Source organism: Pseudomonas sp. NPDC090201 (assembly GCF_044746825.1).
Taxonomy (GTDB): Bacteria; Pseudomonadota; Gammaproteobacteria; order Pseudomonadales; family Pseudomonadaceae; genus Aquipseudomonas; species Aquipseudomonas putida_AD.
The window spans coordinates 49777-105965 of sequence record NZ_JBIVCX010000007.1 but is presented as its reverse complement, the minus strand read 5'-3'; the positions used below and the strand labels follow the sequence as shown (position 1 = coordinate 105965).

The following is a 56189-nucleotide window of genomic DNA, read 5'->3' as shown; positions in this document are numbered from 1 at the left end:
CGGGGAAACCGGAATGCGCACGCGAATCCAGTCGGGCTTTTTCGGCAGCTCGACCGTCGGGATGATCTTCACCGGGATGCGAGCAACTTTTTCCGCACCGCGCAGCTTCACGCCGGCTTCAACTTTGGGACGCGCTGCACGCTCAGGCGTTACAACGTTCACTGTCGGGATCAGGGTCTCTGTAATCACGGCTGTCTCTGCCGCTTCATGCGCAGTAGTCATATCAATCGATTCCGCCCGCTAGGGTCGTCTGCTCAGCATAGTCGAGGTGTCTGACGAGCTGCGCACGCAGCCGGGCACTAACCTCGGCAAATTCAATCGGCCCTGCCAGATCGCGCAGCTGGGTCATGGCCAGCCCCGCGTACCCACAGGGATTGATCCGTTGGAACGGCTCCAGGTCCATGTCGACGTTCAACGCCAGCCCATGGAACGAACAACCGTTACGGATACGAAGGCCCAGGGATGCGATCTTCGCCCCATCGACGTAGACCCCCGGTGCCTCGGGTCTGGCAGCTGCCGTGACGCCGTAGCTGGCCAGCAGATCGATCAGGCTGTTTTCGATCCGGGTGACCAGTTCGCGCACGCCAAAACCCAGGCGACGCACGTCCAGCAACAGGTAAACCACCAGTTGACCGGGACCATGATAAGTCACTTGGCCACCGCGATCGACCTGTACCACCGGAATATCACCCGGAAGTAGTAGATGCTCGGGCTTTCCGGACTGCCCCTGGGTGAAAACCGGCGGGTGCTGGACCAGCCAGATTTCATCAGGTGTTTGCCGATCGCGCCCGTCGGTGAAGCGCTGCATGGCTTGCCAGGCGGGCTCGTAGTCGATCAGTCCGAGATCACGAAAGCCCAGACGTTCGCCCATCACAGCACCATGTGCACGAAACCTGTGGCCCGCAGCTCGCTGTTGATGTTGTAGAGCTGATCCTGGTCGGTGGCGAGGATGTGCAGCTGCACGGTGGTGTACTTGCCGTTGCTGCTCTGGCGTTCGTCCACGCGTTCATCGTTGATCTTCGCGTGCTTGCCGACGATCTCGATGGCTTTGTCTTTATTGCCGGCTCCGGTATCGCAAATGATCTTGATCGGATAATCGGCGCATGGGAATTCGATTTTTGGGGCTTTAACTTCGGTATCTGTCATGGCAGTAACGGCCTCGTAAGCCGGAAAACGGACAGGCCCCCACCGCGAAAGCGGCAGGGGCACACGGAACGCTGATCGTTTCCGGGATCAGTAACGATCAGTTGAACAGACTGTAGAAGAACATGCGAATGCTGTCCCACAGGCGGCGGAAGATACCACCTTCCTCAACGCCGTCCATCGCGATGAGATTAGCGGTGCGCACGACCTTGTCTTCCAGCTTCACTTCAACCTGGCCGATCACGTCGCCCTTGGCGATAGGTGCAACCAGCTTCGGATTGATGGTCATGCTGGCGGTGAGCTTCTTCATCTCGCCTTTAGGCATGGTCATGGACAGATCGTCGGCCAGGCCGGCCTTGACCTGACGCTCGGTGCCTTTCCAGACGGCAGCCTGGGCCAGTTCGGTGCCCTTCTGGTAGAAGGTCTGGGTTTCGAAGAAACGGAAACCGTAGGTCAAAAGCTTCTGGGTTTCAGCAGCACGGGCCTGCTCGCTGTTGGTACCGAACACCACGGCAATCAGACGCATGCCGTCACGAACGGCCGAGGACACCATGCAGTAGCCGGCTTCTTCGGTGTGACCGGTTTTCAGACCGTCGACGGTCTTGTCACGCCACAGCAGCAGGTTGCGGTTCGGTTGCTTGATGCCGTTCCAGAAGAACTCTTTCTGCGAGTAGATCGCGTAGTGAGCCGGGTCTTCGTGGATGATCGCACGTGCCAGCAGCGCCATGTCGTGCGCGGTGGAGTAGTGATCCGGGTTCGGCAGGCCGGTCGGGTTCATGAAGTGGCTGTTGACCATGCCCAGGTCGCCAGCGGTCTTGTTCATCATGTCGGCGAACGCATCTTCGCTGCCGGCGATGTGCTCGGACACCGCGACGCTGGCGTCGTTGCCCGACTGGATGATGATGCCGTGCAGCAGGTCGCTGACAGTCACCTGGCTGCCGACCTTGATGAACATCCGCGAACCACCGGTGCGCCAGGCGTTTTCGCTGATGGTCACAGGGTCGTTTTCGCCGATCTGGCCGCGACGGATTTCCAGGGTCGCAATATAGGCCGTCATCAGTTTGGTCAGGCTGGCCGGCGGCAGGCGCTGGTCACCGTTGTTCTCCACCAGAACGTTGCCGCTGTTGGCATCCATCAGCACATAAGCCTTGGCAGCCAGTTGCGGTGGCGATGGCGTCATCTGCTCTGCCGCGAAGACGGCAGGCGCGGTGAACAGTGGAATAAGCAGGCAAAGTCTTTTTGCGAAGGTGGTGATGTTCATCCGTCTCTCGAAAATGCTAATGGGCAAACATGCCCTTGCGGGCAAAGCGGTGGTGCCGGGCTTTCCCGGCAAACGGGCCCACATTCTACAGATGTGCCCGTGAAATGTGGCTGACAACCCTTGCTCTGGCGGCAAGTCTGATCCAATTGTTACTGATCTGAAGTGACGACGCTCGGCGACCCCAGGTTGGCCGATCTCACACTGTTCTGCAGCTGCGCGGCTTCACCCGGCGTGTCGACCGGCCCCATCCGCACGCGATAGAGCGTCTGCTGGTTGCGAGCGATCGAGCTCACGAAAACCGGCGCCCGCACCATCCCGCTCAGCTTGGACCTCAGGAGTTCCGCAGCGTCCGGGTTGGCGAAGGCTCCCACCTGGAGAAACAGCCCAGACGCTGGTCCGGAAGCGTTTTTTTTTGCATCGATCGGAACCGGCGATACCGGCGCGGCATGCTGCTGCGGCGGTGGCGTCCATTGCTCGATGGTGCCCGCCGACGCGGTAATCACCGGCGCCGCCGGTTGCGGACGTGCCGCCGGGCCGCTGAGCGCCACTTGCGGCTGATCCAGCATCAACGGCGCAGGCTTGCCACGCTGGGCCCAGTACTGGGCCGGGTCGATGCCTTCAACCTTGACCCGCGCGGTGCCGATCTCGGCATAGCCGAGCTTCTTGGCGGCCGCGTAGGACAGGTCGATGATGCGGTCCGAGTAGAACGGCCCACGGTCGTTGACCCGCAGGATCACGGTACGGTTGTTGTCCAGGTTGGTCACGCGAACGTAGCTGGGCAGCGGCAGCGTCTTGTGCGCCGCGCTCATGCCGTACAGGTCGTAGACCTCGCCGTTGGCCGTGTTCTGGCCGTGGAACTTGGTGCCGTACCAGGAGGCCGTGCCGGTCTGCACGTAGCTGGCCGAGTCGCTCAGCGGGAAGTAGGTCTTGCCCAGCACCGTGTAGGGGTTGGCCTTGTAGGCGCCGGTGTGGAGCGTTGGCACGGCGTCGGGAATGCGCGACACATCGACATCCCACCACGGCGCGCCGTCCTTGTGGGCACGGTTGATGTCCAGCCCCGGCTGGGAGCGGATGATGTTGCCTTGCTGGGTCGGTCGACTGGTGGAACAGCTGACGACCAGCAGTGCCAGCGCCGCGAAGGCCATCAGTTTCAATGGTTGTTGCATCGGCAATGACCGCATTACTTGACGCCCCGAGCTTGAACAAGCAGTTCAGACAGCTGATGCACGGCCATGGCGTACATCACGCTGCGGTTGTACCGCGTGATTGCGTAAAAATTCTTCAAACCCATCCAGTATTCAGGGCCATTGTCGCCTTCGAGGCGAAAAGCCGTGACCGGCATATCATCGCGCAGCGCATCATGACTCGCCCAGCCCAGGGCTCGCAACTCCCCGACGGTCTTCACAGGCTCGATGCCCGGGCTCAGACCCTGGTCGACACGGTCGCCACTGACGCTCGCCCGGCTCACGACACCTTCGCCCGCGACCCAGCCATGGCGCTTGAAATAACTCGCGACGCTGCCGATGGCATCGTCCGGGTTGTTCCAGATATTGATGTGGCCGTCGCCGTCGAAATCCACCGCATAAGCTCGAAAACTGCTCGGCATGAACTGCGGCAAACCCATGGCGCCGGCGTACGATCCCTTGAGCGTCAAGGGGTCGACCTGCTCTTCGCGGGCCAGCAGCAGGAACTCTCGCAGCTCCTTGCGGAAGAATTCCGCACGAGGAGGATAGTCGAAACCCAGCGTCGATAACGCATCGATTACCCGGTAATTTCCGGTATTTCGACCAAAAAATGTTTCAACGCCAATGATCGACACGATCACCTGGGCAGGCACGCCGTACTCTTTTTCAGCACGTGCAAGCACCGCCTCATGCTGGCGCCAGAAGTCCACGCCACGAGCGACGCGGGCGTCGGTGAGGAACATCGGGCGGTAATCCTTCCACGCCTTCACCTTCTCGGCAGGCCGTGAAATGGCATCAAGAATCGACTGTTTGCGCTGCACATCACGAAACACTTCGATCAGTTGTTCACCCGCGAAACCGTAGTCGCGCGTCATGTCACTGACGAACTGAGCGACCTGGGGCGAACCCTCATAGTCGCCGGCAAGCGACTCCTGCACTGACCCGAGGATGCCCATCAGACCGACCAGCGGCACATATCGAGCAGCCCAGCCACGCACTACCTGCATTGAATTCTTTACCTTAGGAAAACCTGAACGGTTTCTCACCTTAATCAAACCTGAGCGATCCACTTGCGGTGGGTATGGATCGACATCAAAACCCCAAACGCTGACAGCAGCGTCACCAGCGAAGTTCCGCCATAACTAATGAAGGGCAACGGCACACCTACCACCGGCAGCAAACCGCTGACCATACCGATGTTGACGAAAACATACACAAAAAACGTCATTGTCAGGCTGCCCGCCAAGAGCTTGCCGTAGAGCGTCTGGGCCTGGGCGGTAATCACCAGGCCCCGACCGATCAGCAGCAGATAGATCAGCAGCAGCGCACAGATGCCCACCAGGCCGAACTCTTCGCCCAGTACCGCGATGATGAAGTCGGTGTGGCTTTCCGGCAGGAAGTCCAGGTGCGACTGGGTGCCCAGCAGCCAGCCCTTGCCGAAGACGCCGCCCGAACCGATGGCCGCCTTGGACTGGATGATGTTCCAGCCGGTGCCCAGCGGATCGCTCTCGGGGTCGAGGAAGGTCAGGATCCGCTGCTTCTGGTAGTCGTGCATGAAGAAGAACCACATGGCCACGGCCACGGGCACGGCAGCGGCAAGCACGCCGATGATCCAGCGCCAGCGCAGGCCGGCCATGAACAATACGAAGGTGCCCGACGCCAGGATCAGCAGCGAAGTCCCCAGGTCAGGCTGGCGCACGATCAGGATGAACGGCACGCCGATCAGCGCCAGGCTCACCGCAACGTGCTTCAGATGCGGCGGCAGCGTGCGTTTTGACAGGTACCAGGCGATGGTCGCCGGCATGATGATCTTCATGAATTCCGAGGGCTGGAAGCGAATCACCCCGGGAATGTTGATCCAGCGCGTCGCGCCCATGGCGTTGTGGCCCATGACGTCCACCGCCACCAGCAACAGCACGCCGCAGACGTAGGCTACCGGCACCCAGCGGGCCATGAAACGCGGCTCAAGCTGAGCGATGACAAACATCGAAACCAGACCGATGCCGAACGAGGTAGCCTGTTTGATCAGCAGGTCCCAGCTCTTGCCGCTGGCCGAATACAGGACGAACAGGCTGCCGGCGGCAAGCGTCAGCAACAGGATCAGCAACGGGCCATCGACATGGATTTTTTGCAGAAAGGTGGCGCGACGGCGCATCACATCTTCGCTGGAGAGGATGCGGTCGAAATTACTCTTCACGGGCCGCGGTCTCCGGAGGCAGTGTATTGCTGGCGTATTCGGGTTTCAGGCGGCCATCCGGGCCCAGCAGCCACGCATCCATGACCTGGCGGACCACAGGCGCGGCGACCCCGGAGCCGGACTCGCCGTTCTCGATCATCACCGCCACCACGATTTTCGGGTTGTCCGCCGGGGCAAAGCCCACGAACAGGGCGTGGTCGCGATGGCGCTCCTGGACCTTGGAGCGGTCATATTTCTCGCCTTGGCGGATGGCAACGACCTGCGCCGTACCACTCTTGCCCGCGATGCGGTACTGGGCGCCGGCCGACGCCTTGCGCGCCGTACCACGCGCGCCGTGCATCACCTGCTGCATGCCATGGTTGACCTTGGCCCAGTCGGACGGGTCGCGCAGGACGATGTCCGGCATCGGGTTGGCATCCACAGGCTTCTGGCCCTCGATGGTCTTGGCCAGGTGCGGGCGGTTCCACTTGCCCTTGTTCGCCACCAGCGCAGTGGCCTGCGCCAGTTGCAACGGGGTGGCCTGCATGTAGCCCTGGCCGATCCCCAGGATCAGGGTTTCGCCGGGGAACCACGCCTGACGGCGGGTGATGCGCTTCCAGTCACGCGATGGCATCAGCCCCGGCGACTCTTCGAACATGTCCAGCGAGACTTTCTGGCCGATGCCGAACTTGTTCAGGTACGAAGACAGCCGGTCGATGCCGACCTTGTGCGCCAGATCATAGAAGTAGGTGTCGTTGGAGCGCATGATCGCGGTGTCCAGATCGACCCAGCCGTCACCGGTACGGTTCCAGTTACGGTATTTGTGATCGTAGTTGGGCAGCATGTAGTAGCCGGGGTCGAAGACCCGGGTGCTTGCCGTCACGACGCCAGTGTCCAGGCCGGCGATGGCCACGGCCGGCTTGATGGTCGAGCCCGGCGGGTACAGGCCGCGCAGGATGCGGTTGAACAGCGGACGGTCAACCGAATCGCGCAGCTCGGAATAGGCCTTGAAGCTGATGCCTGTCACGAACAGATTCGGGTCGAAGCTTGGCTGGCTGACCATCGCCAGCACTTCGCCGGTGCTCGGGTCCAGCGCAACAACCGCGCCACGGCGCCCGCCCAGCGCAACCTCGGCGGCTTCCTGCAACTGAATGTCGAGGCTCAGGACGATGTCCTTGCCGGGCACGGGATCTGTGCGCTTGAGCACGCGCAACACCCGCCCGCGAGCGTTGGTTTCGACCTCTTCATACCCCACCTGGCCGTGCAGGTCAGGCTCGTAGAAGCGCTCGATACCGGTCTTGCCCATGTGGTGGGTGCCGCTGTAGTTCACAGGATCGAGGGTTTTCAGCTCTTTCTCGTTGATCCGGCCCATATACCCGACCGAGTGCGCGAAATGCGCGCCCTGCGGGTAGTGGCGAATCAACTGTGCGACCACTTCAACGCCTGGCAGGCGGAACTGGTTGACGGCAATCCGGGCGATCTGTTCTTCGGTCAGCTCGAACAGGATTGGCACCGGCTCGAAAGGCCGGCGCCCCTGCTTCATGCGTTTTTCGAAGATGATCCGGTCGTCCGGCGTCAGTTCGAGCACTTCGACGATGGTGTCCAGGATCTTGGCCCAGTCACCGCCGGAACGCTCGCGGGTCATGCTCAGGTTGAAACTGGGCCGGTTGTCAGCTATCACTACGCCATTACGGTCGTAGATCAGGCCGCGACTCGGCGGAATCGGCTGCACGTGAACCCGGTTGTTCTCAGACAGGGTCGAGTGGTAGTCGTACTGGATGACCTGCAGGAAATACAGCCGCGCCACCAACACGCAGATCAGCACGATCACGATGCCAGCGCCGACCACGACACGGTTACGCACCAGTCGTGCGTCCTTTTCGTGATCTTTCAGGCGTATCGGCTGAGACATTTAGGGCGTGTTCACAGTGAAGGCAGCGGCGCTACTTGTGATAAGGGTGACCGGACAACACCGTCCAGGCACGATAAATCTGCTCGCCGATGAGGATGCGCACCAGCGGGTGCGGCAACGTCAGCGGCGACAACGACCAGCGCTGCTCGGCACGGGCACAGACTTCCGGCGCCAGCCCTTCCGGGCCGCCGACCATCAGGTTGACCGTGCGCGAATCCAGTCGCCAACGGTCAAGCTCGCCCGCCAGCTGCTCTGTACTCCACGGTTTGCCATGCACCTCGAGGGTGACGATCCGCTCGCCCGGCTGCACTTTCGCCAGCATGGCCTCACCTTCATGACGGATCAGGCGGGCCACGTCGGCGTTCTTGCCGCGGGTATTGAGCGGAATCTCCACCAGTTCGAGGGCAAGTTCCGATGGCAGACGCTTGGCGTATTCGTGCCAACCTTCTTCCACCCACTTGGGCATGCGTGAACCGACGGCAATCAGGCGCAGACGCACGACAAGCCCTTATTCGTTGCCTGGCGTGTGGTGCGCGCCGCTGGCGGCACGGCTCTGCTCGGCGCCCATCCACAGACGCTCCAGATCATAGAACTGGCGAGCTGCGGCGGTCATCATGTGCACGATCACGTCGCCCAGGTCCAGCAGGACCCAGTCGCTTTCGCCCTTGCCTTCTTCGCCCAGCGGCTGTGCGCCACGGGATTTGACGTTCTCGCGAACCTTGTCGAGCATCGCGTTGATCTGACGGTTCGAGGTACCGGTGGCGATCACCATGTAGTCGGTCAGGCTGTGCTTGTCCTTGACGTCGATGACCTGGATGTCCTGGGCCTTCACGTCTTCCAGGGCGGCCTTGGCCAGTTCAACCAGCTCTTCGCCGGACAGGGAAATCTTTTGCTGTGTCATATAAAACTCATTCAGTTCAATTGGGCGCGCGGTACAGTCCGTGCGCCTCGATGTAGGCCAGTACCGCGTCTGGCACCAGAAAACGTACCGACTTACCGCTGGCCAGCAGTTGACGGATCTGGGTGGCAGACACCGAAAGCGGTGTCTGCCAGACGAATGTAATGTGTCCGCCCGGGCCTTTGAGGGCCTTCGGATCGCTGACCGCTCGCGCCGCCAGCAGGTTGCGCATGGCGTCAGGCGACTCGCTGTCGGCGTCCGGGCGTTGCAGCACCACGATATGGCAGTGCTCCAGCAACTCTTCCCATCGATGCCAGGTCGGCAGGCCACAAAAGGCATCCCAACCCAGCAGTAAAAATAGCTGATCATCGACGGCAAGTTCTTCGCGCATCGATTCCAGCGTGTCGATGGTGTAAGACGGTTTGTCCCGCAGCAATTCGCGGTCGTCCACCGTCAATGGCGACACGCCTTGCACCGCGCTGCGAACCATCGCCAGACGGTCCTGCGCAGATACACCTGGCATATCGCGATGAGGTGGCCGGGCGCTGGGCGTCAGGCGCAACTCATCGAGTTCAAGCAGCGCGGCGACTTCCAGGGCGCCGCGCAAATGGCCGATGTGCACCGGGTCGAAGGTCCCGCCCAGCATGCCGATACGTTTCGGCGTGCGCGAGGCTTTCTTCCCGGCAGACTTGACCACTGTTTTCGTATTCTTGCCCGTCGGCTGCCGAAGGTCGGCCAAGTCAGACCGGCCCCTGCCCGCGCAATTGGCGACCATCGCCGACCACCAGGTACTTCTCGCAGGTCAGGCCTTCCAGGCCAACCGGACCCCGGGCGTGGATCTTGTCGGTGGAAATGCCGATTTCCGCGCCAAGGCCGTATTCGAAACCGTCGGCAAAACAGGTGGGTGCGTTGATCATCACCGAGCTTGAATCGACCTCGGCCATGAAGCGGCGCGTCTGACCCTGGTGCTCGGAGATGATGGCGTCGCTGTGATGCGAGCCGTAATGATTGATGTGCTCGATGGCCTGGTCCAGGCCGGTCACTACGCGAATAGACAGGATCGGCGCCAGGTACTCGGTGTGCCAGTCATCTTCGGTGGCCGCAATCGCCTCGATCAGCTCGAGGGTGCGCTCGCAGCCGCGCAGCTCGACGCCCTTCTCGCGGAACTGGGCAGCCATCTGCGGCAGGAAATCGGCGGCAATGGCCTGATCCACCAGCAGGGTCTCCATGGCGCCGCAGATGCCGTAACGGTAGGTCTTGGCGTTGAACGCGATGCGCTGGGCCGCTGCCAGATCGGCGTGGGCACTGACATAGACGTGGCAGATGCCATCCAGGTGCTTGATCACCGGCACCCGGGCCTCACGACTGACGCGCTCGATCAAGCCCTTGCCGCCGCGCGGGACGATCACGTCCACGTATTCAGGCATGGTGATCAGGGCGCCAACGGCGGCGCGGTCAGTGGTTTCCACCACCTGAACCACGGCAGCGGGCAAACCGGCCTCGGCCAGACCGCGCTGAATGCAGGCGGAAATGGCACGATTGGAATTGATGGCCTCGGAGCCGCCACGCAGGATGGTGGCGTTGCCGGACTTCAGGCACAGGCTCGCGGCGTCGATCGTCACGTTCGGACGCGACTCGTAAATGATGCCGACCACGCCCAGCGGCACGCGCATCTTGCCGACCTGGATGCCCGAAGGCTGAAAACTCATGTCACGGATGGTGCCGATGGGGTCCGGCAGACCTGCGACCTGACGCAAACCGGCGATCATGCTATCGATGCGCGCAGGGGTCAGGGCCAGACGTTCCAGCAGGGCAGCTTCCAGACCATTGGCGCGACCGGCGGCCAGATCCTGTTCGTTGGCGGCGACCAGCTCGTCACGGGCAGCGTCCAGCGCGGCAGCGGTGGCGGCCAGCGCGCGGTTTTTCTGCGCGGTACTGGCGCGGCCGATCACACGCGAAGCTTCGCGGGCGGCGCGACCCAGGCGGGTCATGTAGTCAAGAACGGACTCAGTCATGGTCTCAGAGGTCTTGGCAGAGAAGAAAGCGGCCGATTATAGCTGCCGGGCGTGACGAACGACAGCGGCGACAGGCGGATGGTCGATATAAGCCGGTTTTGTTGGGTGAAACACCTCCCATTCCTCGCCGACATACTTCTGTAGGAGCGCGCTTGGTCTGGGCCGCATCCGGACGACGGCGGCATGTCGGTGACATTTGTAATGTCTGCCACGGCCAGGTCGCGGGCAAGCGCGCTCCTACAAGATCGATGTATCCATCGCGATTCGGCCATTCAGCTGCAATTAAGCCCCGGATTGCTATCATCGCCAGCCACACCATCACGTTGCCCCGCCCATGCCCGAGCATTCCCAGCGCGCCCTGCCCGACAGTTTCTTCGACCGCGACGCCCAGACCCTCGCCCGCGATCTGCTGGGCAAGGTCGTGCGGCACAAGGTCGGCGACCTGTGGTTGTCGGCACGCATCATAGAGACCGAAGCCTATTACCTCGAGGAAAAAGGCAGCCATGCGTCCCTTGGCTACACGGAAAAGCGTAAGGCTTTGTTTCTGGATGGCGGGCACATCTATATGTACTACTCCCGAGGCGGCGATTCGCTGAACTTCAGCGCCCACGGCCCGGGCAATGCGGTGCTGATCAAATCGGCCTATCCATGGGTTGATGAAGCCAGCCTGCACGGGCTCAGCGACGAAAACAGCCTGGCGCAGATGCAGCTCAACAACCCCGACGCCAGCGGCAACCTGCGTCCCCGCGAACGCTTGTGCGCCGGGCAGACCCTGCTGTGCAGGGCGCTGGGCCTGAAGGTGCCGATGTGGGACGGCAAGCGCTTCGATCACCAGCGGATCTTCGTCGAAGACGTCGGCCAACATCCGCAGCGCATCATCCAGACCTCTCGCCTGGGCATCCCGACCGGGCGCGACGAGCACCTGATGTACCGCTTCGTGGACGCCGAGTATGCGCGCGTCTGCACACGGAACCCTCTGCGACGCGGCCAAGTCGAAGGCCGCGACTACCTTTTCATCGAGCAAGGACACTGACCCATGGGCGCATGGCTCGACAGCATCACCGCATGGCTGACCCTCAATCCGTCCTGGTTGGGGGCCGCGCTGTTTCTGGTGTCATTCCTGGAATGCCTGGCCATCGCGGGCATCATCGTGCCCGGCACGGTGGCACTGTTCGCCATTGCCGCGCTGGCAGGGACCGGAATCCTGGACCTGCACCAGGCACTGCTGCTCGGCTTTCTCGGCGGTCTGCTGGGTGATCTGGTGTCCTACTTTGTTGGCAGACGTTTCCACCAGAACATCCGCCGCCTGCCCGGCCTGCGCCATCACCCTGAATGGATGACGGGCGCCGAAACCTATTTCCAGCGTTACGGCATCGCGAGTCTGTTGGTAGGCCGCTTCATCGGTCCGCTGCGCCCGATGCTGCCGATGGTCGCGGGGATATTCGACATGCCGTTCGTGCGGTTTGCCGCCGTGAGCGTGGTGGCGGCGGCGGGCTGGTCCATGGCCTACATTCTTCCGGGCTGGGCGGCAGGTGCAGCGGTGCGTCTGCCGTTGCCCGAAGGCTTCTGGCCACAAGCCGGCGTGGTCGGTGCGGGCCTGGCGATCCTGCTGGGCGTGGGGGTTCACTGCAGCGCCCACGGCAAACCCTACGCGACCCGCCTGATCGCGCTGGTCAGTTTTGTCCTGCTGGCGGCCGTGTTTCTCGGTTGGCCGTACCTGGCGCACCTCGACCAGGGTGTGATGACCCTGGTGCAGGAGCATCGCAGCGCGGCGGCGGAAACCTTCGTCGTGCTGGTTACAGGTCTTGGCGACTTCCGCACGCAATTCTGCGCGGCGGCCCTGCTGTTGCTGATCCTGGTGGCGACCCGGCAGTGGCGCCATGCGATCTTCGCCTGCTCGACGACACTGGGCGCGGCGATCATCAACCAGTGCATGAAACACACCTTCGCCCGCGCCCGCCCGGAAGTCCTGGCCGAACCCTTGGCCACGTTCAGCATGCCCAGCGGGCACGCGTCAGCCTCTTTCGCGCTGTTCATGACCCTGGCGGTGCTGGCAGGGCGAAGCCAGCCGGTCCGGTTGCGCCTGACCTGGCTGTTGCTCGGGGCGATTCCGGCGGCGTCGATTGCGATGTCGCGCGTCTACCTGGGCGTGCACTGGCCCACGGATGTGCTGGCGGGGATGCTACTGGCGTTCTTCGCCTGCGCGGCGAGCCTGGCGCTGGTTGAGAAAAACGAGCCGTTGCCTGCACTGCCGCTGCGAGTGTGGTGGTTGCTGCTACCAGCGATCGTCGCGCTGCTGGGCGGATTTGCCTTCCACTCGCTGGCCCATGGGCTGATTCGGTATGAGTATTGAAGCCACAACCTCCACCCCTGTAGGAGCGCGCTTGCCCGCGACGGCGGCGTGTCAGGCGACATCTTCGTGATGGACAGAATGCCATCGCGGGCAAGCGCGCTCCTACAAGGGGAATCTACGCCTGCATATCCCCCTGCATCTCATCGAGCAGGTCCTGGATGGCGTCGAGCCGTTCTTCGGCGTCGTCGATCTCCAGCAATTCGATCTTGTCTTCTTCGGCGAACGGCAACAGGTAGGCCAGCTGATTGCTCAGCGACTGCTGACCACTGGCGGTCAGGCCCATGTTCAAGGCCGCTACCATCGGATGCTCACCCAGCGCAGCCAACAGCGCGACCAGGTCTTCGTCCTCTTCCTGCAAGGGCTGCTCTTGCGGGTCTTCCAGCCACTGCACCTCGGCGATCAGCAGGTTGTCGCGCTGGGCTTGCGCCTCGATCACGCGGAAACGCCGCCCGCCGACCACACGAATGCCCAGCAGGCCGTTGTCCTGTTGCTGGAAGTCAGTGACCAACGCTTCGCAACCGATCTGCGAGAAACCTTCGGGCACATCGCCCACTTCGCTGCCTTCGGTGATGCAGACCACGCCGAAGCCTTTGCCTTGCTTCATGCAGCGCCCGATCATGTCCAGGTAACGCGCCTCGAATATCTGCAAATCCAGGACACAGCCCGGAAACAGCACGGCGTTCAGCGGAAACAGGGGCAACGACATAAATCCATCCTCAAGCAACCCATCTTCAAGCCACCAGAGACACCGCCAACGGCAGGAACAACGCCGTGGCGACGCCCATCAGACTCATCGCCAGTGCCGCGAAGGCACCACACTCTTCACCTTCCTGCAACGCAGCCGAGGTGCCGACCGCATGGGCCGTCAGCCCCAGCGCCATGCCTCGGGCTTCCGGGCTCTGCACACCGGCCAGCGTCAACAGGCCGGGGCCGAATATGCCGCCGATGACACCTGTAATCAACACGAAAACCGCAGCCAGCGCCGCCACGCCGCCAATTTGCTCGGCCACCAGCATCGCGATGGGCGAAGTGACCGACTTGGGCGCCATGGTCATCAGGATCATGTGATCAGCGCCCAGCACCCAGCCCAGCGCCACGCACAGCCCGGTCGCAAGCACGCCGCCAATCAACAGCGTAGTCAACACCGGCCAGAACAACTGCCGGATACGCCGCAGATTCAGATAAAGCGGCACAGCGAGCGCCACCGTCGCCGGGCCCAGCAGGATGCTGAGGATGTCGGTGCTCTTGCGGTACTCGGCGTAGTCCAGCCCGCAGGCGACCAACACACCGATCACCACCAGCATCGACACCAGCACCGGCTGCAGGAACACCCAGCGGGTTTTCTCGTAGCCGGCCAGCACCAGTTGATAGGCGCCCAGGGTAATGGCGATGCCGAACAGCGGATGGTGGATCACCGACAGCCATGCGCCTTGCCAGTCCAGACTCATGACGGCTCCCTGGGGCTGGGCTGATGCCCGGTGTGCTGGCGGTCGATGAGTTTTTGCATCAGCCAGCCGGCAAAGGTGAGCGAGATCATTAACGACAATACCAGGGAGCCTACAATGGCCCAGAAATCGTTGGCGATCTGGCCGGCGTAGACCATCACCCCCACGGCCGGAGGCACCAGCAACAGCGGCAGATAACGCAGCAGGCTGCCTGCGGCCAGGCTGATGGGCTCGCTGACTTCACCGCGAACCATCAGGTAGATCATCAGCAGCACCAGCCCGATGATCGGCCCCGGCAGTATTGAAAGGATCAGATGATTGAGCGCCGTTCCCAGCAACTGGAACAGCACCAACCACGTCAGGCCTCTTAGCAACATAGAAAACTCCAGCAAATTCGCGGCGGCATTATACGCATGCAGCCTGGCAGGCTATGGGATGGTATTCGCCAGAACCCGGGGTTCTTGACCAACGCCTGTGGGCGTGGTGATCTTTGTGCCAACACGCACACCTGTAGGAGCGCGCTTGCCCGCGACCTCGCCGTGTCAGGTGATAAAAATGCCACAGGCAGACCGCCGTCGCGGGCAAGCGCGCTCCTACAAGAAACCTCAAACCACGCAAGAACGACGCCCAAACGGTAATTCAGTTAAAAATAGTTGATTCACTAAGGAGAGTATCGATGCCCTATGTACCTGTTGCAGAGCTCAAGAGTTATGAAGGCAAGGAACTGGGAAGTTCCGAGTGGCTGACGATCGATCAGGCACGTATCAATCTGTTTGCCGAGGCCACTGGCGACTTCCAGTTCATCCACGTTGACCCGGTAAAAGCGGCGCAAACGCCGTTCGGCTCGACCATCGCCCATGGTTTCCTGTCGCTGTCGCTGATCCCCAAGCTCATGGAATCGCTGCTGGTCATGCCCGAAGGGCTGAAAATGGCGGTCAATTATGGCCTGGACAGCGTACGTTTCATCCAGCCGGTGAAGGTCGATTCGCGCGTTCGTCTAAAAGTTGCCCTGATCGAAGTCACCGAAAAGAAGCCTGGCCAATGGTTGCTCAAAGCCACTGCAACGCTTGAAATCGAAGGGCAGGACAAGCCTGCGTTCATCGCTGAACCCCTTTCCCTCTGCTTCGTGTAAGCGCCCCTGAACATGAAACAGTCGTAACTGACTGTTTCATGACGCTTCCCGGCTGCGGCATACTCGCTGCGGCCGTGTGAGCGACTCGATACAAGAACGCGAATCCGATCACGCCGAACTTATTCATCTGCGGGATTTACCATGCGTGCGTTTGCCCCTCTGGCCCTGACCCTTCTGCTGACCGCTTGCGGTGACGGCGAATCGCTGCTTCCGCCGGATGCACGCCTGCCCGACGGCGGCCGCTACCGCGGCGACGTGGTCAATGGGGTGCTGCAAGGCAAAGGCCGCATCGACTACCCCAATGGCAGCTGGTATGCCGGCGAGTTCAGCAAAGGCCAATGGAACGGCCAGGGCGAGTGGCACGCCAGCAACGGCGACCTCTATAAAGGTGGCTTCAAGGATGGCCTGTTCGACGGCCCCGGCGCGCTGACCACCAGTAGCGGCACCTACGTCGGCGGCTACAAACTGGGGCGCCGCGAGGGCGAAGGCACGCTCAAAGAGCATGGCATGAGCTACCGCGGCGAGTTCAAGGCCGACCTTTACGACGGCCTGGGCCATCTGGAACTCGAAGACGGCAGCGAGTATCAAGGCCAGTTCACCCGCGGCAAGCCCAATGGCGAAGGCCAGCGCAGCGATGCGGCAGGCAACCAGTTCAGCGGCAAGTTCGTCGACGGCCAGCTCGAAGGCACCGGCAATTTCAACAGCGCGGACGGCGACCAGTACGTCGGCGGCTTCCACAACAACCAGCTCAACGGGCGCGGCCGCTACGAGAACGCCGACGGTGACGTCTGGTCGGGCCAGTTCAAGGATGGCGCCTTCACCGGCAAGGGCGAACTGATCGGCGCCGACGGCACCAGCTACCAGGGCCAGTTTCGCAACTGGCGCTTCGCCGGCGAAGGCCATCTGAAGCTGCCGGACGGCACGGTCTACGTCGGGCAGTTCGACAACGACAATTACGACGGTCCGGGCGTGCTGACCTCCCCTGATGGCCAGGTGCAGAGTGGCACCTGGGCCAACGGCCAGCGGGTACGTGACGCCATGGGCAAGCTGCTGCCCGACCCGCTGGAAACCGGCCTGCTCGCACAGGGTCCTCTGCTGGACAAGGCCCTGGCCGCAATCCCGGCTTCGACCCCCGCCATCGAACTCTACAGCCTGGTGGTCGGCGGCGACGGCAAGCAGAGCGTGTTCATGCGCGAGGCCGACTACGTCAACAAGCTGCTCGCGACCCGCTTCGGCGCGTATGGCCAGATCTCACTGGTCAACCATCGCGACCACATGGCCGACCGTCCACTGGCGACGCGGGAAAATATCAGCCGCGCGGTGCAGACCCTCGCCCTGCGCAGCGGCCCCGAAGACCTGATCTTCATCTACCTCACCAGCCACGGCACCCACGACCACGAACTGGTGCTGGATCAGCCTCGCCTGGAACTGTCGGACCTGCCCGCCAACGAGATGGCCTCGGTGCTGGCGCCGCTGAAGAATCGCGACAAGGTGGTGGTCATTTCAGCCTGTTACTCCGGGGGGTTCATCCCGGCAATCAAGGACGAACGCACCATGGTCATCACCGCCTCACGGGAAGACCGGGTGTCGTTCGGCTGCTCCGAAGAAGCGGATTTCACTTACTTCGGCGAAGCGCTGTTCGGCAAGGCATTGGTGGAAACCGATGACCTGCAGCAGGCCTTCAACGACGCCAAGGTCACGGTTGCACAGCGGGAAATCGAGGAAAACTTCGAGGCCTCCGAGCCGCAGATCTGGGCGCCCAAGGGCGTGATCGCGCGCTGGAAGCAGTTGCGCAAGAGCCAGGCCGAGCGTGCACTCAACACCGTGTCCATCGGCAAGGGACTGAACCCGGCACCCGCTCGCTGAGCGGATGAAGATTTGCAAAGATTTGTGAAACCAGCAATGTCGGTGGGCAGTCTGTTGCGTTAGAGCGCCTATGCTTGTGTCGTATCAAGGGAGAAAGACCATGTACTTGACGCCGCAACACATCCTGCTTGCCGGAGCCACGGGATTGACAGGCGAACACCTGCTCGACCGTCTGCTCAGCGAACCCACTGTCAGCCGCGTGCTGGCACCTAGCCGTAGGCCGCTGGCCGAACATCCGCATCTGGAAAACCCTGTAGGCGACTTCACCTCACTGCTCGCAGAACTGGGCGGGCGAGTGGACATCGCCTTTTGCTGTCTGGGCAGCACCATCAAGCAGGCCGGCTCGCAAGACGCCTTTCGCGCCGTGGACATGGACATGGTCGTGGCCTTTGGCAGACGCGCCCGTGAACTGGGCGCGCGGCATCTGCTGGTCGTCAGCGCGGTGAATGCTGATCCTGAATCGAGCATCTTCTACAGCCGCGTCAAAGGCGAAATGGAAGCCGCGCTCAGGGACCAGAACTGGCCCCAACTGACCATCGCCCGCCCGTCACTGCTGCTGGGCGAGCGCGCCGATCAGCGCCTGGTAGAGCAACTGGCGGCGCCTATCGCCAAGCTGATTCCCGGCAAATACGGCGGCATCGAAGCCTGCCAACTGGCCCGTGCGCTGTGGCGCCTGGCGCTGGAAGAACAGGACGGGGTGCGGATCGTGGAGTCCGATGAGTTGCGCCGGTTGGGTAAGTAGGCATTCCCCCTGTAGGAGCGCGCTTGCCCGCGATTGCGGTGTATCTGCGGGATCTATGCTGCCTGGACATACCGCCATCGCGGGCAAGCGCGCTCCTACAGGCACTACATCCCGCCCGTGGCCTGGAAGCCCACCCCCAACGCCGTCAGGATCGACAACGGCAACAGCAACGTATCCAGCAGCGCGCTGCCCGGCAGATCCAGCATCGGGTATTTCGGAGCTTCGGCGCCGAAGCGGTCTTTCTCGCAACAGCCGCCCTGAATCGCATACAGGTCCAGCCGCGTGCCGGAGTAGACCACCGGCGCGCCGGGCTGGTTGGCATCCAGGGTACGCACGGTCGAGCACCCCGTGGCCAGCAGCAGCCCGAGGGTCAGCACAAACAGCTTCTTATTCATCGGCGCCCAGATGATGTTCACCCCAGCGCGGCAGCATGTCCTGCGGGATGTTGAGCAAGTTGAGAATGCGCGCCACGACGAAATCCACCAGATCATCGATGGTCTGTGGCTGGTGATAGAAACCCGGCGAAGCCGGCAGAATCACCGCGCCCATGTTCGACAGTTTCAGCATGTTCTCCAGATGAATACTGGAGAACGGCGCCTCGCGGGGCACCAGAATCAACTGACGGCGCTCCTTGAGCGTCACGTCGGCAGCGCGTTCGATCAGATTATTGCAGGCGCCGGTGGCGATGGCCGACAAAGTGCCCGTCGAGCACGGCACCACCACCATCGCCGCGGGTGAGCCGGACCCCGAGGCCACCGGAGACATCCAGTCCTCCTTGCCGTACACCCGAATCTGGCCATCGGCGGCGCCGGTGTATTCGGTGAGGAACGCCTGCATCATCTGTGGCTTGGGCGGCAAGGTGACATCGGTTTCGGTGGCCATCACCAACTGCGCGGCCTTGGAGATCAGGAAGTGCACTTCCCGATCTTCACGCACCAGGCAATCGAGCAGGCGCAGACCATACTGCGCCCCGGACGCGCCGGTCATCGCCAGGGTGATGCGCTCCGGACCGCTCATTTCAGCGCCTCGGCCAGTTTGCCGTGCAGCCCGCCGAAGCCGCCGTTGCTCATGATGACCACGTGGGTACCGGGCTGGGCCTGGCTTTTCACGCGCTCGATGATGGCTTCAAGGGAGTCGCAAACCACCGAAGGCGTCTTGCACAGCGCGGCGGTCGCGGCCAGGTCCCAGCCCAGATTGGCCGGCGCGTACCAGACCACCTGATCGGCCTGATCGACGCTTTCCGGCAAGCCGTCGCGGTGCGCACCGAGCTTCATCGAGTTCGAACGCGGCTCGACCACGGCGATGATCGGCGAGTCGCCCACCTTCTTGCGCAGGCCGTCCAGCGTGGTGGCGATGGCGGTCGGGTGGTGAGCGAAGTCGTCGTAGATGGTAATGCCGCGCACTTCGGCGACCTTCTCCATACGCCGCTTCACGCTCTTGAATGCGCTCAGGGCTTCGACGCCTTGTTGCGGCACGACGCCCACATGCCGCGCCGCTGCCAGCGTGGCCAGGGCGTTGGCAACGTTGTGCTGGCCGGTCATGTCCCAATCGACCACGCCTTGAGCGACGCCTTCGAAGATCACTTCGAACCTGGAGCCGTCCTCGCGCAGCAGCTTCGCCTGCCACTGGCCGCCCTGCCCGGTGGTCTGCACCGGGGTCCAGCAGCCCATCTGGATCACGCGCTCAAGGGCCGGCTCGGTGGTCGGATGAATCACCAGGCCTTCGCTCGGGATGGTACGCACCAGATGGTGGAATTGCCGCTCGATGGCCGGCAGATCCGGGAAGATGTCAGCGTGATCGAACTCAAGGTTGTTGAGAATCGCGGTGCGCGGGCCGTAATGGACGAACTTCGAGCGCTTGTCGAAGAACGCGCTGTCGTACTCGTCGGCCTCGACCACGAAGAACGGCGTGTCGCCCAGGCGCGCAGACACTGCAAAGTTCTGCGGAACACCGCCAATCAGAAAGCCCGGGCTCATGCCTGCGTGCTCCAGCACCCAGGCGAGCATGCTGCTGGTGGTGGTCTTGCCGTGAGTGCCAGCGACCGCCAGCACCCAGCGACCACGCAGCACGTGATCGGCCAGCCACTGCGGGCCGGAGACATAGGGCAGACCCTTGTTCAGGACGTATTCCACGGCCGGGTTGCCACGGGACATCGCATTGCCGACCACCACCAGATCCGGCGCAGGCTCAAGGTGCGAAGGGTCGTACCCTTGCATCAGCTCGATGCCCTGTGCCTGGAGCTGCGTGCTCATCGGCGGATAGACATTGGCATCGGAGCCCGTGACTTTATGGCCCAGATCCTTGGCGAGCACCGCCAGCGAACCCATGAACGTACCGCAGATACCCAGAATATGAATGTGCATGACCGACCTCTTAAAACATTCGCGCAGGTTAGCTTAGAGAGGGTCGGTTCGCACAGTTCAATCGGCACAGCGATTCCAACTGTAGGAGCGCGCTTGCCCGCGACGGCGGTGCATCAGATACATCGAAGGCGGCTGATACAACGCTTTCGCGGGCAAGCGCGCTCCTACAGTTGCGGACGCCTACCGCGCAATCCCGTGCTTGCGCAGCTTTCTATACAAAGTATTACGGCTGACGCCCAATTCCTGGGCAGCATGTGTCATGTGCCAACGCTGCGCCTCCAGTATCTCGATCAACGCCGAACGCTCGGCGCAATCGAGTGGCGAATCCGCAGGGTTCGCGGCGACATCCTTCTTCACCGCGCCCTGGCGGATTACCAGTGGCAAGTCGGCATGGCAGACTTTTTCATCCTCAGCGAGCGCCGCCAGCGTGCGCAACACATTGCGCATCTGCCGCACATTGCCCGGCCAGGGGAAATCGAGCAGCGCCTGCCGGGCCTCGGCGTCGATCACCACCTGCTGGCCGCCCGCCTCTTCCTCCAGCAGGAAGTCCATCAACTGCGCCTTGTCGCTGCGTTCTCTTAGTGCCGGCAGGGCGATTTCCAGGCCGTTGAGCCGGTAGTAGAGGTCTTCGCGAAAACTGCCGTCCTCCACCCGTCCCAAGAGATTGCGGTGGGTAGCGCTGATGATTCGTACATCCACAGACTGCGGCTCACCGCCGATGGGCACCACCAGACGATCCTCCAGAACGCGCAGAAGTCGTGTCTGCAGCGCCACCGGCATGTCGCCGATCTCATCGAGAAACAGGGTGCCACCATCGGCCTGCTGCAACTTGCCGCGCATGCCTTCCTTGCGCGCACCGGTGAAACTGCCGCCGCGATAACCGAACAACTCGCTTTCGATCAGGCTTTCCGGAATGGCGGCGCAGTTGAGTGCAACGAATGGCTGGTGCGAGCGGCCACTGGCCTGATGCACGGCCTTGGCGAACGCTTCCTTGCCCGAGCCGGTTTCACCGTTGATCAACAGCGGCACATCACGCTCGAATACCTTCAAGGCGCGACGAAAGTCGGCCTGCAGCGAAGGATCGCCCAGGCAGATACCACTCAACGCAGGCTTCTCTAGCGGCTTGCTGACAACAAGCGCGCTAACCCCCTTCAGCACCGGCTGAGCCTGCCCACGCAGCACGGCGAAAAAACCACGGCCGTCTCGGGTTCGCAGTGGCCAACTGGCGGCTGCATCGGGCGAGGCGCGGCTCAAGAGTTGGTCCAGGGAACAATCGAACAATGCCTCGACCGGCTGGCCAATCAGATCGGCGCGGCCCAGGCTCAGCATGTTCAACGCGCTCTGATTCAGCGCCTTCACCCGCCCTTCGCCATCGAACGCCAGCAGCCCTTCGTTGAACAGCCCGACGGCGCCAGCCTGCAGGTGAAAACGCAGCAGCCACTGATCGTCGAAATGCCGCAGGAAGTAACTGCTTTCGATCATTTTTGCCGACAGATTGACCAGCGCCATGGTGTGAAACTGGCTCTGGCGAGACACATCGTGCCGCGCCGACGACACATCCAGCACCGCCAGCAGATCGCCATGAGGATCGAACACCGGACTGGCCGAGCAGGTCAGCCCGGTATGCCGCCCGCGAAAATGCTCATCGCGGTGGATCGTCACCGATTGCCGCTCCACCAGGCACGTACCGATGCCGTTGGTGCCCTCCCGCGCTTCGCTCCAGTCCGCGCCCAGCCACAAACCGGCGCGCTCGAAGATCTTGCGCTCGCCGTCCTGGGTCACGCAATTGAGGATGACCCCTCGCGCGTCGGTCAACAGCACCGCATTACCGCCCGACAATTGCTGGTGCAGGCTGTTCATCTCGCCACCGGCGATGGTCAGCACTTGTTGCAGGCGTTCGCGGCTTTCCAGCACCCGGGCATGCTCCAGCACGGTGGGCGCCATGGCCTGTGCGGGGTCCAGGTGATAGTCGTCAAGACAACGCTGCCAGGAGCGGGCGATGGAAGGGTCGGCGCCAGGGCCGTAGCGGTGATCGGCCTTGCCCTGGGCGAATGTCAGGACTTGCCGGGCATGGCGGGTTAGGTGGTTGCTATGCATTTTCTTGTTGTTCCTGTGCATGCTTGCGAACCAGCATCCTCCAGGCCCTCCTCTATTGCAATCCTTGGCACGGGCCTGCCCGCCGAGCTGTCCCACATTCGATACAAAGTGTCACTCTGCCCGTCCCGCAACTGGCACATCGACAGCAGCCAAGCGTCTGATTTTTCGGCAAAACCCTTGTAAACCGGGCACCGCACGGCAGTGGCCCGCGCTTTGCTCTACGCTTTAATCAAGCGCAGCAGCGCGTTATCCCCACACAATCACAAGAGCAAGGAGATATTCACCATGCGTTATGCCCATCCCGGTACTGAAGGCTCGATCGTTACCTTCAAGACCAAATACGGCAACTACATCGGTGGCGAATTCGTGCCGCCGGTCAAAGGCCAGTATTTTGAAAACACCTCGCCGATCACCGGCAAACTGATCGCCGAATTCCCTCGCTCGACTGCCGAAGACATCGATAAAGCCCTGGATGCCGCCCACGCCGCTGCCGATGCGTGGGGCAAGACTTCCGTTCAGGAGCGCTCGCTGACCCTGCTGAAAATCGCCGACCGCATCGAGCAGAATCTCGAACTGCTGGCCGTGACCGAGACCTGGGACAACGGCAAGGCCGTGCGTGAAACCCTCAACGCCGACATCCCGCTGGCTGTGGACCACTTCCGTTATTTCGCAGGCGTGCTGCGTGCCCAGGAAGGCTCCGCCGCCGAAATCGACGGCAACACCGTGGCCTACCACATCCATGAGCCGCTGGGCGTCGTCGGCCAGATCATCCCGTGGAACTTCCCGATCCTGATGGCCGCCTGGAAGCTCGCGCCGGCCCTGGCTGCGGGCAACTGCGTCGTGCTCAAACCTGCCGAACAAACCCCGCTGGGCATTACCGTCCTGCTGGAACTGATCGGCGACCTGCTGCCAAAAGGCGTGCTCAACGTGGTGCAAGGCTATGGCCGCGAAGCCGGTGAAGCACTGGCGAGCAGCAAACGCATCGCCAAGATCGCGTTCACCGGCTCAACGCCTGTGGGCTCGCACATCATGAAACTGGCGGCCGACAGCATCATCCCGTCCACCGTGGAGCTGGGCGGCAAGTCGCCGAACATCTACTTCGAAGACGTGATGAGCGCCGAGCCCGAGTTCATCGACAAGGCCGCCGAAGGCGTGGTGCTGGCGTTCTTCAACCAGGGCGAAGTCTGCACCTGCCCATCGCGCTGCCTGGTTCAGGAGTCCATCTACCCGCAGTTCATGGAAGCGGTGATGAAGAAGGTCCTGAAGATCAAGCGCGGCGACCCGCTGGATACCGACACCATGGTCGGCGCCCAGGCATCGCAGCAACAATTCGACAAGATCCTTTCCTACCTCGACATCGCCCAGGGCGAAGGCGCCGAGTTGCTGACCGGTGGCAAGGTCGAGAAGCTGGAAGGCTCGCTGGCGACCGGCTACTACATCCAGCCGACCCTGCTGCGCGGCAACAACAAGATGCGCGTGTTCCAGGAAGAAATCTTTGGCCCGGTGGTCAGCGTGACCACCTTCAAGGATGAAGCCGAAGCCGTCGCCATCGCCAACGACACCGAGTTCGGCCTCGGTGCCGGCGTGTGGACCCGCGACATCAACCGCGCCTACCGCGTGGGCCGCGCCATCAAGGCGGGCCGCGTGTGGACCAACTGCTACCACTTGTATCCAGCGCACGCGGCATTCGGTGGTTACAAAAAGTCCGGCGTCGGCCGCGAAACCCACAAAGTCGCGCTCGAACACTACCAGCAGACCAAGAACCTGCTGGTGAGCTACGACATCAACCCGCTGGGCTTCTTCTGATCCAGTGACAGCAGTCAGATGACGGCCTCTTCGGAGGCCGTTTTTTTTGCCGCGCATTTTGTTGATTCACACACGTGCCTGCGGCCCATTCGCTCCGCTTTTGGATTGCACTTTCTAAAGCGCTTGGGCAAAGTCGAAACCGTCTGTCCCAGTGCCAGGCGTCCTCCCCCTTTCATGCATTGCACAATGAAGCTGAGGCCCAACCATGCGGATCATCCAAGCCACCCTGGAGCACCTGGACCTGTTGACCCCTCTGTTCGTCAAATACCGCGAGTTCTACGGCGAACTGCCCTACCCCGATTCCTCCCGTGACTTCCTGGAAAAACGCCTGCGCCGCGAAGAATCGGTCATCTACCTCGCGCTACCGGTGGATGACGACAGCAAGTTGCTGGGCTTCTGCCAGCTCTACCCCAGCTATTCCTCGCTTTCGCTCAAGCGCGTGTGGATCCTCAACGACATCTACGTCGCCGAAGACGCCCGCCGCCAACTGGTCGCCGATCACCTGATCCAGAAAGCCAAGAAGATGGCCCGCGAAACCCAGGCCGTGCGCATGCGCGTGTCCACCAGCGCCAACAACGAAGTGGCACAGAAAGTCTACGAATCCATCGGATTTCGTGAAGATACCCAATTCAAGAACTACGTGTTGCCGATCAACTGAGGTTCCCGCGCCCGTAGGAGCGCGCTTGCCCGCGATGGCGATCTGGCTGGGGACGACTTGCCGTCTGACACGCCGCCGTCGCGGGCAAGCGCGCTCCTACGGAAGATGTGTTCCATCAATACCAAACGTTTCAATCTGCACACAGTCCCAGCAACACCCCGATTCTTCCCTCTATAATGCGGCCCACCTCACCTCTTTCCACTGACCCGGACCGGGTCTCATCATCAGGTGCCGTACATGGATTTCAACCCGATCGATATCATTCTCCACCTGGACGTCTACCTGGACATGCTGGTGACCAACTACGGCACCTGGGTCTACGCGATCCTGTTCCTGGTGATCTTCTGCGAGACCGGCCTTGTGGTGACGCCGTTCCTGCCGGGTGACTCGCTGCTGTTCATCGCAGGCGCGGTGGCAGCCGGTGGCGGCCTGGACCCTGTCGTGCTGGCCGGGCTGCTGATGGCGGCTGCGATCATCGGCGACAGCACCAACTACGTCATTGGCCGAACGGTGGGCGACAAGCTGTTCAAGAACCCCAATTCGAAGATCTTCCGCCGCGACTACCTGACCAAGACCCACGAGTTCTACGAGCGCCATGGCGGCAAGACCGTGACCCTGGCGCGCTTCCTGCCGATCATCCGCACCTTCGCCCCGTTCGTTGCGGGCCTGGGCAAGATGAACTACTTGCGCTTCGTCAGTTTCAGCGTGCTGGGTTCGATCCTGTGGGTCGGCAGCCTGGTGACCCTGGGCTATTTCTTCGGCAACATCCCGTTCATCAAGAAGAACCTGACCTTGCTGGTGCTGGTCATCATCCTGATCTCGCTGCTGCCGATGATCATCGGCCTGGTCCGCAGCCGCATGGGCCGTTCCGCCACAGCGCGCTGAACCATGTGGCCGTTTGGCAACTGGCTCAAGCGCCGCACGCTGGCACGTCACCAGGTCTCCCCTGAACTCTGGGGCCGGGTGCGCGAGCGTTTGCCGATCCTCGACGGCCTCAGCGCCGAAGAGGATCGCCGCCTGCTCGACAGCTGCATCCTGTTTCTGCAAGCCAAGACCCTGACCGCGCTGGAAGGCGTCGAACTGGACGACGAGTCCTGCCTGTTCCTCGCTGCGCAGGCCCAGTTGCCGTTGCTGGCGCTGGACGACCTGGACTGGTATCGCGGCTTTCACGAAATCATCCTCTATGGCGATGACTTCATCAGCCCGCAGAAACACCGCGACGCCAGCGGCATCGAACACGAGTGGGATGGCGAGCACAGCGGCGAAGCCTGGAGCCAGGGCCCGGTGATTCTCGCCTGGCCGGGGGTGCTGTCCAGCGGCGGCTGGGAGGCGTACAACCTGCCGATCCACGAACTGGCGCACAAACTCGACATGCTGGGCGGCGACGCCAACGGCCTGCCTCCGCTGCACAGCGACATGCGCATCAGCGACTGGGCCAGCGCCATGCAAGGCGCCTTCGATGACCTCAATCGCCAGCTGGACGCCGACCCCGACGCCGAAACGGCCATCGACCCCTACGCTGCGGAAAACCCGGCCGAGTTCTTTGCCGTCACCAGCGAGTACTTCTTCAGCGCCCCGGATTTGCTGGTCGAGGCCTATCCAGACGTCTATCGGCAGCTCAAGGCGTTCTACCGGCAGGATCCTCTGGCGCGGCTTACGGCGCTTCAGGCAGCACTTTAGGCCTGCAAGCCTGTCTATGAGGCTCAAGACAAGGTCCAGGACCGATGGGTGTAATGGTAACGGTTACCAAATATGCCTATAATCCGGCCACTTTTTGGCGTTGCACGCCAGATTCAGCAATGGTCAACCAAGGGGGCAAAGCCCAATGAGCTACAGCAAAATTCCGGCCGGTAAAGACCTGCCGAATGACATCTACGTCGCCATCGAGATCCCGGCCAACCACGCGCCGATCAAGTACGAAATCGACAAGGATAGCGACTGCCTGTTCGTTGACCGTTTCATGGCCACCCCGATGTTCTACCCGGCCAACTACGGTTTCATTCCCAACACCCTGGCCGACGACGGTGACCCCCTCGACGTGCTGGTCGTGACTCCATACCCAGTCGCACCAGGCTCGGTCATCCGCGCCCGTCCGGTTGGCGTACTGAACATGACCGACGACGGCGGCGGCGATGCCAAAGTCATCGCAGTTCCTCACGACAAGCTGTCCCAGCTGTACGTCGACGTGAAGGAATACACCGACCTGCCGCCACTGCTGATCCAGCAGATCGAGCACTTCTTCGCGAACTACAAAGATCTCGAAAAAGGCAAATGGGTCAAGATCGAAGGCTGGGCCGGCGCTGATGCCGCTCGCGAAGCCATCACCAAATCGGCCGCTGCCTACAAGGGCTGATCCGGTTCGCTCCCTGCGAAGCGCTCGCCGCTTCGCAGGTGGCACCCTCCTGCCTGTATGCCTCTCCCCCTGACACCTTTCTCCAGCATCACTCCCCAACTTTTTTGCGCTGAATGTTTAAAGTTTAGTGCGCAGAGTCTTGCCGTTTATCCGAATAAAACGCCGCAGGCTCATTGGCAATAAAACTTCGCCGCATCGCACCTGATAACGGACGACTTGAGGCTCTAGATCGGGCGATTCACGGAACGCCTTTGAAAACAGGTACTTTTGTCCGGGCGCATGGATTGTTGAGCGCAAAAGAAACAGTGAACGACATGCCCTACAACTTCATTCGAACGTTGTAATCCCTACCGTCAACTTCAAGTTTGATGCTTGACGCATTTGAACACTTCGTTCATTTAAACAAACTTGAACTGTCCGTAAAATTCGATCCATGAATACATCAGGTGATCGACTACGCGTCCTTCTGCGGGAGTGCCATCTCTCCGCCACAGACTTCGCCGCCAACCGCAAGGTGACGCCGCAACACGTGAACAACTGGTTCAAACGCGGCATCCCCATGGCACGCATGGAGGAAGTCGCCGAACTGCTCAGCGTCAACGCACGATGGCTGCGCACAGGCGACGGCCCGAAACACCCGGGAGAAGGCCGCGAAAAAAACGGCCACGATCGCATGTCCCGCACGCCTCCTGCGCGCGGCCACGTTCGGGAAGAGCTGGACATGCCCGTCTATACCGAACTTCAAACCCAGAACCCCGGGCAAACCGCCGTCAGCGAAATTCCCAACCACAAAGTGCGGTTATCCCGCCGCGTCCTGGAAGCCATGGACGTCGAACTGCACAACGCCATCTGCATCGCCATGGTCGGCAACAGCATGGCGGACAAGATCCAGGACGGCTCCCTCATCGGCGTCGACCGAGGCCGCACCAACGTCATCGACGGCGAAATGTACGCCCTCGAACACGCCGGCATGCTGCGCGTGAAATACCTCTATCGCCTGCCAGGCGGCAGCCTGCGCCTGCGCAGCCACAACGCCGGCGAATACCCCGACGAGATTTTCAGCGCCGAACAGATACAGGAACAGCACATCCAGATCCTGGGCTGGATCTTCTGGTGGTCCACCCTCAACAACCGCCGCCACCCCGCCACCATGCCCTGATGCGCAACAGCAAGAGACAAATGGCAGCCCATCAAGGCTGGGCATCAGCGCAGAACATGAGTATCCTGCACGCCTTCGTTTCAACACCCATCGGCTACCCGCGGATGGGTGATCGACCCGGCACCGTCCCCTGTGACACGCCCGGTCTACCTTACAAGCGCCTCCTTGCAGCGCGCACTTTTGCGGATGGGTGCGGTTAGCCAAAAACTAACCAAACCTGTCACCGAGAAGCCGGCCACAAGCCGGCTTTTTAATTGTCTCGAAAATTTTTTCTGAAAAGCGATAGTTCTAGGGCTGCCGACGATCTCCGATACATCGCAAAATAGCTCGCGCCGAGAGTTGCAGCCGTAGCGATTGGACCCGCGCTGGCCGTAAACGTTGGGTGTGTTCGTCAACAGCTTGCTTTGGAGCCTTCAAATGCTGCGACTTTGGCTTCGTATTTCGCGAAACCTAGGAGGTTAAGCTCAGAGAGCTAGTTGGATTGGGCGGCTTCCAAATCTTCAAGCAGACCTGCCGATGTTACGCATCTGTTGGATGGGACATCGCGCCAAGAGTGCCTTAAGCAGTCTTGGCGCACGAAGGCTGATTATCTAGCGGTGCTGCGATGGAGCTAAAGCACCTTTTTTGAGAAGCTTTGCAGCGACTCGGAAAAGATCAGGCATATCGAGCCGCCCGTCATTGCGCCTATACATGACACCAATTTCTTCAAGCATCTTGGAAAGCTCCTCTTCCTTATGAACACCTTGCTCTTTGAAAGGAAGAATGTAGCTATGGCGGCTAGCATCTGTAACAAGCGCAGCAATTGTTCCTGCGTTTTTCCAAACGTCAAAAACCGCGTAGTCTTCTTGAGGAAGTAATAGCCCTGCGAGAGGGGCGAGGACGCCTTTGATCCATGGAAACTCTTGATGCAATTGATCTACACGAGTTTTGGACGCCTCTCGAAGACCATGCCTGATTCCATCAGCGGTGAGCACCTTATCTAAAGGAGCAGCGCCGAATTTAGCCGCTGCGTTCATAAGCCCTAAGAAACTCCTAGGCGTGACTTCTGCATGCGCATCTGCGGTATGCTTCAACGGCCATTCATAAGTACTGCCTTTCTTGTAAGCGTAGCTACCGGTTCCCATAAATGGACCAGAAAGCTCGATCATCAGCAGCTTTTGATCTTCTTCATCATGTATAAGCGACCATCTGCGAGTCAGGATAGCTTTACGGCTTGGTTTAGGAAGGTCTTGAGACGCAAGAAGCTTATTAAACGCTTTTCGAGTGTCAGGGGAGCTTGACGAGGCCAGGCGAGAATATAAAAGACCATACAAATCTGTCCATGACCACGAAAGACGTACAGCACCTGTACGGAGCTTAGGAAGCTCCACAAAGCGTAAGGCATCATCCTCTATTTGATCAGGGCGGAGGAATAGTTTCACGCGCACCGATCTGAAAGCTCGCATAGCCCAAACGACCTCTAGGAGTGCCTCAGTAAGAAGACGTCGACGCGGCCATGTACGAGCAACCGTATCTAGAGCGTCATAAACAATCAGTAGCGTTTTCCCTTCGCCTCGTAGTCGAAGCTCATGATCAGCAAGTAAGTCTTCCCGTTTTTCCCAATCTTTAGCGTCACTAACGAACTTGCCGGGACGGCTTTTTGCAGCTCCCGCAGATTGTGCCGCAGCGCTTAGAATAGTGGCCCACCAAAACGCTTTCGCTTCTTCTAGTGTCGCTGCGCTGGGTACATATTTATCGATTGCTTCCTGGGATATACCGTCAGGTCCCCCAACGCCCGTGTAGCCGAATCGGACTACCAGCTCTGACAATCCCAGTTTTGGATACGCAATGGCTGCTTCTTGGAGAGTGTCAGTCTGGCCGAGGACGCTCGACCAAAAACTTTTGCCACTGCCCCTTGAACCGACAACGATAGGAATAGTGGGATCAAGAGCGACAGCATGTTTTTCCGGGGCGTAAAGATCTTCAATTTTCGCCACATGTGCGCCAACAGCGTCATTTGACACATCGCCTGGAAACTCAGCAACCGCGTTGCGAATAGCACGGAAATCATCAGGTGTAAGATCCATATTTTATTCCGGTTCTCTGAGTAAGCTACTACTAATCTTGTCTATGATTTCATGATAAGACGAGCTATAGATGCTATTTTCAATCAAGTCGCGCTTTTGCAGAGGATTGAAACTTTTGTACCTTGAATCATCAACGATCGCAATTGAAGACAAATGCAGAACCTCCTCAGCAGGGAGAACTTCGTCATCTGATATCTCGTCGTCCCACTGTAGGTCATCAAAGCTGTCAATCTCTCGCCTGATCAAACTCATACCCTTTTGCTGGGGGCATAATCCTATTTCGCTCAAGAGATCTTGACATCTTTCATTAAAGCTTTGACGCAACTCTGATTCGGCGGGCGCTTTGCCCTGAACAATTGTAAACCGACTCAACCATCCAAACAAATTTCCAGAACTGTTAAACCTTGCCATATGGGAAAGTAAAATTTTGAAACCTTGATAGGTTTGTGGCTCATCTAACCCAAACAAAAAAACCTCTGCCCCGAGACCCAACAACGCTGAAGCAGTAGTTTCATGTAGGCCCGCCCTCGCATCTACCAAAATTACATCATATTGACGAGGATCGGAAAAGGCATCGATCAACGCGGAAACCTGATCCAATACAGTTACAACTCGCCCTTCATCATCGAGATCTTCAGCGTAAGCACGAGCAATTTTTGCTAATACCTCAGATGGATTATTCAATGAGCGACGACCTAATACCGGCATGACATCTATACGGCCATTGTTCCCTGTGAGTGGAGATGGACTAGTCAAATCAGATAGAAAAGTCTGATCCAAAGGGCGAAGTCCATTTTCAACCAGCGCGTCTAGCAGGCCGAACTCCGGAAGGGCATCGTCACTCAGCAAGATTGCGCCCAATCCTGGCGCCTCTATATCTAAATCAATCGCAAGTACTTTTAACCCTTTCGCGGCTAGATCAACTGCAACGACGGCGAGAGCCGTCGAGCGGCCTACACCGCCTTTGATACTGGAAAAGACGAATCTTGGAGGCGGAGGAGCCTGATTGGCAGGAGCCCGTAACCAATCAGCACCCACGAGGCGCCGATCAATTATGCGAAGACGACTGCCATTCACCGTGACAGTAACCGCGGCTTGGTCGGCCAATAAGTCCTCAACTCCATAGTCTGAAATATCCGCAAGCACTTGATCGGTACGCGCATATACACCAAGCGAATCAACGAGTAGAACTGAAAGCTCCTCACGCTGTATTGCGGACAATGCGGTAGAACTAAAAAAAGCTAGCCGTCCAGTACTATCCCTAAGAACCAACCCGCTAGCAAGAGGCTCACTACCAAGCTCGTTTAAGATTATACCTATCAGCAAGTTTAAACTATCGTCAAAATGGACTGACACTCAAATCTCCTTATGTATCTATTGAGCCGACTACGCTAATCGCCTGCAATTTCCACTGATCAATTGCACGAGCTGAAATCGACGCACCTTTGCCATAGCGCATGCTAATATCCCATTCGGAGAAGAAATTGTCGTTGTAGATATGCCGCCGGAGCACAGCTGCATTGCGGCCTTCAAGCCTGTTCCTCAATAAGGTTCGTAACGCCGGAAAATGAGCGTAATAAGGATCATTTTCGCGACTCTGAGACAACCTGAACCCCGCCTGTTGCATGAGCGCTTTGATGCCGCATTCAGCCGCGATACCGTACAGGTAACCAGCTACGTCTCGTCGATCTGTGGAGTCTAAGATATTAGCGGCTAGTAGGTGCCGCCTAGCAGCAGCTTTTAGGTCAGGGGGGTAGGGCATCAGGCGTCTTCCCAGCGTACAAAAAGGTGAACGATAGTCGCTCGCGGTCTCGAAATCCACCATAATCCTATTGCTTTGATGCCGTTATCCCGGACAACTAGTGACGTCGAGAACAGTCCGAGCCTAGGTGCATTGAGATGGTCTGAGATCGAACACGGCACCAGCGATGTCGCGCGCACCTAACCTACTGGGACTGGATCCTCGCGCAAGAGAACTTCGTAACCGACTACGATGAAGTCTATTTTCAGGAGCAAGCCGAACCACCGCCTTGGCGGCTGCGGAGGCTGGTAGATTGTTTGCACCAGCCATCAGCGATTGGTCTGTTCATGGGGTAGGAATTTGGAAGACCTGCATATTCGCCGTTGAGCTCAGGAGCCAAGGAGTTTGCTGATGAACCCTGCCACGGCCACCGGGGGTATGAGGTGGTTTCGCAGGAGCGATTTGCGCTCGACGGTCGCCTGAGCCCACCTATTCCATAATCGATCATTGGCGGGGTAATGAAATCAGTCGCCAAAACATGACGCCAGTATTCCCTCGAATCTGGCCTCATATATTAAAAATTCAAATAACCAGTTGGCCCCATGACTGACTGTGAAAACCGCTGACATACGTCTCTGCCCGGGGATCAAAAGCGCTCCACCTTGCATGCAAACAATTGTTTTGTAAGGATATTAGATCCTTTTCTCGCACTCTCACCTACATCAGAACCAACCACCCGCCCGCTCAGACCCACCCTTTGGGCACCGTGAATAATTCCCGTTCCCCACGTGTTCACCTGATGACACCCGTCTGCACGCTCTTATAAAAAAACACCGCCAGGGAAGGCCGTTTCGAGTATCTCGCCATGGCTTTTTTTCCCTGTTTCTTGTCGGTGGTGTTGGTCGTGCGTAATCAGGCCGAGGGGCTTGAGGGGATGCTGCTTGAAGCGACGGGGCTGATCGCTTCGATGGTGTCGGACTATGAGTTGATCATTGTCGACAACGCGTCGACCGACGACAGCATCGCGCAGTTGAAACGCCTGACGGGCGAAGACGGGGTGGCCAATCTTCAGGTGTATGCGCTGACCCGTGAAGTCGATCTGGACACGGCGTCCTGGGTGGGGCTGGAGAATGCGTTGGGGGACTATGCCGTGGTGCTCGACCCACTGGCCGATGACATCGCCTTCCTGCCCAACATGCTGGAGCAGGCGGCGCAGGGGGCGGATGTGGTGTTCGTCTGCAACGCCGAGCACAGCACGCAAAGCCTGCCTTATTACCTGGCTTTCAAACTCTTTCACCGTGCATACCGGTGGTTCAACGGCATTCATCTGGTCAAGGAGGCGCCGCAGTTTCGGCTGCTGACGCGCAAGGTCATCAGTTTCATCCTGCAGCACCCCAAACCCACGATGATCTACCGTCATTTGCCGGCGACAGGCGGATTTGCCAGGGTCTGTCTGAGTTACTCGGCTCCGCCCAAGGCGCAACCGCGCAAGCATCTGGGGGAGAGTGTCGATCGGGGGATTCGCATGCTGATTTCCAGCACGCGGGCGCCGATGCGGATGGTGACGGCGCTGTCGCTGTTTGGCGCGGTGATGAACCTGATCTATTGCGCGTATGTGGTCGGGATCGCGCTGTTCAAGACCGATGTGGCAGCAGGCTGGACCAGCCTTTCGCTGCAGCAGTCGGGGATGTTCTTTCTGATTTCGCTGGTGTTGCTGGTGCTTGGCGAATACATCCTGAACATGGCCAGTTTTTCCAACGACGGGCCGCTGTATTACATCGGCCAGGAATTTACCAGTTGCCGAATGACGCGCCTTGAACGGCTCAACGTCGAAGAAATCACCCCCAATGCCCAGGTGGTCCGGGCCTGGGGCGCCGAGCGGGCATCGCGATGAACGCGCCAGGGGATTGCCTGGACGCAATCGTCATCGGCGGTGGTTTCTACGGATCGGCGATTGCGGTGCATCTGGCGCGCCAGCGCGGCTTGAAGCGCATCGTACTGCTGGAGCGCGAAAGCGGCTTGCTCAGGCGCGCCTCGTACAACAATCAGGCGCGGGTGCATAACGGCTATCATTACCCGCGCAGCTTCACCACGGCCTATCGCAGCCGGATCAACCTGCCGCGTTTCGTGGCCGACTGGCCCAATGCGGTGAAGAGCGATTTCACCAAGCTCTACGCCATCGCCCGACACAATTCGAAAGTCACTGCCCGACAGTTCGAACGCTTTTGTCACGATATCGGCGCCCAGGTCAGGCGCGCGGACGCCGCGGCCCACGGGCTGTTCGAGCCTCGCCTGATCGAGGCGGTGTTTCAGGTGCAGGAATACGCCTTCGACTCGACCCGTCTGGCGCACTGGGCGGAACGTGAACTGGCAGACTGCGGCGTGCAGATCCGCCTGCTGACCCGCGCCACCGAGATCTACCAGGGCCCCGACAGCACCTTGCAGGTGGTCACTGAAAGTGAGGGCGGCCCGCAGCGCCTGAGCTGCCGTTACCTGTTCAATTGCACCTACAGCGGCAGCAATCATTTCAACGGCGAGTTCCCGGGGCTGGACACCGATCTGCGTCACGAGATCACGGAAATGGCGCTGATGCAGATGCCGTCCGCGCTGCAGGGTCTGGGCGTGACGGTGATGGACGGGCCGTTCTTTTCGATGATGCCGTTTCCGTCGCGCAACCTGCACACGCTGTCCCACGTGCGCTTCACGCCGCACCTGCACTGGGACGATGAGAAATCGATCAACCCCTACGACAGGCTCGCCGGGCATGAGCGTGCCAGCCGTGTCGAGCGCATGGTGCGCGATGTGGCCCGGTACATCCCGGCGATCCTCGACTCGCAGCACATCGACTCGCTGTACGAGGTCAAGACTGTCCTGGCGCGCAACGACCGCAACGACGGGCGCCCGATTCTGTTCGAGAAGCACGCCAGCTTGCCGGGCTGCTACTCGGTGCTTGGCGGCAAGATCGACAACATCTATGACGTGCTGGAGAAACTGGACAATGAAGTCTTTTGATCTTTCGCGCCTCAACCCGACCCTCGTGCTGCCTGTCGCCGTGGCGGTGCTGGCGAGCCTGTTCCTGACGCTGGCCACCCGTTCGATCTGGATCGACGAGGCGATGCTGCTCAAGGACATCATCGAGCTGCGCAGCCCCGATGAATTCTTCAAGCCGCTGCCTTACTACGATCAGGCGGAGCCGGTGCTCGCCTCGCTGTTCTTCAAGGCGATCATGCTGCTGTTCCACTACAACATCGCACCGCTGAGGTTGTCGGTGCTGGCGCTCTCCTGCGTGCTGATCGCGCCGGTGTTCGCAGTGTTTCGTCCTTACCGCTGGGGGGCGCTGGTGTTTGTGCTGGCGCTGATCGGCCACTCGTTTTCCATGGGCCTGTTTCTGACCGAGCTCAAGCACTACTTCCTCGAAGTGTCGGTGAGCTTTCTGGCGATCACTGCGCTGTGGCGGTCCTCGGAACAGGACAATCTTCATTGGCCCATCGGGATGGCGGCTGCGATCAGTGTGCTGGGTTTTTCAACACTGATCGTTTCAGGCGCGCTGCTGATGTATGCCGTGGTGCGTCATGCGTCGCAACCCAGGAACGAGCGCGAGGCATCGACCGTCGTGGCGATTGCCGGGGCTGCTCTGGTGGTGGTGGTCGCCTATGCCTACATGAAGTACCTCACCGTGTTTCAACTGGGCAATTACGACGACTATTACAAGACCACCGCGCTCGGCTCGCTGGGCGTGCTGAAGGAGGCGATTCTAGGGGCGTATGGCAAGGCCTTGCTCATCACGTCCGGGGTTGCCAGCGTAGTGCTGCTGTTTACCCACAAAAGCGGTTTCGTGTGCAGGCTGAATCTGTTTTTCATTGGCATTCTGCTGATCGTGCTCGTAGGGCGAATCGCCGGTTTCTACCCTGCCACCTATCCCCGCCATGTGATCTGGCTGGCGCCATTCAGCATGGTCATCGCTTGCCTTGGGGTGCTGGAATTCACCGCCAGCCCGTCGCGCCCGCTCAAGGTGCTGGGCTGGGTGCTCCTGAGCCTGATGGCACTGCAGGCGGGCAAGGCCTGTTACAACAATCTTCGCGGCGTGAACTACGAGTACGTCGACAACAACGCGCTCTACGAGCACATCGCGCAGATGCCGCCCACCGAGTTTCTGGTCTACCCCGACGCCCAGCCGTCGCTTGAGTACTACAGCCTGCTCGATCAGCGCCTGAGCAAGCATCAGTACGTGCGTGTGAACGATGAAGTGACGCGCATGCGTGATCCGAAGATGGGCAAGGTCGAGTACCTGGACTCCCTCGCCGAGCTGTTGCGACAGCGCCCCTCCAAGGACTTTTCCGTGCTGGTGTCCCACGTCAATCTGGACAAGGACATCAGCGGGCGCGGCAAGGCGCTGGAGGCCGAAATCAGCCGCCTGAACTGCACCTACACCTCGTATTTCTACGTGTACAACGCCCAACTGATCCGGGTGCACTGCCCGCTGGATGCGCAACTATGAATGGTCTGATCGGATACACCGGCTTCGTCGGCTCGACCCTGATGCGTCAAACCCAATTCGGCGCGCTGTATCGCTCGACCAACATTCACGAAATCGAGGGGCGCTCCTTTGACGCGCTGGTGTGCGCTGGAGCCCCCGCACAGAAATGGATCGCCAACCGCGACCCCGATGCCGACCGCGAGAGGATCGAGAACCTGATCGAGCACCTGCGCTCGGTGCGCTGCCGCACCTTCGTGCTGATCAGCACCGTGGACGTCTTTCACACGCCCATGGGCGTGGACGAAGACAGTCAGGTCGAAGAGGTGGGCCTGCACGCCTACGGCATGAACCGGCGCTTGCTGGAGTGCTTCGTGGAAGATTATTTCCCACAGCATCTGATCGTGCGTCTGCCAGGCCTGGTCGGTCCCGGCCTGCGCAAGAACGTGGTGTTCGACATCCACAACCAGCACAACCTGTCGGCCATCGACAGCCGTGGCACCTTCCAGTTCTACCCGATGGTCAACCTCTGCCACGACATCCAGGTTGCACTCAATGCCGGCCTCAAGCTGGTGCACCTGTGTGCCGAGCCGGTCACCGTAAGCGAGATTTCGCAGGAAGGTTTCGGCAAGCCCTTCGACAACGTGCGCAGCGTGATGCCGGCGCGCTACGCGATGCAGACCTGCCACGCCGCCCTGTTCGGCGCGCGCGGGCGTTATCAGTACAGCGCCCGGGAAGAGCTGATGGCGGTGCGCGCCTATGCGCAATCGGAACCGCATACCACGGAGCACCGGGCATGAGACTGGCCATCTCCAACATCGCCTGGGACATCGTCGAGGACCGGGACATCGCCGCCCTGCTCAGGCGCTACGCCATCGACGCCATCGACGTCGCGCCGGGCAAGTATTTTCCGGATCCGGTGGCCGCCACGCCTGGCCAGATTGCCGACGTGCGTGACACCTGGGCCGGGCGCGGCATCGACATCACCGGCATGCAGGCACTGCTGTTCGGCACCCAGGGGCTGAACTTGTTTGGCTGCGCCGCCAGCCAGACCTCGATGTTGCAGCACCTGGATGAGGTCTGCCGCATTGGCGAGGGCCTGGGTGCGACACGGCTGGTGTTCGGCTCGCCGAAAAACCGCGACCGCAACGGCCTGGGCGACGACGAGGCCATGGACATCGCCGTGCCGTTTTTCAGAATGCTTGGCAACGTCGCCCGGGACCACGGCGTGACCATCTGCCTGGAACCGAACCCGGAGTGCTACGGCGCCAACTTCATGACCAGCAGCCCGTTGACTGCCGAGGTGGTACGGCGGGTCGATCACCCCAATATCCTCATGCAACTGGACACCGGTTCACTGGCGATCAATGGCGAGGACCCGTTCGCTGTGTTGCAGGGCGCCGCCGAGCTGATCGGCCATGTACATGCCAGCGAGCCCAGCCTGCTGCCACTGGGCGACGGCACTGCCGATCACGCCGGGATGGCGGCCGCAATCAGCCGCTACCTGCCCGATCACCTGATCACCATCGAGATGCTGCCCAAGCGCAACGAGCCCCACGTCGATACCATCGAGCGTGCCCTGAACGTCGCGATCTGGCATTACCGGGCCGAAGCCTTGAGGGCGCAATCATGAAGTGGGCGATTCTGATCCTGGGGATCCTCTCCAACGCATCGGCCAGTGTGCTGGTGAAAATGGCGATGATGCCGCCGCGCAGTTTCCCCTCGCTCAATGCCCCGCTGCAGGCCCTGAGCAATTGGCCGTTCTGGCTGGGGCTGGGGTTATACGGCACCGCTTTCCTGCTGTACGCCGCCGCTCTGGCGCGCTTGCCGCTCAATATCGCTCACCCGGTGCTGACCGCCGGGGCGGTGGCTGCCGTGGCCTGTTCCTCGGTGCTGATTTTTCGTGAAACCTTCTATTGGACGACGGCGGCCGGCATCGTGCTGGTAATCGCGGGTGTCGCCCTGATTACTGCGCGGGTGGCGTGATGACCGACACAACCTACACCTCCGGACGACCGAGCCTGGCCCAACTGACACGCCAGGTTCCCACCTTCGACACCCCGCTGTGGCTGGGTAGGCTGCATCCTTACTGCGTGATTATCCCGGTCATCAACGAGGGCGACCGCATCGTCAGCCTGCTGGCGCGCATGGCCGCGCTGGCGATCAACCAGATGGCCGACATCATCATTGTCGACGGCGGCAGCACCGACAATTCCCTGGCCCACGACATGCTGATGGTCACTGCGGTGCGCGGTTTGCTGGTCAAGACCGCACCGGGCAAGCTCAGTGCGCAGTTGCGCTGTGCCTATGCCTTTGCCCTGGATCAGGGTTACGAAGGTATCGTGACCATCGACGGCAACGACAAGGATGACCCGCAGGCGATTCCGCGCTTTATCAACGCGCTCAGGCAAGGGGTGGATTTCGTTCAGGCGTCGCGTTTTCTCACAGGCGGTGCGGGAGAGAACACGCCAAAGTCCCGCGACATTGCCATCCGTTTCATACACGCGCCGATGCTGAGTATTGCCTCGGGCCACGACTGGACTGACACCACCCAAGGGTTTCGCGCCTACAGCCGCAAACTCCTCCTCGACCCGCGCCTGGCGATTTTTCGGGATGCGTTCATGACCTACGAGCTGCTGGCGTACCTGTCCTATCGTGCGCCCAAGCTGGGTTATCACTGCATCGAACTGCCGAGCGTACGACGTTATCCACAGGGTGAAGTGCCGACCAAGATCGGCGGGCTCAAGGGCAACCTGATGTTGATGCTGATGTTGGTTCGCGCATGTTTCGGGGGGTATAACCCCAAGTAGATTCTATGGGTACACCGCAACGTCTTGTAGGAGCGCGCTTGCCCGCGATGGCGTCGTGTCAGACAGCTCCTATCCGTCAGACACACCGCCGTCGCGGGCAAGCGCGCTCCTACAAGTTGTGTCGCAAAATCCCACGTAGGGGGTATGGATCAGCTTTTGAGGAGATGCTCCAGAAACAACTCCGCCGCCATCGACAACCCTTCCCGGGACCTGACGCACAAGCTGAGTTCACGCCGCGCCCAATCATCGGTCAACGGCACAACCGTGGCGCTGTCCATTCGGTAAATCTCGACGCTGCCCCTGGGCATGATGCCGATCCCGACACCCGCCTGAACCATCAGGCACAAGGCGTCATAACTCGACACCTCCATGCGGATCTTCAACGAGCGGCCCATGTCATTGGCGGCTTTTATCAGCTGGAAATTCAGGTGCGTACCGCTTCGCAGCGTGACGTATTCATGATCCAGCGTCTCGGCAAAAGCGACCGATTCACGCCCCGCCAGCGGGTGATCGTTGGGCACCAGCAGCACCAGTTGATCGGTCCGGAACGGGAAGACTTCGATGTCGGCGCCATGGGGCAAGCGGGTGAAAATCCCGATGTCGGCGCGGTTCTCGGCCACGGCCTTGGTGATCGCCAGGCTCGGCTGCTCCTCAAGCCCTACGTTGATCAACGGGTACTGAGCCATGAAGGATTTGATCAGCGCCGGCATGAACTGGGTAATTGCCGAAATGTTGGCCAGCACCTGCACCGAACCACGACGCCCGTGGGAGTAGTCGCGCATCTGCACGACAATCTCGTTGAGGTTATTCAGCGCGCTGCGGGCCATGAACAACAGCGACAGGCCGGCATCGGTCGGCGTGATGCCCTTGTTGGTGCGATTGAGCAAGCGCGAGTCGAGCAACTCTTCCAACTCGCTGAGCCGCTTGCTCACCGCCGCCGCCGCGATGTGTTCGCGCTTGGCGGCGGCCGCGATGGTGCCTTCTTCGACGACACTGACGAAAAGGCGCAGCGAGACAGGATCGAGCTTCATGTGAGGTACCGGGCATGCAGGCCTGAGTGGCCGCCATAGTACCTCGTCAGTCACCGACTCAGAACGCCCCGGACAACAGATGACCGGTGTTCGGCACATGAGCCTTCAAACCCAGGGTCTTGAGCATCTGGTACACAGTAGCGACCGAGGCGGAAAGCACCGGCTTGTCCAGCCGATCCTGTACGACTTGAATCGCAGGCAGCGAGGGCATCTGCACGCAGCACGACAGCACCACGCCATCGGCTTGTCCGATATTCAACTTGTCGGCGTGGGCCACCAGGTTCATCGGGTCCAGACGACCGACTTCAAGGTTGTCGGAAACTTCCAGGCTGATCGAATCGACTACCTCGATCCCCGCCGCCTCGATGTAGTCGATGACCTGTTGCGTCAGCGGTTTCATGTACGGGGTAATGATCGACACCTTCTTGTAGTTCAGCATGTTCAGGCTGTCGATCAGCGCACCGGCCGAGCTCAACACCTGTGCGCTGGACTTGTTGCTGGCGACTGTCTTGCCCAGCCGCTCCTGCGAGACTTTGTGGTAACCGGCGCCTTGGCACATGATCGCCACCAGGCACGCATAAGCCATGACATCCACCCGCGCATCGCTCAGCTCCAGAGCGCAGCGGTCGCTGTCGATGTCCATTTTTTTCAGCTCTTCGGGGCTGACGTGCATCATGCGCATGCGCGAGGAATGGAAGGTGAAACGCTCTTCGGGAAACAGCGAATAGCGCGAGGTCAGCATCGCCGGAATCTCGGTTTCCATGGTGGTGTTAGAGCTGGGGACGATCTGGCCGATCCGGAAGTTTTTCATGGGCTCTCCTGCATTGCGCCACTGGCGCGGGTCATGTGCGACCGATGTTAGGAGTGCAGGAAGAAGGCGTACATCAGGCATTGGCGAGCCTGCCATCGCGTATGACGATGGCAGGCTGATCAGCATTCAGGCGTTGGACAGCGTCCCGCTCGGCACAGGTGCCGGCGAATCTTCGCGCTGCAACATCGAACGCGGAATCGACAGGATCAGCCCAGCGCTGATGAACAGGCAGGCGCCCAGCACGTAGGTCCCGTTGTTGATGTTGCCGGTCAGGTTTTCCGCGACGGCGGTAATCATCGAACCGGTGAAGCCTGACAGGTTGCCGATTGCGTTGATCATGCCAATCCCCGCAGCCGCGGCGACGCCGGACAATACCGTGCCCGGCAGGGTCCAGTAGATCGGCATCAGGCTCAGCACGCCGGAAGCCGAGACGCTGAGGAAGATGATCGACAGCACCACGTTGTTGGCGAAATAGGCGCTGAGGATCAGGCCGATGCCGCCGATGATTGCGGGAATCGCGGCGTGCAGGCGACGCTCGCCGGTTTTGTTGGAATGGCGCGCGTTGAGGGTCATGGCGATCACCGCGATGCCGTAGGGAATGGCGGTCAGCAGGCCGATGTCCAGCGGGTTGCTGATGCCCGCGCTCTTGATGATCGAAGGCATCCAGAACGCCAGGCCGTAGAAACCGGTGTTGAACGTCAGCAGAATCAGCACCAGCAGCCACACGCGACCATTGAAGAACACCTCGCGCAGGTTCGACGCCTTGCCTTTGTTGTCCTGCTGGAGGTTGGCCTTGAGCATGGCCTTTTCTTCAGGAGACAGCCATTTGGCCGAGTCGATGTTGTTGGCCATGAACGCCAGCACCACGATCGCCATGACCACCGACGGCAAGCCTTCGATGATCAGCAGCCACTGCCAGCCCGCCATGCCTTGCACACCCTGCATCTTGGTCATCAGCCAGCCGGAAATCACGCCGCCGAGTGTCAGACTGATCGGCATCGCCATCAGGAAACCGGACATCACACGGCTCTGCCGGCGCGTCGGGAACCAATAGTTGAGGTAAAGGATGACGCCCGGGAAGAATCCTGCCTCACAGATGCCGAGCAGGAAGCGCAGCACGTAGAACATGGTTTCCGACTCGATGTGGAAAAACTTCGCCAAGGGCACGGTGAAGGCGACGGCCATGGAGACAATGGCCCAACTGAACATGATCCGGGCAATCCAGAACCGCGCGCCGAAGCGATGCAGCAACAGGTTGCTCGGCACCTCGAAGATGAAATAGCCCCAGAAGAAAATGCTCGCGCCCAGTGCGTAGACCGTGTTGCTGAATTGCAGGTCATTGAGCATGTCCAGCTTGGCGAAGCCGATGTTGACCCGGTCCAGGTACGCCGCCATGTAGCACAGCAGCAGTACGGGAAGGATGCGCAGGATGACTTTACGGTAGGTACGATCTTCGAAGCCGGCTTGCCCGGTGCCCGACGATTCGGGCAGGCGATCAGATGCGGTTGCCATGGTGGGACCTCCAGGCACCTGATGGCGCCTGTATTGTTGTTATGGGGTCGAAACACCAGCGGATGTTACTGACAACGGATAGATGAAGAATAATGACATGTTCCCATTGATCGATAACGAACGGTTATCGAATCACTGTCGGGCATGTTGCGTGTTCGCCAGCAGAATATTGGCCAGTTCCGACGCTGCGCCGAGCAACGGCTCACCCTTTCGCGTAAGAATTCCGTACTCCTGCGGTGGCAGTTTCAGTGGCGTGTTGAGCACTTTCAACAAGCCTGCGTCCAGGTGAGCCTGGGCCATGGGCACCGGCAGCATGGCGATGGTCGGGCCCGATTGCAGCACCTGCAGGAAGGTCTGCATTGAGATGGTATCGATGGTGTTGCGCGGCAGGGGAATCCCGGCTTTGGCGAAGGCCTGTTCCATGCGCGCTCGGATCGGCGTGCCCACCGGATAGAGAATCCACGGCCAGTTGCCCAGCTCCTCAAGCGGGGTTTGCTCCAGTGCCGTCAGCGGATGGCGGCTGTTGACCACCATGCAGAAGGGCTCGGGCGCCAGCATCTGGAAGTCATACACCTGCTGCTGGTTTTCGTGGGTGTAGCGCGCGACGGCCAGGTCCAGCTTCTTGTCGTCGAGCATTTCCATGAGGTGATCGCTGGTCTGTTCGACAATCTCGATGGACAACAACGGCCAGCGCTTCTTGAGCTGCACCAGCGCGTCGGGCAACACCACGGCCGTGGCGGCGAAGATCGCGCCCACCTTGAGAAAGCCGTGCCCGCCCTCGCGCAGGCTGCTGATCTGATCGACGAACTTGTTGGCGTCGTTCAGGGCGATCTGCGCATAGCGCACCACATGCTCGCCCAGGGCCGTCGGCGGCATGTTGCGCGGCAGGCGCTCGAACAGGTCGAAGCCCAGCAGGCGCTCGATCTCGCGCAGCATCTTGCTGACCGCAGGCTGGCTCAGGTTCATGTGCAGGGCAGCGGCGTGCATGTTTCGGGTACGCGCCAGAGTGTCGATCAGTACCAGATGCTTGAACTTGAGCCAGTTACAGACCGTGGAGAAGGAAATATCGGACATGGCGGCAGCCTCCATCGTGATAACCCAGTGTTATCGATAATTGACCAGATGTCATTGGAGTTTATCGCCGCCGCTTATTAGGGTCGGTAGCAAAAGCACAAGAACATTCGAGGATTGCCATGCCCATTGAACTCACTCCCCAGAACACCCTGCCGGTGGACGGCCTGCGCGGCACATTGATCGGTCGCGCCTGGGTGCCCGGCAAGGTCGGCGGGCCTTCACCGGTGGTCCTGCGCAGCGACGGGGTGTTCGACCTGTCCGAGCGCTTCGCGACCCTGAGTGAACTGCTGGAATCCCCATCGCCGCTCAAGGCCGTGCGTGAAACCCAGGGCACGCTGATCGCCAGCGTTGAAGAGTTGCTGGCCAACTCCACCGCCGAGCCTGACCTTGGCCGCGCCTTTCTGCTGGCACCTGCGGACTTGCAAGTCATCAAGGCCGCAGGTGTGACCTTCGCCGCCAGCATGATCGAACGGGTGATCGAGGAGCAGGCCGCAGGTGATCCGGCCAAGGCTGAAAGCGTGCGAGCCATCGTGCACAGCGCCATCGGCGACAACCTGCGCAGTATCAAGCCGGGCTCCGAACAGGCGAGCAGGCTCAAGGCGCTGCTGATTGAGCAGAACATGTGGTCGCAATACCTGGAGGTCGGCATCGGGCCTGACGCGGAAATCTTCACCAAGGCGCCAGTGCTGGCGGCGGTCACCAGTGGCAGCCGGATCGGCATTCACCCCAAATCGCAATGGAACAACCCGGAGCCCGAAGTGGTGCTGGCGGTCAACAGCCGCGGGCAGATCCAGGGCGCGACCCTGGGCAACGACGTCAACCTCCGCGACTTCGAAGGTCGCAGCGCGCTGCTGCTGAGCAAGGCCAAGGACAACAACGCCTCGTGCGCCATCGGCCCGTTCATTCGACTGTTCGACGAGACGTTCTCGCTGGACGATGTGCGCAACTGCGTGGTCGACCTGCAAGTGAAAGGCAGTGACGGCTACGTGATGGAGGGTTCAAGCTCCATGTCGCAGATCAGCCGTGATCCCGAAGACCTGGTCGCCCAGACCCTCAACGAGAATCACCAATACCCCGATGGCTTCCTGCTGTACCTGGGCACCCTGTTCGCCCCGACCGAAGACCGCGATCACGTCGGCGCAGGCTTTACCCACAAGCTGGGAGACGCAGTCAGCATCAGCAGCCAGCACCTGGGCAGCCTGCACAACGAGGTCACCCACAGCAGCCGCGCGACCCCATGGACTTTCGGTGTGGGAGCGCTGTTTCACAACCTGGCGGCGCGAGGCTTGCTGCCGCGCTGATACCGCCCACAATGCGTCGCCCAGACGCGGTTCCGTAGCAGCACGGCTTGCCGGCGGGAGCGGTGTGTCAGGCGACATACCGATGACTGACACACCGCCCCGCCGGCAAGCCGTGCTGCTACAGGGATCAGCGTCTTCAGATACTCCAATTACAAGAGAAACCGAACCATGTCCGAGTCACCGAAACGTCCCCTGCGCAGCCAGCAATGGTTCGACGATCCCACCCACGCCGACATGACCGCGCTCTACGTCGAGCGCTACATGAACTACGGGCTGACCCGTGAAGAGCTGCAATCGGGCCGGCCCATCATCGGCATCGCCCAGACCGGCAGCGATCTGGCCCCGTGCAACCGTCATCATCTGGAACTGGCGCAGCGAGTGAAGGCCGGGATTCGTGACGCGGGCGGGATTCCCATGGAATTCCCCGTGCACCCGATGGCCGAGCAGACCCGCCGCCCCACCGCCGCACTGGACCGCAACCTCGCCTACCTGGGCCTGGTGGAAATTCTCCACGGCTATCCGCTGGACGGCGTGGTGCTGACCACCGGCTGCGACAAGACCACCCCGGCCTGCCTGATGGCCGCCGCCACCACCGACCTGCCGGCCATCGTGTTGTCTGGCGGGCCGATGCTCGACGGCCGCCACAAGGGCGAGCTGATCGGCTCCGGCACCGTGCTCTGGCACGCACGCAACCTGCTCTCGGCGGGAGAAATCAACTATGAAGGCTTCATGGAAATGACCACCGCCGCGTCGCCGTCGGTGGGGCATTGCAACACCATGGGCACGGCGCTTTCGATGAACGCTTTGGCCGAAGCCTTGGGGATGTCGCTGCCAGGTTGCGCGAGCATTCCGGCGGCGTACCGCGAGCGCGGCCAGATGGCCTACCTCACCGGCAAGCGCATCTGCGATCTGGTGCGCGAAGACGTGCGCCCTTCGCAGATCATGACCCGCGAAGCCTTCGAGAACGCGATTGCCGTGGCCTCGGCTTTGGGCGCATCGAGCAACTGCCCACCGCACCTGATCGCCATCGCCCGGCACATGGGCGTCGAGCTGAGCCTGGACGACTGGCAACGCATCGGCGAGGACGTCCCGCTGCTGGTCAACTGCATGCCTGCGGGCAAATACCTGGGCGAAGGTTTCCACCGCGCCGGCGGCGTTCCGGCGGTGATGCATGAGCTGCAAAAGGCCGGCAAGCTGCATGAAGACTGCCACTCGGTGTCGGGCAAGACCGTGGGCGAGATCGTGCGCAATGCCGTCGCCCACGACGCCGACGTGATTCGCCCTTACGAAGACCCGCTCAAACACCGCGCCGGTTTCATCGTGCTCAGCGGCAATTTCTTCGACAGCGCGATCATGAAGATGTCGGTGGTCGGCGAGGCGTTTCGCAAGACCTACTTGTCCGAGCCCGGCGCGGAAAACAGCTTCGAAGCGCGGGCGATCGTGTTCGAGGGGCCAGAGGACTACCACGCGCGCATCAACGACCCGTCGCTGGACATCGACGAGCGCTGCATCCTGGTGATCCGTGGCGCAGGCACCGTTGGCTATCCGGGCAGCGCGGAAGTCGTGAACATGGCGCCTCCGGCCGAACTCATCAAGCGCGGCATCGACTCCCTGCCCTGCCTGGGCGATGGGCGCCAGAGCGGCACGTCGGCCAGCCCGTCGATCCTCAACATGTCACCCGAGGCGGCAGTTGGCGGTGGCCTGGCGCTGTTGAAAACCAACGACCGGCTGCGGGTAGACCTCAACAACCGCAGCGTGAACGTGCTGGTCAGCGACGAGGAAATGGCCGAACGCCGGGCGCAGTTCGAACCGAAAATGCCGGCCTCGCAAACCCCGTGGCAAGAGCTGTACCGCCAGTTGGTGGGCCAGTTATCCACAGGCGGCTGCCTGGAGCCCGCGACGCTGCACCTGCGGGTGATCGCCCGAAGCGGCGAGCCACGGCATTCCCATTAACGTCGATTTCTCGCGCCGGATCGGAATTCCGGCAACACGCAAACCCTGTAGGAGCGCGCTTGCCCGCGACGGCGTCGGCACACATTGCATCAATACCGGCTGACCCACCGCAATCGCGGGCAAGCGCGCTCCTACAACGGTGTTCACAACAACTCGGGCAGCCCCTGCTCCAGTTCGGCAAAGCGGCTCTTGAGCATCGAATGCAACTGCTGCACCGCAGGCGAAAACTGCTTGCGGTGGGGATAAACCAGGTTCACCGGGGCAGGCTCGCCCGCGTAATCCGACAGCAGCAACTCCAACCTGCCCGCGAGTACGTCTTCACGTACATCCACCCAAGATTTGTAGGCAATTCCTTCGCCGGTCACTGCCCAGCGCCTGACCAGATCGGCGTCGTCGGTCATCAACGGCCCGGACACGGTGAACACCCGCCCACCCACCGGCCATTTGTCATAAACACGGCCGTTGAGGATGTATTGCAGGCAGTCATGGCGCAGCAGATCTTCCGACTCCATTGGCCGGCCCTTGCGCGCCAGGTAATCCGGCGAGGCCACCAGCACCCGGCGATTCCAGGGCGCCAGCGGCAGGGCGATGTAGTTGGCGTCTTCGATCACGCCGCTGCGGATGGCCACGTCCACCGGATCCCGAAACAGGTTGACCACCTGATCGGACACGAACAAACGCAGGTTGAGCGCGGGGTGCAGCCGGCGAAACTCGGTCATCCAGCCCAGCAGCACATTGCGCCCCAGGTCAGACGGCATCGCCACCTGCAACGTCCCCTGCAACTCGGCACTTTCGCGACGCAGTTTTTCCCGGCCTTCCTTCAGGGTGTCCAGCACGCTGCGGGCGGTGGGCAGGTATTGCTCGCCCTCGGCGGTCAGGCGCAGGCTGCGGGTCGAACGGGCGAACAGGCGGATATCCAGCTCGCGCTCAAGGCGCTTGATCGCTGCGGCCACCTGCCCGGGCAGCAGGTCCACCTCGCGGGCGGCGTTGGAAAAGCTGCCCAGCGCGGCGGTACGTACAAAAAGGGCAAGATCGTCGATGCGGATCATTTTCACTCCAAGGGTGAAAGTCTTGACGAATTTTGCCTGTTTTTCTTGTCAGTTGAGAAGAACACAATGGCTCCATCTTCTGAACATCCATCGCAGCCTTCAACGAGAGAACGCCATGAAAGCCATCGCCTTTACCCAGCACGGCCTGCCCATCGAAGACCCACAGGCTCTGATCGACATGGACCTGCCCAAACCCGCCCCGGGTCCGCGCGACCTGCTGGTGGAAGTACGGGCCATTTCGGTGAACCCGGTGGACACCAAGATTCGCGCAGGCTCGGCCGCCACCGAACCGAAAGTGGTGGGCTGGGACGCGGTCGGCGTGGTGCGCGAGACCGGCAGCGACGTCACCCTGTTCAAGGCCGGTGACGAGGTGTTCTACGCCGGCTCCATCGCCCGCCCCGGCAACTACAGCGAGTTCCATCTGGTGGACGAGCGTATCGTCGGCCACAAACCAGAATCCATCGACAACGCCCACGCGGCGGCGCTGCCCCTGACCTCGATCACCGCATGGGAATTGCTCTTCGATCGCCTGGGCGTGAAGGAAGGTGCGGGCGAAGGTGACAGCCTGTTGATCATCGGTGCAGGCGGCGGCGTGGGTTCGATCCTCGTACAGCTGGCCCGTCAATTGACCAAGCTGACTGTGATCGGCACTGCCTCGCGCCCTGAAACCGCGGAATGGGTCAAAGGCCTCGGCGCGCACCACGTCATCGACCACAGCCAGCCGCTGGTGGCGCAACTGGAAAAGATCGGCGTCGGCCAGGTCAGCCATGTCGCCAGCCTCACCCACACCGACAGCTACTTTGCGCAACTGATCGACGCCCTGCGCCCGCAGGGCAAGCTGGCGCTAATCGACGATCCGAAAACCCTCGACGTGGTGCCGATGAAACGCAAGGCGCTGTCGCTGCACTGGGAGCTGATGTTCACCCGCTCGCTGTACGAAACCCCAGACATGATCGCCCAGCACGAACTTCTCAACCGCGTCTCGGCGCTGATCGATCAGGGCGTGCTGAAAACCACCCTCGGCGAGCACTTCGGCACCATCAACGCACAAAACCTGCGCCGTGCCCACGCCGTGATCGAGAGCGGCAAGGCGCGCGGCAAGATCGTGCTCGAAGGCTTCTGATCCGCCTGTTCAACTGACCTGCTGCATGTGAAGATCGGCGCCGTTTTCGGTGCCGGCTCACGGCTGCGCCCAATTGTTTTCTTGTTACTTTTTACCCAGGAGATTCCCCGTGCAACTCACCGCACTCGCCAAATCCCGCTACACCACCAAAGCCTACGACAACAGCCGCAAGATCCCGCAGGAAAGCATCGACACCCTGCTCGACCAGTTGCGCCACAGCCCTTCGTCGGTGAACTCGCAGCCGTGGCACTTCATCGTCGCCTCGGACGAACAAGGCAAGGCGCGCGTGGCCAAAGGCGCGGAAGGTGGTTTTGCCTACAACGAAAGCAAGATCCTCAATGCCTCCCATGTGATCGTGCTGTGCACTCGCACCGAAATGACCGAGGCACACCTGCAAACCGTGCTGGCCCAGGAAGAGCAGGACGGCCGCTTCCCCAACGCCGACGCCAAGGCCGGGCAGGACAACAGCCGCCGCGGCTACGTGAACATGCACAAGCACGACACCAAGGACGTGCAGCACTGGATGGAAAAGCAGACCTACCTGGCGCTGGGCACGCTGCTGCTGGGCGCCGCTTCGCTTGGCCTGGATGCAACGCCGATGGAAGGCTTCGACTTCAAGAAACTGGACGCGGAACTGGGCCTGCGCGAGCAAGGCTTCACCAGCCTGGTGATCGTCGCGCTGGGCTACCGCAGCGAGACAGACTTCAACGCCAAGCTGCCCAAGTCGCGTTTGCCCGCCGAAACAGTATTCACACATCTGTGATTGGCCCGTAGCAGCACGGCTTGCCGGCGGGGGCGCCCTCAAAATCGCCCCCGCCGGCAAGCCGTGCTGCTACAGATTGTCTCCTCCCCATCCTGTAGGAGCGCGCTTGCCCGCGACGGCGTCGGCACACATTGCATCAATGCCGGCTGACCCACCGCAATCGCGGGCAAGCGCGCTCCTACAGCGATCGTGCTTGCCTTGGGCATTGTGCTGGCACCCCGAACAACTGATAATCGCTCTCATTACCTGTTGCGATTATTTTCGTTATGCCGTCCGCCGATCTCCTCGCTTCGCCCGCCCCCGGCAACGCCGCCCTGCGCCAGCACATCCTCCAGCAGTTGTTCGGCGATCATCATGGCTGGTTGCTGGATCGTCTGCGGGCGCGGCTGGGGTGTCGTCATGATGCCGCCGACATGGCCGCCGAAACCTTCGTGCAAGTGGTGGCGATGCCCGCGCCGCAGTCGATTCGCGAACCCCGTGCGCTGCTGACCACCATCGCCAAACGCCTGATGTACGACACATGGCGCCGACGTGACCTGGAGCGCGCCTACCTCGATGCCCTCGCCGCGCAACCCGAAGCCGTCGAGCCCTCCCCCGAAGAACGCGCGCTGACCATGGAAAGCCTGATGGCCATCGACGCCCTGCTCGACGGTCTGTCGCCCCGGGCCCGAACGGCGTTTCTGTGCAGCCAGCTCGACGGCATGAAATACGCCGACATCGCGCAGATGATCGGCGTATCGACCATCCGCGTGCGCCAGTACGTCGCCAAGGGCCTGCGCTTGTGCTGCAGCGAGCTGTTCGACGAATGAACCCGCCCCGCTCCGCCCTCGAACAAGCCATCGAATGGACCGCCTGCCTGCGGGACGAATCCGCCCTGCCCGACGAGCGCCGCGCCTTCGAGCGCTGGTTGCATGCCGACCCGGCCAACGCGCAAGCCTGGCAAAAGGTTCAGGGCCATGTGCAGCGTACGCTGTCCCCTGTGGATAACCTCGCCCGCCGCACACTTCAAGCGCCACGCCCCAGCCGCCGTCATCTGCTGCGTGGTGCACTGGCCATTGCGGGTATTGGTTTGGGCGGTCGTCTGCTCAGCCAACCGGGCATGCCGCTGGCGGAATTCGGCGCGGATCTGCGCACCGGCACCGGCGAGCGCCTGAGCCGCACGTTGGTCGATGGCAGCCGTATCGTCCTCGATGCGCAGAGCGCAGTGGACGTCGACTTCAATCCAGGCCAGCGCCAACTGCGCCTGCGTGCAGGCAAGATCATCGTCGACGCAACCCAGGAAAATCGCCCGTTTCAGGTGCTCACCGAATTCAGCTGCGTACAGGCCAGCGGCGCGCGGTTCATGGTGGCCTGTGGTGAAACCTCAAGCCGCGTCTGGGTGAATCAATCCAGCGTGACGGTCATCAGCCGCAGCGGCGCGACGACACAACTGCAGGCCGGACATGGCGCGCAATTCAATGACCGCATCGAACTGCTCAGCGCCAACCGCAGCGGTGAAGCCAGTTGGCAGGATGGCTGGCTGAACGTGGTCGACTGGTCTCTGGGTGAGGTGCTCGACGCGTTTCGCCCGTATCGCACGGGCCTGCTTCGGGTCAGCCCGCAGGCGGCGCGCTTGCGGGTGTCCGGCGGGTTTTCGCTGGACCACAGCAATCGAGCCCTCAGTGCGCTGGAGCAGACCATTCCGCTGCGCATCAACCGGTTTGGCGACTGGTGGGTCAGCGTCGAGTTGGCGTGATCTTGAAGTCATCGCAACTGCCAAGTTATGCACAACCCTGTAGGAGTGAGCTTGCTCGCGATAGCGGAGTGTCAGACATCTACAAAGCATCCGAACGGACGCCATCGCGAGCAAGCTCACTCCTACAGGAAATACGCACATCCCTCGAGTTTTTTCATATTGCCTATATCGCTTTTTCGGTCTCGTTGGACATACCCCATGAACCGCTCATTCATGCGACTGCCAATGGAGCCCGAGTCATGTCCCGCCGTACCCGTAACGCCTTTCGTCTGAACCCGCTGCGCGCCGCCCTGCTGCTGGGCCCGCTGGCCTTGAGCAGCCAGATGCTGCTAGCCGCAAGCTTCGATCTGCCGGCCGCCAGCCTGAGTTCGACCCTGGGACGCATCGCCCAACAAAGCGGTCGCGAGATCGTCTACGACCCGTCACTGGTGGCCGGCCATCAAGCGCCCGCCGTACACGGGGACATGAGCACCGAACAGGCGATCAGCCAGGCACTGTCCGGCTCCGGGCTGGGTCTTGAAACCACCAGCGGCGGCACTCTGACGCTCAAGCGCCTGCCAGCGGGCGCGGTCAACCTCGGCGCCACCACCATCGACGGCATCTCGAACAGCGACAGCGAAAACGGCGACCACAGCTACGTCGTCACACGCAGCGTGGGCGCGACCAAGACCGACACCCCGCTGGGCGAAGTCCCACAATCTATTTCGGTGGTCAGCCGCAAGCAGATGAACGATCAGGCCGTGCAGGACGTCAGCCAGGCCGTGCGCTACACGCCAGGCATCTACGGCGAATACACCGGCGCCAACAACTCCCGCGAGCAGTTTCGCGTGCGCGGTTTCTCGCCCTATGTGTTTCAGGACGGCCTGATGCTGCCCTACGGCGAAAGCGGCCAGGGCGGGATGTCCGAGCCCTACGGCCTGCAAAGCATCGAAGTGCTCCGCGGTCCCAGCTCCATGCTCTACGGCCAGAGCCGTCCGGGCGGGCTGATCAACCTGACCAGCAAACTGCCGACCGCAACGCCCCTGCATGAAGTGCAGATCCAGGGCGGCAGCCACGACATGAAACAAGGCGCCTTCGATTTCGGCGGCCCGCTGGACGATCAGGGCGTGTGGAGCTATCGCCTGACAGGCTTGGTGAAGGACAGCGGCACCCAGGTCGATCACGTCGACAACAACCGCAACTTCATCGCCCCGGCCCTGACCTGGCGCCCCAACGACGACACCTCGCTGACGCTGCTCGCGCAATACCAGCGCGACTGGGGCGGCACCACCGAGCAGTACTACCCGCAGAAAGGCTCGCTGAACGGCTCGCCGTGGGGCCACATCGGCAGCGACACCCTGCTGGGTGATCCGGACTACGACCAGATGCGCCGCGAAAGCTTCCAGCTCGGCTACCTGTTCGAGCATCACTTCAACGACACCTGGACCGTTCGTCAGAACCTGCGCTGGAGCAAGGTCAACGTGCAGAACCGCTCGGCGTTCAACAACGGTTATGTGAGTGCCACCAGCCCGGTGCTGGCGCGGCTGGCGTCGGACATCAAGCGCAACATCCAGATTTTCAACGTCGACAACCAGGCCCAGGCCAACTTCACCACCGGCGCCCTGGACCATACCCTGCTGATGGGCGTGGATTTCCGCCGCAGCGCTCTGGACAACGACGTGGTCAACGGCAGCTTCACCTCGATCAACCCGTATAACCCGACCTACGGCGGCAGCGTCAGCAACCAGTACGTCGGTCGCGACATGTATCAGGTGCAGAAACAGACCGGCGTCTATTTCCAGGACCAGATCAAGCTCGACCACTGGATCCTGACCTTGGGCGGGCGTTACGACTGGGCCAAGGCCGACAGCGCGTTCCGCCCGGACCGCGCCAATCCGACCAACCGCGACATCAAGCAGGATGACGAGAAAGGCACTTGGCGCGCAGGGCTGGGTTATCTGTTCGACAACGGCGTGATGCCGTACTTCAGCTATTCCCAGTCGTTCGATCCGACGCTCAACACCAGCGTCAGCTCGACCACGCCGATCTTCAAGCCCACCGAGGGCGAGCAGTATGAAGCAGGCGTGAAGTACCAGCCGCCGGGCCAGGAAAGCTACATCACGGCCTCGGTGTACAAGCTGACCCAGCAGAACCTGACCACGGTTGACCCGGCTGACACGCGCAACACTGTGCAGATCGGCGAGGCCGAGACGCGAGGCTTCGAACTGGAAGGCAAGGCCGCGCTGACGCCGAATCTGGATGTGCTGGCCTCGTACACCTACACCGACAGCGAAGTGACCAAGTCCGGCTACATCACCTCGGCGTACACCGATAAAGGTAATGAACTGCCGTTTACGCCGCGTCATCAGGCCTCGACCTGGCTGGACTACACCTTCCGCGAAGGCCCTCTGGATGGCTTCGGCGTGGGAATGGGTGCGCGTTACACAGGGGCGGTCTGGGGCAGCAGCGGCAGCTCGCCGAGCGCTTCGCTCAACCGCATCAAGACCGGCAACGTGACCGTGGCTGACGCAGCGATCCATTACGACCTGGGCAAGCTCGCCCATGACCTGCAAGGCACTCGCGTCTCGGTCAACGCCGCGAACCTGTTCGACAAGGACTACGTGACCGCCTGCACCAACCCGACCGCCTGCTACTACGGCCCGCGCCGCAACGTCATCGCCACCGTGACCTACGACTGGTAATCCCAATTCCGGGATCAACGCAAAACCTGTAGGAGCGCGCTTGCCCGCGACAGCGTCGGCACACATTGCATCAATAGCGGCTGACCCACCGCTATCGCGGGCAAGCGCGCTCCTACAGGGCGTGGCGGTTCGGCGCAGGCCTGCGCTACACCTCCCATCCGGCACCTCTCATTTGCCCCAGGCCCCACGCTCTGCTAGTGTCGCGCCGGTTTAACGTCTACCGGGATAGCCGCCATGGCCCGCAAGAAAGCTGCACTGGATTTCGAACAGTCCCTCACGGATTTGCAAACGCTGGTCGAGCGTCTGGAGAACGGCGAGCTGTCGCTGGAAGACTCGTTGACCGCCTTCGAACAAGGCATCCGCCTGACCCGCGAGTGTCAGAGCGCCCTAGCCCAGGCCGAGCAGAAGGTTCAGGTCCTGCTCGAGCGCGATGGCGAACTGGCCGAGGAACCCTTCGACGCGGAACAGCCAGAATGATTGCCGAGTACCAGGCCCTCAGTCAGGCCCGCGTCAATGCGGCGCTGGACACCCTGTTCACCGCTCCTGCTCCTGAATTGACCAGGCTTTACGAAGCCATGCGCTACAGCGTCACCAATGGCGGCAAGCGCGTGCGCCCGCTGCTGGTCTACGCGGCCTGCGAAGCCCTGGGTGGCAACGCCGAACAGGCCAACGGCGCAGCCTGTGCAGTCGAGTTGATCCACGCCTATTCGCTGGTTCACGACGATCTGCCGGCCATGGACGACGACGACCTGCGTCGCGGCCTGCCGACCACCCACAAGGCGTTCGACGAAGCCTGCGCGATTCTCGCCGGTGACGGCCTGCAAACCCTGGCATTCAGCGTGCTGAGCGACGCCAGGCTGACCCCGCAGGACGCCGAGACCCGCCTGAAGATGGTCGCCACCCTCGCCCACGCCGCAGGCCCTGCCGGGATGGTCGGTGGTCAGGCGATCGACCTGGGTTCGGTAGGCCTCAAGCTCGACCAGAAAGCCCTGGAGTTCATGCACCGGCACAAGACCGGCGCGCTGATCGAGGCCAGCGTCAGGCTCGGCGCCCTGGCCAGCGGTAACGCCAGCCAGGTCCAGCTCGATTCGTTGCAGATCTACGCCCGGGCCATCGGCCTGGCGTTCCAGGTGCAGGACGACATCCTCGACGTCGAGAGCGATACCGCGACCCTGGGCAAGCGCCAGGGCGCCGACATTGCCCGCGACAAGCCGACCTACCCGGCCCTCCTGGGTCTGGAAGAAGCCAGGCATTACGCATTCGAACTGCGCGATCAGGCTCTGGCCGCCCTGCGACCGTTCGACGCGGCCGCCGAGCCCCTGCGCGCCCTGGCCCGTTATATCGTCGAACGCCGCAACTGAGCTGCGCCCCCGGACTCTATCTGTAGGAGCGGGGGGGGGGGGGGGGGGGGGGGGGGGGGGGGGGGGGGGGGGGGGGGGGGGGGGGGGGCGCCCGGGCGGGGGGGGGGGGGGGCCGGCGGGGGTGTGACCAGCGAGGAACGA

54 protein-coding genes (1 of these 54 running past the window's edge) are annotated in these 56189 nt (G+C 61.2%); 27 read left to right on the top strand and 27 right to left on the bottom strand.

Annotation, left to right across the window (positions count from 1 at the left end; all coding sequences use genetic code 11):
* The 12 genes from lipA to ACIPOO_RS19285 all read right to left on the bottom strand — a co-directional run.
* A protein-coding gene (gene lipA / locus ACIPOO_RS19340) for a lipoyl synthase (RefSeq protein ID WP_274136550.1) crosses the window boundary here: on the bottom strand, positions 1 to 222 show its 5' end (the start). It extends 828 nt beyond the left edge of the window; the window shows 222 of its 1050 coding nt (coding positions 1–222); the start codon lies at positions 220 to 222; its stop codon lies off the left edge, out of view.
* A 1-nt stretch (position 223) separates the two neighbouring features.
* Positions 224 to 871, bottom strand: a complete 648-nt coding sequence (gene lipB / locus ACIPOO_RS19335; RefSeq protein WP_274136551.1) for a lipoyl(octanoyl) transferase LipB — start codon at positions 869 to 871, stop codon at positions 224 to 226.
* Entirely contained in the window at positions 871 to 1146 is a 276-nt protein-coding gene (locus ACIPOO_RS19330) for a DUF493 domain-containing protein (RefSeq protein WP_274136553.1), read from the bottom strand. The genes lipB and ACIPOO_RS19330 overlap by 1 nt, the downstream gene beginning before the upstream one ends.
* 97 nt (positions 1147 to 1243) lie before the next feature.
* Positions 1244 to 2404 (bottom strand): D-alanyl-D-alanine carboxypeptidase family protein, encoded by a 1161-nt coding sequence (locus ACIPOO_RS19325; protein ID WP_274136555.1) that lies wholly within the window; start codon positions 2402 to 2404, stop codon positions 1244 to 1246.
* Positions 2405 to 2553: 149 nt separating this feature from the next.
* Positions 2554 to 3585, bottom strand: a complete 1032-nt coding sequence (locus tag ACIPOO_RS19320; RefSeq protein ID WP_274136557.1) for a septal ring lytic transglycosylase RlpA family protein — start codon at positions 3583 to 3585, stop codon at positions 2554 to 2556.
* Entirely contained in the window at positions 3585 to 4595 is a 1011-nt protein-coding gene (mltB, locus tag ACIPOO_RS19315; protein WP_274136564.1) for a lytic murein transglycosylase B, read from the bottom strand. The genes ACIPOO_RS19320 and mltB overlap by 1 nt, the downstream gene beginning before the upstream one ends.
* Before the next feature lie 44 nt (positions 4596 to 4639).
* Positions 4640 to 5743 carry a rod shape-determining protein RodA gene (gene rodA / locus ACIPOO_RS19310; protein ID WP_400609224.1) on the bottom strand — a complete coding sequence of 368 codons (1104 nt, stop codon included), beginning with the start codon at positions 5741 to 5743 and terminating at the stop codon, positions 4640 to 4642.
* A gap of 31 nt (positions 5744 to 5774) precedes the next feature.
* A complete protein-coding gene (gene mrdA / locus ACIPOO_RS19305; RefSeq protein WP_400609076.1) occupies positions 5775 to 7676 on the bottom strand; it encodes a penicillin-binding protein 2 in 1902 nt (633 codons plus the stop codon).
* A gap of 31 nt (positions 7677 to 7707) precedes the next feature.
* Positions 7708 to 8175 carry a 23S rRNA (pseudouridine(1915)-N(3))-methyltransferase RlmH gene (gene rlmH / locus ACIPOO_RS19300; protein ID WP_400609074.1) on the bottom strand — a complete coding sequence of 156 codons (468 nt, stop codon included), beginning with the start codon at positions 8173 to 8175 and terminating at the stop codon, positions 7708 to 7710.
* Between the two features lie 9 nt (positions 8176 to 8184).
* Positions 8185 to 8577 (bottom strand): ribosome silencing factor, encoded by a 393-nt coding sequence (rsfS, locus tag ACIPOO_RS19295; protein WP_274136561.1) that lies wholly within the window; start codon positions 8575 to 8577, stop codon positions 8185 to 8187.
* A gap of 16 nt (positions 8578 to 8593) precedes the next feature.
* Positions 8594 to 9349 carry a nicotinate-nucleotide adenylyltransferase gene (gene nadD / locus ACIPOO_RS19290; protein ID WP_400609072.1) on the bottom strand — a complete coding sequence of 252 codons (756 nt, stop codon included), beginning with the start codon at positions 9347 to 9349 and terminating at the stop codon, positions 8594 to 8596.
* Positions 9315 to 10589, bottom strand: coding sequence for a glutamate-5-semialdehyde dehydrogenase (locus ACIPOO_RS19285; RefSeq protein ID WP_400609069.1), 1275 nt, complete (start codon positions 10587 to 10589; stop codon positions 9315 to 9317). Before ACIPOO_RS19285 ends, nadD begins: the two co-directional genes overlap by 35 nt.
* Before the next feature lie 334 nt (positions 10590 to 10923).
* Here ACIPOO_RS19285 and ACIPOO_RS19280 point away from each other — a divergent pair, with 334 nt between their 5' ends.
* Both ACIPOO_RS19280 and ACIPOO_RS19275 read left to right on the top strand, forming a co-directional pair.
* Complete coding sequence (locus ACIPOO_RS19280; protein WP_400609067.1) at positions 10924 to 11622, top strand: DNA-3-methyladenine glycosylase; 699 nt, start codon at positions 10924 to 10926, stop codon at positions 11620 to 11622.
* Between the two features lie 3 nt (positions 11623 to 11625).
* A complete protein-coding gene (locus ACIPOO_RS19275) occupies positions 11626 to 12942 on the top strand; it encodes a bifunctional DedA family/phosphatase PAP2 family protein (RefSeq protein WP_400609064.1) in 1317 nt (438 codons plus the stop codon).
* Positions 12943 to 13057: 115 nt separating this feature from the next.
* Here the strand turns inward: ACIPOO_RS19275 and ACIPOO_RS19270 are convergent, their stop codons facing one another.
* Genes ACIPOO_RS19270 through ACIPOO_RS19260 form a run of 3 tightly spaced genes read right to left on the bottom strand, consistent with a single transcriptional unit; the run spans position 13058 to position 14764 of the window.
* Positions 13058 to 13648, bottom strand: a complete 591-nt coding sequence (locus ACIPOO_RS19270; protein ID WP_274136300.1) for an LON peptidase substrate-binding domain-containing protein — start codon at positions 13646 to 13648, stop codon at positions 13058 to 13060.
* Between the two features lie 25 nt (positions 13649 to 13673).
* Positions 13674 to 14390 (bottom strand): LrgB family protein, encoded by a 717-nt coding sequence (locus tag ACIPOO_RS19265; protein ID WP_400609062.1) that lies wholly within the window; start codon positions 14388 to 14390, stop codon positions 13674 to 13676.
* The gene (locus ACIPOO_RS19260) at positions 14387 to 14764 is read right to left on the bottom strand and encodes a CidA/LrgA family protein (protein WP_274136298.1); all 378 of its coding nucleotides are present in this window, start codon (positions 14762 to 14764) and stop codon (positions 14387 to 14389) included. The genes ACIPOO_RS19265 and ACIPOO_RS19260 overlap by 4 nt, the downstream gene beginning before the upstream one ends.
* 299 nt (positions 14765 to 15063) lie before the next feature.
* On the opposite strand from ACIPOO_RS19260, the gene ACIPOO_RS19255 reads away from it, so the two are divergent.
* The 3 genes from ACIPOO_RS19255 to ACIPOO_RS19245 all read left to right on the top strand — a co-directional run bounded on the left by ACIPOO_RS19255 (position 15064) and on the right by ACIPOO_RS19245 (position 18127).
* A complete protein-coding gene (locus tag ACIPOO_RS19255; RefSeq protein ID WP_274136297.1) occupies positions 15064 to 15519 on the top strand; it encodes a MaoC family dehydratase in 456 nt (151 codons plus the stop codon).
* 141 nt (positions 15520 to 15660) lie between these two features.
* Complete coding sequence (locus ACIPOO_RS19250; RefSeq protein ID WP_400609059.1) at positions 15661 to 17385, top strand: C13 family peptidase; 1725 nt, start codon at positions 15661 to 15663, stop codon at positions 17383 to 17385.
* 100 nt (positions 17386 to 17485) lie between these two features.
* A complete protein-coding gene (locus tag ACIPOO_RS19245; protein ID WP_274136295.1) occupies positions 17486 to 18127 on the top strand; it encodes an oxidoreductase in 642 nt (213 codons plus the stop codon).
* Positions 18128 to 18231: 104 nt separating this feature from the next.
* Here the strand turns inward: ACIPOO_RS19245 and ACIPOO_RS19240 are convergent, their stop codons facing one another.
* The 4 genes from ACIPOO_RS19240 to ACIPOO_RS19225 all read right to left on the bottom strand — a co-directional run bounded on the left by ACIPOO_RS19240 (position 18232) and on the right by ACIPOO_RS19225 (position 22587).
* Positions 18232 to 18522: a YceK/YidQ family lipoprotein gene (locus ACIPOO_RS19240; protein WP_400609057.1), complete on the bottom strand. Its 291-nt coding sequence runs from the start codon at positions 18520 to 18522 to the stop codon at positions 18232 to 18234.
* Positions 18515 to 19144: a flavin prenyltransferase UbiX gene (gene ubiX / locus ACIPOO_RS19235; RefSeq protein WP_400609055.1), complete on the bottom strand. Its 630-nt coding sequence runs from the start codon at positions 19142 to 19144 to the stop codon at positions 18515 to 18517. Before ubiX ends, ACIPOO_RS19240 begins: the two co-directional genes overlap by 8 nt.
* Positions 19141 to 20490, bottom strand: a complete 1350-nt coding sequence (mpl, locus tag ACIPOO_RS19230; protein WP_274136291.1) for a UDP-N-acetylmuramate:L-alanyl-gamma-D-glutamyl-meso-diaminopimelate ligase — start codon at positions 20488 to 20490, stop codon at positions 19141 to 19143. Before mpl ends, ubiX begins: the two co-directional genes overlap by 4 nt.
* Before the next feature lie 180 nt (positions 20491 to 20670).
* The gene (locus ACIPOO_RS19225) at positions 20671 to 22587 is read right to left on the bottom strand and encodes a sigma-54-dependent Fis family transcriptional regulator (protein ID WP_400609052.1); all 1917 of its coding nucleotides are present in this window, start codon (positions 22585 to 22587) and stop codon (positions 20671 to 20673) included.
* Positions 22588 to 22872: 285 nt separating this feature from the next.
* Between ACIPOO_RS19225 and ACIPOO_RS19220 the strand changes: the two genes are divergently transcribed.
* From ACIPOO_RS19220 to ACIPOO_RS19195, 6 genes are all read left to right on the top strand, one after another.
* Complete coding sequence (locus tag ACIPOO_RS19220; protein WP_274136289.1) at positions 22873 to 24393, top strand: aldehyde dehydrogenase family protein; 1521 nt, start codon at positions 22873 to 22875, stop codon at positions 24391 to 24393.
* Positions 24394 to 24598: 205 nt separating this feature from the next.
* On the top strand, positions 24599 to 25051 hold the full coding sequence (locus ACIPOO_RS19215; RefSeq protein ID WP_274136288.1) for a GNAT family N-acetyltransferase: 453 nt from the start codon (positions 24599 to 24601) through the stop codon (positions 25049 to 25051).
* Between the two features lie 237 nt (positions 25052 to 25288).
* Positions 25289 to 25936, top strand: a complete 648-nt coding sequence (locus ACIPOO_RS19210) for a DedA family protein (RefSeq protein WP_274136286.1) — start codon at positions 25289 to 25291, stop codon at positions 25934 to 25936.
* 3 nt (positions 25937 to 25939) lie between these two features.
* Complete coding sequence (locus ACIPOO_RS19205) at positions 25940 to 26731, top strand: zinc-dependent peptidase (protein ID WP_400609048.1); 792 nt, start codon at positions 25940 to 25942, stop codon at positions 26729 to 26731.
* 145 nt (positions 26732 to 26876) lie between these two features.
* Entirely contained in the window at positions 26877 to 27404 is a 528-nt protein-coding gene (gene ppa / locus ACIPOO_RS19200) for an inorganic diphosphatase (protein ID WP_274136284.1), read from the top strand.
* Positions 27405 to 27837: 433 nt separating this feature from the next.
* Positions 27838 to 28563, top strand: coding sequence for an XRE family transcriptional regulator (locus tag ACIPOO_RS19195; protein ID WP_337993918.1), 726 nt, complete (start codon positions 27838 to 27840; stop codon positions 28561 to 28563).
* A gap of 590 nt (positions 28564 to 29153) precedes the next feature.
* On the opposite strand, the gene ACIPOO_RS19190 is transcribed toward ACIPOO_RS19195, so the two are convergent.
* The 3 genes from ACIPOO_RS19190 to ACIPOO_RS19180 are packed head-to-tail and all read right to left on the bottom strand — an operon-like array spanning position 29154 to position 32451.
* Positions 29154 to 30629, bottom strand: a complete 1476-nt coding sequence (locus tag ACIPOO_RS19190; protein WP_400609045.1) for a hypothetical protein — start codon at positions 30627 to 30629, stop codon at positions 29154 to 29156.
* 3 nt (positions 30630 to 30632) lie between these two features.
* Positions 30633 to 31985 carry a KGGVGR-motif variant AAA ATPase gene (locus ACIPOO_RS19185; protein WP_400609043.1) on the bottom strand — a complete coding sequence of 451 codons (1353 nt, stop codon included), beginning with the start codon at positions 31983 to 31985 and terminating at the stop codon, positions 30633 to 30635.
* A gap of 10 nt (positions 31986 to 31995) precedes the next feature.
* Positions 31996 to 32451: a hypothetical protein gene (locus ACIPOO_RS19180; RefSeq protein WP_400609040.1), complete on the bottom strand. Its 456-nt coding sequence runs from the start codon at positions 32449 to 32451 to the stop codon at positions 31996 to 31998.
* 784 nt (positions 32452 to 33235) lie between these two features.
* Between ACIPOO_RS19180 and ACIPOO_RS19175 the strand changes: the two genes are divergently transcribed.
* Genes ACIPOO_RS19175 through ACIPOO_RS19145 form a run of 7 tightly spaced genes read left to right on the top strand, consistent with a single transcriptional unit; the run spans position 33236 to position 39654 of the window.
* Positions 33236 to 34264 carry a glycosyltransferase gene (locus tag ACIPOO_RS19175; RefSeq protein WP_400609037.1) on the top strand — a complete coding sequence of 343 codons (1029 nt, stop codon included), beginning with the start codon at positions 33236 to 33238 and terminating at the stop codon, positions 34262 to 34264.
* Positions 34261 to 35382, top strand: coding sequence for an FAD-binding oxidoreductase (locus tag ACIPOO_RS19170; protein WP_274136279.1), 1122 nt, complete (start codon positions 34261 to 34263; stop codon positions 35380 to 35382). The genes ACIPOO_RS19175 and ACIPOO_RS19170 overlap by 4 nt, the downstream gene beginning before the upstream one ends.
* On the top strand, positions 35369 to 36868 hold the full coding sequence (locus ACIPOO_RS19165; protein ID WP_400609035.1) for a hypothetical protein: 1500 nt from the start codon (positions 35369 to 35371) through the stop codon (positions 36866 to 36868). The genes ACIPOO_RS19170 and ACIPOO_RS19165 overlap by 14 nt, the downstream gene beginning before the upstream one ends.
* Positions 36865 to 37644, top strand: coding sequence for a pyridine nucleotide transhydrogenase (locus ACIPOO_RS19160; RefSeq protein WP_274136277.1), 780 nt, complete (start codon positions 36865 to 36867; stop codon positions 37642 to 37644). The genes ACIPOO_RS19165 and ACIPOO_RS19160 overlap by 4 nt, the downstream gene beginning before the upstream one ends.
* Positions 37641 to 38477, top strand: coding sequence for a sugar phosphate isomerase/epimerase (locus ACIPOO_RS19155; RefSeq protein WP_274136275.1), 837 nt, complete (start codon positions 37641 to 37643; stop codon positions 38475 to 38477). The genes ACIPOO_RS19160 and ACIPOO_RS19155 overlap by 4 nt, the downstream gene beginning before the upstream one ends.
* On the top strand, positions 38474 to 38830 hold the full coding sequence (locus ACIPOO_RS19150) for a multidrug transporter (protein WP_274136273.1): 357 nt from the start codon (positions 38474 to 38476) through the stop codon (positions 38828 to 38830). Before ACIPOO_RS19155 ends, ACIPOO_RS19150 begins: the two co-directional genes overlap by 4 nt.
* Positions 38830 to 39654, top strand: a complete 825-nt coding sequence (locus tag ACIPOO_RS19145; protein WP_400609031.1) for a glycosyltransferase family 2 protein — start codon at positions 38830 to 38832, stop codon at positions 39652 to 39654. The genes ACIPOO_RS19150 and ACIPOO_RS19145 overlap by 1 nt, the downstream gene beginning before the upstream one ends.
* Before the next feature lie 149 nt (positions 39655 to 39803).
* On the opposite strand, the gene ACIPOO_RS19140 is transcribed toward ACIPOO_RS19145, so the two are convergent.
* From ACIPOO_RS19140 to ACIPOO_RS19125, 4 genes are all read right to left on the bottom strand, one after another.
* Positions 39804 to 40685 carry a LysR family transcriptional regulator gene (locus ACIPOO_RS19140; protein ID WP_400609029.1) on the bottom strand — a complete coding sequence of 294 codons (882 nt, stop codon included), beginning with the start codon at positions 40683 to 40685 and terminating at the stop codon, positions 39804 to 39806.
* Between the two features lie 58 nt (positions 40686 to 40743).
* Complete coding sequence (locus ACIPOO_RS19135; protein WP_400609027.1) at positions 40744 to 41496, bottom strand: Asp/Glu racemase; 753 nt, start codon at positions 41494 to 41496, stop codon at positions 40744 to 40746.
* Between the two features lie 126 nt (positions 41497 to 41622).
* Positions 41623 to 43008 (bottom strand): MFS transporter, encoded by a 1386-nt coding sequence (locus ACIPOO_RS19130; protein WP_400609025.1) that lies wholly within the window; start codon positions 43006 to 43008, stop codon positions 41623 to 41625.
* Positions 43009 to 43140: 132 nt separating this feature from the next.
* Entirely contained in the window at positions 43141 to 44082 is a 942-nt protein-coding gene (locus tag ACIPOO_RS19125) for a LysR family transcriptional regulator (RefSeq protein ID WP_400609023.1), read from the bottom strand.
* 119 nt (positions 44083 to 44201) lie between these two features.
* Between ACIPOO_RS19125 and ACIPOO_RS19120 the strand changes: the two genes are divergently transcribed.
* Together ACIPOO_RS19120 and ACIPOO_RS19115 are read left to right on the top strand one after the other, a co-directional pair.
* A complete protein-coding gene (locus ACIPOO_RS19120) occupies positions 44202 to 45383 on the top strand; it encodes a fumarylacetoacetate hydrolase family protein (protein ID WP_400609021.1) in 1182 nt (393 codons plus the stop codon).
* Between the two features lie 168 nt (positions 45384 to 45551).
* Positions 45552 to 47336, top strand: coding sequence for an IlvD/Edd family dehydratase (locus ACIPOO_RS19115; protein WP_400609019.1), 1785 nt, complete (start codon positions 45552 to 45554; stop codon positions 47334 to 47336).
* 143 nt (positions 47337 to 47479) lie between these two features.
* Here ACIPOO_RS19115 and ACIPOO_RS19110 read toward each other — a convergent pair whose 3' ends face one another.
* Complete coding sequence (locus ACIPOO_RS19110; protein ID WP_400609017.1) at positions 47480 to 48385, bottom strand: LysR substrate-binding domain-containing protein; 906 nt, start codon at positions 48383 to 48385, stop codon at positions 47480 to 47482.
* Between the two features lie 115 nt (positions 48386 to 48500).
* Here ACIPOO_RS19110 and ACIPOO_RS19105 point away from each other — a divergent pair, with 115 nt between their 5' ends.
* The 7 genes from ACIPOO_RS19105 (at position 48501) to ispA (ending at position 56048) form a co-directional block, all read left to right on the top strand.
* Entirely contained in the window at positions 48501 to 49508 is a 1008-nt protein-coding gene (locus ACIPOO_RS19105) for a zinc-binding alcohol dehydrogenase family protein (RefSeq protein WP_400609015.1), read from the top strand.
* Positions 49509 to 49617: 109 nt separating this feature from the next.
* The gene (gene nfsB / locus ACIPOO_RS19100; RefSeq protein WP_400609013.1) at positions 49618 to 50271 is read left to right on the top strand and encodes an oxygen-insensitive NAD(P)H nitroreductase; all 654 of its coding nucleotides are present in this window, start codon (positions 49618 to 49620) and stop codon (positions 50269 to 50271) included.
* A 266-nt stretch (positions 50272 to 50537) separates the two neighbouring features.
* On the top strand, positions 50538 to 51080 hold the full coding sequence (locus ACIPOO_RS19095; RefSeq protein WP_400609011.1) for a sigma-70 family RNA polymerase sigma factor: 543 nt from the start codon (positions 50538 to 50540) through the stop codon (positions 51078 to 51080).
* Positions 51077 to 52006 (top strand): FecR domain-containing protein, encoded by a 930-nt coding sequence (locus ACIPOO_RS19090; protein WP_400609009.1) that lies wholly within the window; start codon positions 51077 to 51079, stop codon positions 52004 to 52006. Before ACIPOO_RS19095 ends, ACIPOO_RS19090 begins: the two co-directional genes overlap by 4 nt.
* A 239-nt stretch (positions 52007 to 52245) precedes the next feature.
* Complete coding sequence (locus ACIPOO_RS19085; RefSeq protein ID WP_400609007.1) at positions 52246 to 54687, top strand: TonB-dependent siderophore receptor; 2442 nt, start codon at positions 52246 to 52248, stop codon at positions 54685 to 54687.
* Between the two features lie 234 nt (positions 54688 to 54921).
* A complete protein-coding gene (locus tag ACIPOO_RS19080) occupies positions 54922 to 55164 on the top strand; it encodes an exodeoxyribonuclease VII small subunit (protein ID WP_062384761.1) in 243 nt (80 codons plus the stop codon).
* Complete coding sequence (gene ispA / locus ACIPOO_RS19075; RefSeq protein ID WP_274136007.1) at positions 55161 to 56048, top strand: (2E,6E)-farnesyl diphosphate synthase; 888 nt, start codon at positions 55161 to 55163, stop codon at positions 56046 to 56048. The genes ACIPOO_RS19080 and ispA overlap by 4 nt, the downstream gene beginning before the upstream one ends.
* Positions 56049 to 56189: the final 141 nt, after the last annotated feature.

What these genes read in the sequence shown, in the direction of transcription:
- ACIPOO_RS19145 (WP_400609031.1), top strand. Translation starts at nt 38,830, where the DNA reads ATGACCGACACAACCTACACCTCCGGACGACCGAGCCTGGCCCAACTG.
- ACIPOO_RS19090 (WP_400609009.1), top strand. Translation starts at nt 51,077, where the DNA reads ATGAACCCGCCCCGCTCCGCCCTCGAACAAGCCATCGAATGGACCGCC.
- ACIPOO_RS19155 (WP_274136275.1), top strand. Translation starts at nt 37,641, where the DNA reads ATGAGACTGGCCATCTCCAACATCGCCTGGGACATCGTCGAGGACCGG.
- ACIPOO_RS19160 (WP_274136277.1), top strand. Translation starts at nt 36,865, where the DNA reads ATGAATGGTCTGATCGGATACACCGGCTTCGTCGGCTCGACCCTGATG.
- nadD (WP_400609072.1), bottom strand. Translation starts at nt 9,349, where the DNA reads ATGGTCGCCAATTGCGCGGGCAGGGGCCGGTCTGACTTGGCCGACCTT.
- rsfS (WP_274136561.1), bottom strand. Translation starts at nt 8,577, where the DNA reads ATGACACAGCAAAAGATTTCCCTGTCCGGCGAAGAGCTGGTTGAACTG.
- ACIPOO_RS19270 (WP_274136300.1), bottom strand. Translation starts at nt 13,648, where the DNA reads ATGTCGTTGCCCCTGTTTCCGCTGAACGCCGTGCTGTTTCCGGGCTGT.
- ACIPOO_RS19175 (WP_400609037.1), top strand. Translation starts at nt 33,236, where the DNA reads ATGGCTTTTTTTCCCTGTTTCTTGTCGGTGGTGTTGGTCGTGCGTAAT.
- ACIPOO_RS19115 (WP_400609019.1), top strand. Translation starts at nt 45,552, where the DNA reads ATGTCCGAGTCACCGAAACGTCCCCTGCGCAGCCAGCAATGGTTCGAC.
- ACIPOO_RS19280 (WP_400609067.1), top strand. Translation starts at nt 10,924, where the DNA reads ATGCCCGAGCATTCCCAGCGCGCCCTGCCCGACAGTTTCTTCGACCGC.
- ACIPOO_RS19285 (WP_400609069.1), bottom strand. Translation starts at nt 10,589, where the DNA reads ATGACTGAGTCCGTTCTTGACTACATGACCCGCCTGGGTCGCGCCGCC.
- ACIPOO_RS19140 (WP_400609029.1), bottom strand. Translation starts at nt 40,685, where the DNA reads ATGAAGCTCGATCCTGTCTCGCTGCGCCTTTTCGTCAGTGTCGTCGAA.
- ACIPOO_RS19165 (WP_400609035.1), top strand. Translation starts at nt 35,369, where the DNA reads ATGAAGTCTTTTGATCTTTCGCGCCTCAACCCGACCCTCGTGCTGCCT.
- ACIPOO_RS19190 (WP_400609045.1), bottom strand. Translation starts at nt 30,629, where the DNA reads ATGGATCTTACACCTGATGATTTCCGTGCTATTCGCAACGCGGTTGCT.
- ubiX (WP_400609055.1), bottom strand. Translation starts at nt 19,144, where the DNA reads ATGAGCGGTCCGGAGCGCATCACCCTGGCGATGACCGGCGCGTCCGGG.
- ACIPOO_RS19240 (WP_400609057.1), bottom strand. Translation starts at nt 18,522, where the DNA reads ATGAATAAGAAGCTGTTTGTGCTGACCCTCGGGCTGCTGCTGGCCACG.
- ppa (WP_274136284.1), top strand. Translation starts at nt 26,877, where the DNA reads ATGAGCTACAGCAAAATTCCGGCCGGTAAAGACCTGCCGAATGACATC.
- ACIPOO_RS19220 (WP_274136289.1), top strand. Translation starts at nt 22,873, where the DNA reads ATGCGTTATGCCCATCCCGGTACTGAAGGCTCGATCGTTACCTTCAAG.
- mpl (WP_274136291.1), bottom strand. Translation starts at nt 20,490, where the DNA reads ATGCACATTCATATTCTGGGTATCTGCGGTACGTTCATGGGTTCGCTG.
- ACIPOO_RS19120 (WP_400609021.1), top strand. Translation starts at nt 44,202, where the DNA reads ATGCCCATTGAACTCACTCCCCAGAACACCCTGCCGGTGGACGGCCTG.
- ispA (WP_274136007.1), top strand. Translation starts at nt 55,161, where the DNA reads ATGATTGCCGAGTACCAGGCCCTCAGTCAGGCCCGCGTCAATGCGGCG.
- ACIPOO_RS19170 (WP_274136279.1), top strand. Translation starts at nt 34,261, where the DNA reads ATGAACGCGCCAGGGGATTGCCTGGACGCAATCGTCATCGGCGGTGGT.
- ACIPOO_RS19135 (WP_400609027.1), bottom strand. Translation starts at nt 41,496, where the DNA reads ATGAAAAACTTCCGGATCGGCCAGATCGTCCCCAGCTCTAACACCACC.
- ACIPOO_RS19210 (WP_274136286.1), top strand. Translation starts at nt 25,289, where the DNA reads ATGGATTTCAACCCGATCGATATCATTCTCCACCTGGACGTCTACCTG.
- ACIPOO_RS19255 (WP_274136297.1), top strand. Translation starts at nt 15,064, where the DNA reads ATGCCCTATGTACCTGTTGCAGAGCTCAAGAGTTATGAAGGCAAGGAA.
- mrdA (WP_400609076.1), bottom strand. Translation starts at nt 7,676, where the DNA reads ATGTCTCAGCCGATACGCCTGAAAGATCACGAAAAGGACGCACGACTG.
- mltB (WP_274136564.1), bottom strand. Translation starts at nt 4,595, where the DNA reads ATGCAGGTAGTGCGTGGCTGGGCTGCTCGATATGTGCCGCTGGTCGGT.
- ACIPOO_RS19080 (WP_062384761.1), top strand. Translation starts at nt 54,922, where the DNA reads ATGGCCCGCAAGAAAGCTGCACTGGATTTCGAACAGTCCCTCACGGAT.
- ACIPOO_RS19105 (WP_400609015.1), top strand. Translation starts at nt 48,501, where the DNA reads ATGAAAGCCATCGCCTTTACCCAGCACGGCCTGCCCATCGAAGACCCA.
- lipB (WP_274136551.1), bottom strand. Translation starts at nt 871, where the DNA reads ATGGGCGAACGTCTGGGCTTTCGTGATCTCGGACTGATCGACTACGAG.
- ACIPOO_RS19260 (WP_274136298.1), bottom strand. Translation starts at nt 14,764, where the DNA reads ATGTTGCTAAGAGGCCTGACGTGGTTGGTGCTGTTCCAGTTGCTGGGA.
- ACIPOO_RS19085 (WP_400609007.1), top strand. Translation starts at nt 52,246, where the DNA reads ATGTCCCGCCGTACCCGTAACGCCTTTCGTCTGAACCCGCTGCGCGCC.
- ACIPOO_RS19125 (WP_400609023.1), bottom strand. Translation starts at nt 44,082, where the DNA reads ATGTCCGATATTTCCTTCTCCACGGTCTGTAACTGGCTCAAGTTCAAG.
- rodA (WP_400609224.1), bottom strand. Translation starts at nt 5,743, where the DNA reads ATGCGCCGTCGCGCCACCTTTCTGCAAAAAATCCATGTCGATGGCCCG.
- ACIPOO_RS19245 (WP_274136295.1), top strand. Translation starts at nt 17,486, where the DNA reads ATGTACTTGACGCCGCAACACATCCTGCTTGCCGGAGCCACGGGATTG.
- ACIPOO_RS19325 (WP_274136555.1), bottom strand. Translation starts at nt 2,404, where the DNA reads ATGAACATCACCACCTTCGCAAAAAGACTTTGCCTGCTTATTCCACTG.
- ACIPOO_RS19095 (WP_400609011.1), top strand. Translation starts at nt 50,538, where the DNA reads ATGCCGTCCGCCGATCTCCTCGCTTCGCCCGCCCCCGGCAACGCCGCC.
- ACIPOO_RS19265 (WP_400609062.1), bottom strand. Translation starts at nt 14,390, where the DNA reads ATGAGTCTGGACTGGCAAGGCGCATGGCTGTCGGTGATCCACCATCCG.
- ACIPOO_RS19130 (WP_400609025.1), bottom strand. Translation starts at nt 43,008, where the DNA reads ATGGCAACCGCATCTGATCGCCTGCCCGAATCGTCGGGCACCGGGCAA.
- ACIPOO_RS19110 (WP_400609017.1), bottom strand. Translation starts at nt 48,385, where the DNA reads ATGATCCGCATCGACGATCTTGCCCTTTTTGTACGTACCGCCGCGCTG.
- ACIPOO_RS19195 (WP_337993918.1), top strand. Translation starts at nt 27,838, where the DNA reads ATGAATACATCAGGTGATCGACTACGCGTCCTTCTGCGGGAGTGCCAT.
- ACIPOO_RS19150 (WP_274136273.1), top strand. Translation starts at nt 38,474, where the DNA reads ATGAAGTGGGCGATTCTGATCCTGGGGATCCTCTCCAACGCATCGGCC.
- ACIPOO_RS19205 (WP_400609048.1), top strand. Translation starts at nt 25,940, where the DNA reads ATGTGGCCGTTTGGCAACTGGCTCAAGCGCCGCACGCTGGCACGTCAC.
- ACIPOO_RS19320 (WP_274136557.1), bottom strand. Translation starts at nt 3,585, where the DNA reads ATGCGGTCATTGCCGATGCAACAACCATTGAAACTGATGGCCTTCGCG.
- ACIPOO_RS19275 (WP_400609064.1), top strand. Translation starts at nt 11,626, where the DNA reads ATGGGCGCATGGCTCGACAGCATCACCGCATGGCTGACCCTCAATCCG.
- ACIPOO_RS19330 (WP_274136553.1), bottom strand. Translation starts at nt 1,146, where the DNA reads ATGACAGATACCGAAGTTAAAGCCCCAAAAATCGAATTCCCATGCGCC.
- ACIPOO_RS19250 (WP_400609059.1), top strand. Translation starts at nt 15,661, where the DNA reads ATGCGTGCGTTTGCCCCTCTGGCCCTGACCCTTCTGCTGACCGCTTGC.
- ACIPOO_RS19215 (WP_274136288.1), top strand. Translation starts at nt 24,599, where the DNA reads ATGCGGATCATCCAAGCCACCCTGGAGCACCTGGACCTGTTGACCCCT.
- ACIPOO_RS19225 (WP_400609052.1), bottom strand. Translation starts at nt 22,587, where the DNA reads ATGCATAGCAACCACCTAACCCGCCATGCCCGGCAAGTCCTGACATTC.